This is a genomic window from Vibrio rotiferianus CAIM 577 = LMG 21460 (genome assembly GCF_002741985.1).
Taxonomy (GTDB): Bacteria; Pseudomonadota; Gammaproteobacteria; order Enterobacterales; family Vibrionaceae; genus Vibrio; species Vibrio rotiferianus.
In genome coordinates, this window is record NZ_APHW01000103.1 from 57,672 (window position 1) to 115,342 (window position 57,671).

The following is a 57,671-nucleotide window of genomic DNA, read 5'->3' on the forward strand; positions in this document are numbered from 1 at the left end:
GACGTCGCGGTAAACGAGCATTATTACTCATGGCAATCTCAAGTTCAGTGAGTCTGCTCAATCCCCTAAGATTTTCAAATTTATTTTGAAGATGTTATTAACTAACGTCGATTTTTCTCTTGGACTGGAAAGTATAAATTGTTGGAATACATAAACGTAATCACAGAGATTTAACCATGATCCATCTAGTCGCAGAAATTAAAGCTTTTCCAAATCACATTGAACAGGTTACCCAATTGCTGACAGATTTACTTGTGCCAACTCGAGAGGAAGAGGGGTGTTGCCAATACGAATTGTATCTGGACCAGAATATCGAAGGCTTGTTCATGTTCCAAGAAATTTGGGCATCGCAAGAAACATTAGATAAGCACCTACAAAGCCCACATATCGCAAAATGTTTTTCTACATTAGAAGAAAACGCATTGCTTGAATACACGCAAATTCGCCCTTTGAGATTTGTTGGTTAACGACTCGGACAGAATGTTGCCAGCACCTTTTCTCTCTGCTGGCAGCACTTTTCCTGAATGAAATCACGAAAAGTTCGAATCGTTGGGGTGAGCAAACGGCGGTCAGCGCAAACCATATAAAGGGGCACTGGACCACAATCCCACTCGGGTAATACGCGAACCAATCTTCCCTCAATCAAATCTTGACTGATATCCATCAGAGATTTGTTGGCGATGCCTTTCCCTTTAAGCGCTAAGCGATGTGATAGATCGCTGTCATTACTCAGTAGTTTGCCACTTACTGTTACTTGCTCTGTGTTACCTGCGTGTGTGAGTGTCCATTTGTTATAGGTGGAATCGGCAACCATATAGCACAAACAGTTATGTAGGGTCAGGTCTTCTGGTTGAGTGAGTGGAGGATGGTTAGCGACATAATCAGGTGATGCACACAATATACGCTCATTTGCACCGCACAATGCCAAGATGATGAGATTTGAGTCAGACGGTTCGCCATAGCGAATAGCGATGTCGACAGGTTTGGTGTACATATCTGTCAGGCTGTCGGAGAGCTCCAGTTTGATAGAGACATTTGGATAGATATCAATAAACTCATCGACCCAATCAAGCAGCATGTTGCGACCAAAATCAGACGGCGCAGTGATGTGCAGTTGACCAGATAGCTCGCCACGCGCGCTTGAGATCTGGTCCAACCCTTCTTGCAAGGTTGCCAGTGCTTGGGTGGTTTTATCTAAAAATAGTTCCCCCTCCGAGGTTAAACGTAGGCTACGAGTGGAGCGTACAAACAGCGGAAAACCGATTTGTCCTTCAAGACGTTTGATCGATGCGCTAATGGCTGCTGGTGTCATATCCATACTGTTGGCGGCTTTTGAGAAACTGCCTTGGCGTGCGGTTTCGACAAAGGTATTGAGATCGTTGAGGGCTTTCATAATGAAAAGGGCTTTTTAGAAGTTTGGGCTACTATAGGGGAGAGTCGCAGGGCAATTCAAGGTTAAAACATTAGGTTGCAAGGCGAGTTTGAGTTAGATTAGCGCGCAACTTCATTTTACCGGATCAACAGCATGAGCCAACAGCAGCCGAATAACCCACTTCACGGGTTGAGTTTAGAGAAAATCCTTACCCGTTTAGTTGAACATTTTGGGTGGAATGGAATGCATGAGCGCGTTCGAGTGAACTGTTTTAAGAAAGATCCTTCAATAAAATCGTCGCTGAAGTTCCTGCGTAAAACGCAGTGGGCAAGAGATAAAGTGGAAGCGCTGTACATCGAGACGTTCTGCTAATCGGATTTGGTGCACGTTTAAAAGAGAGATTCCGGATGGCTCGCTCGGGCTCGTCCGGAATGACGTCTACCCCTGTATTGTAGGGCAGAGAACCGTCATTCTGAACAGCGAGAAACGAGCGTGATTCAGAATCTACTCTCAGAATATATTGAGTTTATTCATTGCGTTATGGTCTGCAGCAAGCGGTAAGTAGATTCTTAGTCTCGCCTTGGCTCGCTAGAATGACATAACTTTTCTTATCGCGTAGGCTGGAAGAGTTCCTCTGCGTCATTCCCGATAGCGACGAAGGAGCGTAGTTGGGGATCTCTGTTGTGATGTTTAAAGCGAGATTCCAGATGGCTCGCTTAGGCTCGTCCGGAATGACGTCTGAGCTCGTATTGTAGGGCTGAGCACCCAAGTGAGAACCGTCATTCTGAACAGTGAGGAACGAGCGTGATTCAGAATCTACTCTCAGAATATATTGAGGTAATTCATCGCTCTCTGGTTTGCAGCAGGCTGTAATAAGATTCTTAGTCTCGCCTTGGCTCGCTAGAATGACATAACTTTTCTCATCGCATAGGCTGGAAGAGTTCCTCTGCGTCATTCCCGATAGCGACGAAGGAGCACAGTCGGGAATCTCGATTCTAATATTTCGCCTCTTTATTACTCCAAATGATGTGTATTACCACGGTGCCTTCCAAGTCTAAAATCGATTGACGTACGTGCTCTGGAATCGATGCCTTCTCGTTGTTCTTAAAATCAAACATCACACCAGTAGCAGTCGCAACTGTCGCAATCTTACCCCACTTTTTACTCAGTACCTGGTATTCCATCGTAATGCGGTCTTCTTGCATGTCGATTACTCGTGAGCCAATCAAGAGCGTATCCGGAAACGTTACGGGTAGTTTGTAGCGACATTGGGTCTCACTTAGCACAGGACCGATGTGAGAGGTCTGCAAATCAACCAGTAGATTAATCTTGTTGAAGTAGTCTAAACGCGCGGTCTCGAAGTAACGAAAGTACACAGCATTATTGACGTGCTGTAGGGCATCCATCTCTCCCCAAGCGACTTTTATTTCGGTGATCACTGGGAATTCTTTTAATAACGTATCCATTGCTCATGTTCCTTTTACATCGATGTTGCTGCAATTTACCTAGCGACTTATCACTTTGAGTATTTATTCTAGATGGAACTGATTAAAATGTAATAAAATTGTATTTAAATTGTGAAATGGAATGGTTGCTTATTTTTGTAAACTAAATACTTTACATAGTCAGTTGTGAGGCGTAGGTTTAAGTAAGCTTGACCAAAAGGAGATGTCCAATGACAGAACTGAAAGGTTTCAATCTTGCCAGAGTAGAAAAACGAATCGACTGGACAGGTGAACTGTTCAGCTTAAGGGTTTCCGGTGCGCCTCTCTCCTTCAAAGCCGGACAATTTACCAAACTCGCTTTGCTCGACGAACAGGGTAATCCCATCAGCCGAGCTTACTCGGTAGTGAATGCACCCAGTGAACAGTTTGAATGGCTTGAATTTTTAGTCGTCGCGAATCCAGAAGGGCTACTTACACCAAGGCTGCAACAGCTTCAAACCGGCGATAGCATCTACGTTGGTGAAACGGCACATGGCGACCTGATTCACGATACCATTCCCAAACACGCCAATGACCTTTGGCTACTTTCAACAGGTACTGGTATTGGACCATTTCTCTCTTTGCTAGATGATATAAACCTGCTGCCGCATAGCGATCATATTGTGCTGGTACATGGTGTGCGTTATGAAAGAGACCTAGTCTACAAATACCTGATTGAACAGCTTCAACAACGTTATGAAGGTCGTCTGCGTTATGTGCCAATTGTCAGTCGTGAGAGTGTTCAAGGCAAGCTACAAGGTCGTATCCCAGAGCTGATTGCTTCAGGAGAGCTGGTTAATCGTGCTGATTTACCGTTTTCTAAACAAAGCAGCTTTGTGATGATGTGTGGTAATCCAGAGATGATCAAAGACACCTCTCCGGTACTGCAGGACTTAGGCTTAGAGAAGTACCGTGCTCGAACTGGCGGCAATATTATATATGAAAGATATTGGTAGCTGTTGAGTACGGTTACAAACCAATCAAATCAATAAGAGTTGGCATGCATTGACAAATAATTAAGTCATTCGCAGGTTTGGTATTGAACCTATCGTTTCACCTAAACTTGCGATCGAATCGTCTTTCCATATTTCTGTTCCTATGGCTACAATTATCTTAAGAAATAAATTCAATAGCTTAGGATTCAAGGATGATGAACAAAGCTGGTTGGACAGTGTGCCTCGCTACTCTCATTTCTTCTGGCGTCGTTGCTGGAGAATGGGAGATTGAAGTCGGCGGATTTTTCTCTCGTACCGACACCAAACTTAACGCTTACGACCCTTACCTCGACCAAATACGCACCATTGATTTCGAATCCGACCTTGATTTGAAAGAGTTTACCGTGCTGCCTTATGTTGAAGTGGAGTATTACTTCAACAAAAAGCACAGTGTGTATGCTGATTGGCGTAGCCTACATCGAGAGGCAACCCGCACCGCAGTGACCAAACCTTTTGAAATTACCGTTGATGGTACGACTTATGCGGTTCAAGCTGGCTCAAAGCTTACAACTGAATTGAACATAGATATTGCGCGTGTAGGGTACGGTTATCAGTTTTACACTAGCGATAAATGGGCGGTGGATGTATTAGCTGGATTACACGTTATGTGGTTGTCTTTAGGCCTGGACGGTAAGCTTGGAGCTAAAGTGAGTGGGGTGGATGAAATCCCAGTGATGTTTGTGGATGAGGCGGTTTTGAATGATGTCACCGCGCCATTACCAGATTTAGGCCTTCGAGCAGAATACGCTTTGACTGAAGGTTGGATTTTAAAAAGCCATGCGCAGGTATTTTATTTAGCCGTAGACGATATAGAGGGTTACTTGTTCGAAGTGGACATTGGCGCGAAATACTTCTTCACCGAGAAATTCAGCATGACGGGGTCATTCAACTATTACGAAGTTGGCGTCGATTATGAAAGTGATAAGTCTGCGTTAGATGTGACCTATCGGTTTTATGGTCCAATGCTTACGATGGCATACCGCTTTTAGTGAACTTGAGTAAGTGATAGTACTCTGAGTTCTTCATATTGAAATCATTTGGCTATAGCACTACCGGATTTAGACTTAGGTTCCAATCCGTAAGGAATATCTTTAAATGCAGTTGAATGGCGATTGAAGTAGGGAGCTTGATTTACTTTTTGCCAATCTAACAACATGATTGCGAGAACATTTCTGTGTTCTCCATATTGAAGATCAAACTCGCCATCAACGGATGGGATCATCCCTTGCTCTAAGTCAATGGAACTCTGGATGGCTTCTCTTGTTTTTGCCACGACAGGATCGTCCTCCAGCCCTGCTAGCAAAAAGGTGATACCAACTTCAGCAATCACATCTTCCTTTGCTCTCAGCAAGATTGTGTCTACATTCTCACGGAAATAGTCGTAAATCCATTGGTGTTTCGCTTCATCTATTTGGTTTTGGTAGTAACGAGAGTCGGCAAAGATGATGTGAGTCATGCCATAGAGCTTGTTCATGTACTGCTGTGGAGAAAGCTTTTTGTCATTCTCATCTGGGTAAGTTGCGCGAAATGTACGTGTAAACTCATCGACTACGTCTTGCTCTCCTAACTGACGTAACCAATATACTTGATTGGCTAGTTGTGCAGCCCAAGCCTCAATCATTTCAGGGTCGTTTGCATAGATTGAAAAGTCATAGCGCTTGATGATTTCTCTGAGTTTTTGATCTTCTATATGTCTCAATCCATATTCATCTGCTCTTGCTAAAGCCCCTAGGAGATCAACGCCAAGGAAAATGTACTCAGGGTGGTGTTTTGTTACTGTATATCGTCTTTGGCTTCGCTCATCTTGCTTCTTATGGTATCCAGCTAAGCGCTTTTCTGAATATAGAATGATCTGTTCAGGAGAGTGTACTCGGGCAGCAATGCGATTTAAGCGACTTGCCACTTGTGCCATATCAGTCCAGATTGCCGGAATATACTTTTCATCGAGTGTTTGACGGTACATGCGAAGACCAAAGTGCCCTTCTTTGAACGCGCTAAGAGAAAAAAGTTGGCTTTCGTAAGTGGTCTTAATGACCTGAGCTGATTGAGAGTAAGTAAGAGGGGGCGTCTCCTCGACAGCGAGAGCGTTGGCCACCAGAGAGCCAGAGAGAAAAATAACGATGCCAAGATGCTTGCAACGCATAACAACATTCCATAACAAGAAGAGTGGTTCACTGTACCACTGATAATCTAGTGAAATGTAAGCTATTGGTCAGGCGAATGTTTTGTTTTATATCACGGTTTCTATCGCTTACTTAATCATTCTATAGGTAAGGTTGATACGCTCTCCCTTGTTTAACTTTGTTTTGGGTACACTGTGTTTCCAATAGTGTTGTATTTCACCTGCCATAACAAGCAGCGAGCCGTGAGTTAACTCAAGTTCAATGATGGAATTATCGTGTATATGCTTAAGTAAAAAACGTCTTGATTCACCAAGGTTAACAGAGGCAATGATTGGATTTGGGCCGAGCTCGGATTCATTGTCTTGATGCCATCCCATCGAGTCCTGACCATTTCTATATAAATTTGCGAGAACAGAATTGAACGGAGAGCCACATAGGCAGGAGATACGCTCACGCAGTTTCTGTAGTTCAGGCGTCCAAGGGTGAGGGGCCATAGTTAAACCAGAATAGGTGTAAGAGCGATCGCCATGCCAAGATTGCAACCTAGGCTGTAAGACAGACTTGCCGAACAACTTAATTGACTGCTGTTGCCAAGGTAAGGTGGTTCGTAGGGTATTAAAATAAAGGTCCGCTTCTCTTGTGGAGAGAAAGTCCTGTTGAAAGTAGAGCTTCCCATTTGGAATCTGTTGATAAAGTGAGCTTTTAAATAAATTTTCCCGCATCTGTCTCTCATTTTTTTTGTGAAAGTGATAAAACTACCAACTAGGTATTACTTTTACTATTTGCCTTGGTTATTCTTTAATTTAATAACTATTTTAACAATAATAATTTCGTGACTGTCACGAGACAGTGAGGACCCGATGCGATATTCGTCGAAGAAACGCTATGGTTTTGCGTTGTTTTTCCTCACTTTTATTGCTTGTTGCATTGGTGGAATTGAGCTTTTTCAGCACAATCAGCATCTGCTCTTACAAGAGCGACTTCAAGTAAAAGCGAGGGAAAAGTTGTCCGTCATTCGCTCTAACCTAGAAGCAGAAATGATGGCAGATATTTATGCCACTAGCACATTGGCCACATTAGTAACACTTTCATCTAGTCCAGATGCTTCAGAGTTGGAGGATGCTTCTAATCGAATCCTATTAAAAAGCAATCATATAGAAATCATTGGGATCGCTCAAAAGGATGTAATCCAACATGTTTATCCGACGGAAGGTAATGAGCGCATTATCGGGTTAGATTATAGAAAAGTGCCTGAACAATGGACTCAGATCCAAAAAGCAAGAGATATTGAAGAGATCTTTATTTCTGGGCCAGTAAATTTAGTTCAAGGTGGACGAGGCCTTATTGTTCGTGTTCCTGTGTTTGTCGACCCTCCAAAAAACAATGAGTATTGGGGCTCTATTAGCACGGTGATTAACATGGAAAGCTTGCTAAGAACTTCTGGAGTTCTTGATTACTCTATGTTGAGTGATCTTGTCATTCGGGGTTACAACAGCATGGGATCTCAGGGAGATATCTTCTTTGGTGACAAATCCAACTCAAAAGAGGTGATTGCTGCTGAGACCGTTCGTTTTCCATATGGTAGCTGGGCATTAGAAGTATATGAGAGCCGTGATTTATATCATAAGCTTCCTTGGTATGAGTTGAATGTAGCAAGGTTAATCGGTTATCCGGTGCTGTTTTTTCTGGGCTTTTTCCTTATTACTATTTATCGATTGTATTTGATTGCTGAAAGTCGGGCTTTCCACGATGAGCTGACGAAATTACCGAATCGACGTTACTTCATGAAGTCCTATCGTCAGCAATTTGAAATTGCGAAGCGTTACGACAAGCATTACGACTTTGCGCTCATTAATATCGATTTAGACCGATTTAAACACATCAATGATACCTATGGTCATGATGCGGGTGACAAAGTACTCGTTGCATGTGCTGATAGAATCAAAAACAGTCTTCGACGTTCTGATATTGTTGCAAGAATGGGAGGGGATGAATTCTTGGTGATGATGCATAACCCTAAATCAGAAGACAATATCCAAAATTTGCTACAAAAACTCAGGTATATTCTTTCTTCTACGCCTGTGATTTATGAAGATGAGTTGATCTATATTCGAGTGAGTATGGGATACGCAATTTTCCAACCCTCTTTGATGTCAGCGGAACAAATGATGAAAATTGCTGATGAGCGGATGTATAAGCAGAAACACTTTGGATTATAAAAGCTTGATAATCAAGGCTTTTTGCTTTTAGAGTTGCTAATGAACTAACTTAAACTTGCTGAGCTGCGTATTCAGCTCCTGAGTATCTTTTTGATACCCCAAAACCACTTCGCTGAGTGTGTCAGCTTGTTGGCCTGTTGTTTTGGCTATCTCTGCTAATATGTCGACATCTTTGTCGACGGCTTCGCAAGCTTTAGACTGCTCTACTGTCGAGTGGGCGATAGTGTTGATGTGATTATTGACATTTTCAATGCTGGTTTCTAACAATGACACGCTATCGTCAACGCGCTTAACTGCCTCATAAGTAATATCACTGGCATTCTTACTTTTGGCCATGTTTTCCACAGAAAATCGCGTTTTTTCAGTGATCTGATCTAATAACTTGCTGATATTTTCTGTTGCTTCTTGGCTACGTTGAGCTAAGTCTCGAACCTCAGAAGAGACAACGGCAAAACCTCTACCATGATCTCCTGCCCTCGCGGCTTCAATTGCTGCATTGAGCGCTAACAAATTTGTCTGCTCTGAAATACCATTAATCGCTTCAACAATTTGGCCAATGCTTTGTGTGTCGGATTCCAGCTCAGCCATACACTGTTCAGTCGCTTGGATTTGCTCAAGTAAGCTTTTTACGGAGACGAATGAACGCTCACTCTGCTGCTGACACTCTTGGACTTTATTATTCATTTCACTAGTGTCACTCAACGCTCTCTCCGTGGATTGAGCGATCTCAATACTTGACTGAGCAAGTTCTGTCATTGCAGTGGCGATATTGTCACATTTAGCAATGGTTGAACGGCTACTATTGTCTAACTCCTGAGTTGAGTCGACAATACTATTCAAACGCTCGGTGTTGTGAGTATTTGTATCCGTTACATTGAATAATAAGTCTTTAATATTCTTGGTTAACTGGTTGATACTGTTCGCAATAGCAGATATTTCATCACGTCCATTGTGGGTGAGTTCAACAGTAAGATCATGTTGTTCAGTCATATGGCCGAGTTTCTGTTTCATGGAGCCAACTCGATATCTCAAGCTACGTACTAGCGTCGATACTAGACCCAGCAGCAATATTGAGGCGATTAGGGTGACGCCAATAAGGACATTGCGGTTGAATACCGAGTCTTTTAGTAAAGCTTCAGCATGAGCTAACATGTCTGATTGCATGTCATTCCGGAGCTGATTCAATAATCCAATTCTCTGCGTTGCAGCAGGAAACCATTCGGTAGCCGAAGGCCCTTCTATTTGTCCGAGATTGTTTTCTTGTGCTAAAAAGCGCAGTTGAGTTTCTTCTACGTTTTTCCACGCCGAATCCTGTTGTATCTGCCTTAGTTGTTGTTGGTATATCGGTAACATCGCAATATGAGCCATTCGCAGGGCGTAGTTCCCTGATTGGATGTAACTTTTGACCCTTGAGAACAGTACTGGGGTGGCAGTTTTGCTCGCAAAGACACCATTAAGTGCTCCGCGTACTTGTCCAGCGCGCTCCTTCATTGTGACTACCGCAACAAGAGAGTCTCCTATTAGGGCGAGTTCGTTACTCTGTGTTTCTGCGATCACTATCTTGATGTTGTCGATGATGAGCTGATTGAGGTTGGAATAGTAATTAAAAGGCGAAATATGAGGGGCCAGTTTGTCTACCCCCTCCCTTACTTTATTCAGTTTTGAGAGTTGTTGCTTCACATCTTGTGCAAGCGATGTGGTGAGATTGCTATTTAGCGTGTCTGTTTCAGACTGCGACAGAGCTAAGATGGCACTGTCTACCTTTACTCTTTGCTGACGCAGTTTGTTGATAATCTCTGGGTTTCCTTTGCTGCCCAGCACACCTGCGGTTAGCCCTCTTTCTACTGCCAAATTATGCGCCAAATTATCGTAATTTGTGGCCAGATTAACGAGTTGTGTATCCCTTATCGCGATTTGGCTCGTTGTTCTAATTCCAAGACATTTTGCGTAGACAATATGATTGCAATAACCAGAGGAACTCCGGCTGCTATGCATACGACGATATATAATGGAAATCGACGAAGTAAACTTGTCATTTTGCCTCCAGCTTGTCTTTGATCATGTTGATATGAAGTTACTTTTTCTCTATTAATCAAAGTATAGGAGAGCCATTATGGGAACTGTTGACTATTCGCGATGACATCCGTTCTTTTTGTTGATGAAGTGATAAATATCAACAATTCGAGTGGCAGAATCTGATTTTATTTGCAATATGCAAATGCATTTTGCGAAATGTTTGTTCAAATACTCATCAATATGCACTAGGAACAAGGAAAATAAGCTAATATAAAGTTGGCACGCATCATGCTTTATACAGAGTGACCCTTATTAAGCCGAGGGTCACCTAGCCAACTGACGTTGTTAGTGAATACACATTGTTCACAAGTATATACCGCCAATCACACCATTGTGATTGGCGTTTTTTCTTTCTATAGGTCAATAAGTTGTGCTTCTTCTCCAGATTCACCTGATTCTCCACATTTGCTGTAACAACTTGGTTGTCGTGGACACACTGCTCCTCTTGAACAAATCAATCTTGCTTGGGTTTGAATTCCCCTTTCTATCCAATTGATGTTGAGAATCTTGGCTATCGTTGTGAGATCTTTCTTGATGTGCTGAGGAATCACGGTACTGCCACCGGAAGATACACACAGTGATTTCAGTTCTTCCGCTATCGCTATAGCATCACCGCCTTGCGCTGAGATGGCAGGGTTAAGATCAATACCAGCACAGAGTACACGGTTGTTACCTGCGGGATCGAAGACATTGACAGACTCACAGCAGTAGATTCTTGGTTCATCTCCTACGTTTAGGATGGAAATTTGAGCTGAGCTCGTATCTAGTGGTTGTGATAAGCGGCGGAATACCGCCCAGTGCTGACAAGGATCGTTCACTTTACGCATGTTGCCCCATGGGAGTGGGATACCATTACCTCGATATACGGCTTTGAGTTTACCTGGACCATAGGCATCAAAGTAATGCCAGTGCGGATAAGGAGACACTACCGTCATACGGCGCATGGCTACCGAAGGTGATACCCCTGCTTTTTTGTGCACATCGATTTCATAGCCAGAGCGGTCTAGCAATTGGCGAAACGGAACTTTCGGACACAATAAGGCACCGGCAAAGAAACTCGACTCAAAGTCACGCCACGCTTGTAGAATATCTTGTGAGTTGAGCTCAGAATTAGAGACCTGTGCGCCACTTTGCTCCCAGTTGTTCTGGTGACCTATAGACAACACGTTACTCATGCCATCACTGCTGTGCAGGACTCGATGGCCGATATACACGGCTAAATCGTACTTCAAACGAGTAGGGTAGTCGCGCATACGTTTGTTTAAATAGATGGTTCCAGGTGCTTCCATAAAGGAAGTAATCAACTGCTTCGCACTCACACCGAGTTCGTCGATTACATCTTGTGGAGAGCGATCTATCCAACGAATATCTAGCCCCATCGATTTAGCAATATCGATTAAATCCTCTACCGACAGGTTTAAACGCTTCAAACCAACTTCTTCGGCAGCTCGTTCTAGGTCGGGGAAGTGGTTTTGGTGATTTTCTTGGTGCGCCCGAATTAAGAGATGCGCGAACTGACGCCCGGTGATACCAGTCTGTGAGAGCATTTCAGGTATCGCGATTTGTAGGATTTCATTAGAGAATAAGAAGCTTGGCTCTAAAGCCATACCACTGATGCCTCCTCGATTCCCCTTGTTTGGTGTAATGGCTTCGAGTTCAGGCTCATCATCCAGAAACCAAGTAGGTTGTTTTTGGAAAACTTCAGCAATAACTTCCAACATATCAATACTTGGAACGCGTTTTCCCCGCTCAATCATAGATAAGTAAGATACAGAAGGAGCATACTCTGGATTAATTCGTACGCAGCGCGCGGACAAATCCTCCATCGTTAAATGGTTGTTTTTCCTTAGGTTGCGAATTTTCGTCCCTAAGAAGTGAGATTGGCGTATAAGACTTTTTGACACAGACATTTTGTAAAATTCACATTGTAAAATTTTTGTTGTGAAATTGTAGTCAATAATTCGCTAGTCTACATAATGAGCAGGCAAGGAAATTAACCATCTACTTCACAGAATTGTCTGAAACTTAAACAAAGGTTTTAAGTTTTTACTCTAGGAAGAGTGTTTAAGTGCGAGGAAACGACGATGAATATGCTAAATTTCGATAAAAATGACATCCAACAACAAGAACGCCCATTTATCGCTGAAGCAGTATTTGCCGTCGAGGCGGTATGTGCTGAGCAGCAGAGCGAGAAACAAGTTATGGCGAAGCAGCTACTAGACCGCATGTTCCCATTAGAGAGCGGTTCACATCAAGATGTTTCAAGCTACGTTATCGACTACCGCCATGTTATGGCTTACTTCAAAGACGGAACGCACAGTGGTTTGAAAAGCCCAAAACATTTCGTGGCATATACAGGTGAAAAAGAAGATCCAAAATCAATCCTATTTAAAGACGAATCTGGCAGTCACGCTGAAGTGATGTTTGGTTGTCACAAGGGTACTGGCTGTGTGGAGTTGATGGATATTGATGATATCCAACTGGAAACGAGAACAACTTTTAGCCCAGAACTTACTGGTAATGCTCCAACTGCAATGCGTCATTGGATCAGCCTAATCAAAGGCGACAAGAAAGGTAAACCAATGGCATGCAGTGAAGACAAAGAGTACACCGCGAAAAACGGCGATGATTACTTCCTAAGCTACTGCTACAGCATTGATTAAATCATCGATAGCTTAGCCGACTAATTAAGTAGCCTAAGAAAAGCAAAACCCCAAGCACGCGCTTGGGGTTTTTAGTTCTGTTGAACAAAGCGTTTTTATTGAAGCTCAGTTTTACAACGGCATCACTCGGTTTCTACCTAACTGCTTGGCTTCGTAAAGTTGCTTGTCCGCACGTTCGACTAACGCTTCCGCACTATCACCTACACGGTACTCTGCCACACCAAAAGATGCAGTGATACTTTCGATCTGTTGCCCTGAACGCTTATCTTTAACTCGAAGTTTTTCTATGACGCGTCGCAATGTATCGGCATATTGGCGTGCAATTCGTAAAGACTTGTTCGGTACGATCAATGCGAACTCTTCACCGCCAAATCGATAAGCACTAATGCCTTCTCGGCAACTTTGTTGGAGCTTTTTGGAAATGGCTTTGATAACGGTGTCACCAAACAAATGGCCATAGTTATCGTTGAAAGTTTTGAAGTGATCGATGTCCAGCATAATCAAGCTCAGTGCTTGATTGCTACTAGTAAGCATACTTAAATCGTTATCAAACGCACGGCGATTGTACAACTGACTCAGTCCATCAAACAGTGCGTCTTTTTGCACCTCTGACAGTTGTTGCTTCAAGCGTGAGATTTCTTCGCTTGCATTGCTAAGCTGGTTGTTCAAAAAACGGGTGGAATGACGAATTTCTCTTGATTCTGAAACTAATTGACGAATTACACCCATGACTTCTTCAATGCTCAAACCGTCATCTTCCACTTTTTCCAGGCGGCCAAAGCTTTTATCCACCATATCGGAGAAAGAAGAAGTGTCGGTCAACGTATCCGTCATAGAGCTTGCAACCTCACCAAGCAGAACCTCAACATTTGTTTTTAGCTCTTCTAAACTGGTTTCAGACTTACTGGCTACATAACTGTTGTATAACTGTTTGTTGGTTGCTGGTGGGCAAACTTCGTAGTTTTCAAGCACCATATCCAACTCTTGGTTTAACTCAGGAATGGTTTTGTCCACGTAGGTATACCAAAGCGCATAGTTAGCCGGAGTGGCAGCTACGTGGTTTTTTATCATCAATGGGACTGCTTTTTTTAAGTTTGCAGTCGATTTTTTAAATTCGTCACTCATTGTCGCGAAAGCACTAGCAAACTGTATTGCGCATAGGTTAGCGAATTTTGGTTAATATCGCTTTAATTTTTGTCATTTTTAGTCCAAAAATTAAAAAAAACTTGGCTCACTATCAAATAGTTTGCTGAATGATGTCAGGTAAACCATATGCAATTACTATTTCAGTACACCTAGACAAGAGCTTCCTATTGCCATGTTCTGACACAGTGATCGATCTCAGGCTCTACTCGTAACGTGTTGAGAGAGTTTAATTAAATCTGAGATAGAATCATGAGTATTGGCTTATATTGGTTTACCAACGACTTGAGAGTGCACGACAACCCAAACTTAACTAAAGCTACTTCGGAAGTTGATCTTCTTGTCTGCCTTTATTGCTACCCCAAGATATCTCCTTATTTAGCGCAATATGCGCAAGTGTCTCAGTTTGGTGTTGCGAAACAACAGTTTCTGGATGAGTCATTATTTTGCCTCAACTCATCTTTAAATACATTGAACCAGCGATTATTGGTGGTTATTTTGCATCCTTATCATGCGATAAAGCATGCTATTGAAAACTTCGGTGTCACACGTCTTTATGTCAGTGCTATTTCGGGTTGCGATGAACAAGCCGTGCTTGCGAAGTTACAAGTTGAATACCCGCATATTTCTGTTGTCCAACAAGAGGCGCAAAGTCTTTTTTGTGCTAGGCAGTTGCCATTTAAAACAGACGATTTACCAGATACTTTTACGAAGTTTCGCAAACAAGTTGAAGCGCTCCATATTTCAGAGCCAGTCGAAAAAGTCTCTGCACTCCCACCTGCGCCGGAAACTCTCCCGATATCAACACTGAGCCTAACTCGCGACTTGAAGCCAGCGCTATTTTCAGGGGGAGAGCAAGCTGGGCTTGAACACAGTCGCCAGTATTTTTCCTCGACATTAGCCAGTGAATATAAACAAACGCGTAACGGTTTAGATGGCATGGATTACTCCACCAAGTTCTCTCCTTGGTTAGCTCATGGGTGTCTGTCGCCGAAAACCATTTATGCCATGCTTAAACGTTATGAAGCCGCGAATGGTGCAAATGATTCAACCTATTGGATTTACTTCGAACTGCTTTGGCGTGAATACTTTTATTGGTATGCCCGTCGATACAAGCGGCAGCTCTTCCGATTCGGTGGCATCCAAAATCAAGCACCACTCACCAGCTTTTACGCGCACCGTTTCCAACAATGGAAGAAAGGTGAAACGCCATTTCCTATCGTGAACGCGTGTATGCACCAACTTAACGAAACGGGCTATATGTCTAATCGTGGCAGACAGTTGGTCGCCAGTTGTTTGGTGCATGAGCTAGGGCTCGATTGGCGCTATGGCGCAGCATATTTTGAAACACAACTGGTTGATTACGATGTGGCATCGAACTGGGGAAATTGGCAATACCTCGCGGGCGTTGGTGCCGACCCTCGTGGTTCAAGGCAATTCAACCTCGAGAAGCAAACCGAAATGTACGATCCGCACATGGAGTTTATCGATAGGTGGAAAGGGCGTTGTGCTGGCGCGTGTTCGGATAGCGTAGATATGGTCGATTGGCCGATTGTGATGGGGTGTGATGAAAAGACTTCATCCTAGGAGAAGCGGCAATGCAATTTGAAACAATACGATTGATCTTGGGCGATCAACTCAACAGCGAGCATTCTTGGTTTCAACAACCAGACGACCGTGTTCTTTACCTGATTGCGGAGTTCAAACAAGAGAGTACCTACGTAACGCACCATATTCAGAAAGTGTGTGCGTTCTTTTCTGCAATGGAAAATTTTGCGAAAGAGCGTCAGAGTGAAGGCCATCAAGTTTTGCATCTCACGTTGGATGACACACAATCCTTCGACGATCTGGAGCAAGTCTTAAATCACTACGTGGGCGAAGTTGGTGCAAGTAAGTTTGAATATCAACGCCCCGATGAATATCGACTTCTAGAGCAGTTAGCCAAACTAAAGCTTGATGGGGTAGTGACGCGTTGTGTTGATTCGGAACACTTTTTGTTGCCGTTTGAGGAAATAGAATCGCAGTTTCCTCAAGGCAAACACATCATGATGGAGCACTTTTATCGCCGCATGCGCAAGCGCTTCGACATCTTGATGCAAGACGGCAAACCAGCTGGCGGGAAATGGAATTACGATGCCAATAACCGTAATAAGCTCAAGGCCCAAGACATTGAGCAACTGCCACAACCTCTGATGTTTAGCACCGATGTGCGCGATATTACTGAGCGGTTGGCACGACACAACATCAAAACCAGCGGAAATCTTGGGGGTGACTTGCTGTGGCCGATTAATCGCGCGCAAAGCCTGTCTTTACTCGCACATTTTTGCCAAGTCTGTTTGCCATTGTTTGGACGTTTTCAAGACGCCATGACAGGTCAGCACGATGCCAAGTGGAGCGTATACCACAGCCGAATTTCGTTCTCGCTGAACAGCAAGATGCTGCATCCGAAAGAGGTGATTGATGCCTCTCTTAAGGCGTTTCACTCCAACGCGTACATCGACATTTCTCAGGTTGAGGGATTTATTCGTCAAATCTTAGGTTGGCGAGAGTACATCCGTGGCGTCTATTGGGCGAACATGCCTCATTACCCGAAAAAGAACGAGTTGGGCGCAGAAAGAAAGCTGCCAGACTTCTTTTGGAATGGCGAAACCAAAATGGCCTGTATGCGCAATGCGATTGGTCAGTCTCTCGATTACGCCTACGCACACCACATCCAACGTTTGATGGTGACTGGTAATTTTTGCTTGTTAACCGAGATAGATCCAGACCAAGTGGATGAGTGGTATCTCGGTATCTATGTTGATGCGATTGAATGGGTAGAAATGCCGAACACTCGTGGTATGGCATTGTTTGCGGATGGCGGCATTGTTGGCACCAAGCCTTACGCGGCAAGTGGCTCTTACATCAACAAGATGAGCGATTACTGTAAGGGTTGCCATTACGACAATAAAGCACGCAGTGGAGAAGGCTCGTGTCCGTTCAACAGCTTGTATTGGCGTTTTATGAATAAGCACGACAAGCGTCTCGCAACCAATCCACGAATCGGGATGATTTTCCGCTCTTGGGACAACATGGAAGAACAGCAACGCCAAGCGATACTTGATACCGCAGAGCATTACATAGAAAACGTGGAGAAGTTGTGATGGAAATACTCATCGTCGGTGGCAATGGTGGAATTGGTTTGGCGATGGTGCAAGAAGCCGTCGCTCGGTTCCCTCAAGTGCGTGTACATGCTACCTATCGTAACCAGAGATCTGATTGGCAACACCCTCATGTGACTTGGTATCAGGCGGATGTGTCGCATGATGAGCAGGTGAAAGCGCTTAGCGATCAAATTGAACATGTCGACTGGTTGGTGAACTGCGTTGGTATGTTGCACACCCAAGACAAAGGCCCTGAGAAGAACCTTAGCTCCCTTGACGCAGACTTTTTTCAGCAAACCATCATGGTTAATACTCTGCCAAGTTTGCTGTTGGCGAAATACTTCACGCCCAAGCTAAAGCGCAGTACCGAACCCAAGTTTGCGACCATTTCGGCCAAAGTTGGCAGTATTAGCGACAATCAGTTGGGTGGTTGGTACAGCTATCGTGCATCGAAAGCCGCATTAAACATGTTCCTCAAAACCATGTCGATCGAATGGCAAAGAATGGTCAAGCACGGTACGGTGCTATCGCTTCATCCAGGAACCACAGACACCGCTTTGTCGGCACCTTTTCAAACCAATGTGCCAGAGGGAAAATTGTTCACACCAGAGCGAGTCGCAAAGGATCTATTCGGCTTGATAGAAAAAGCAACCCCGCAAGATAACGGGGCGTTTTGGGCTTATGATGGGACGTTATTGCCTTGGTAAAAGCGTTATTACAAAAGCAGAGTAGCACCATGTGCAGAGAGGGTCGGAGTGCCCTACGTTTTCGTTGATCTATTTCTTCGGCAACGCTCAGAACAATAAACGATTTCCTCCCAATTTCGCGCCCACTTCTTTCTCCAAGAAAATGGGCGCTGACAGACCGGACAGACTTTCATGGGAAGGTTGGATTTAAAACCTTTCATCGCGCTGAATGTTCACTCCTAATATGGTTAAAACAGAGGTCTAGTTACTTATCAAATAGGTACAGATAATCGCCGTAGCCTAAACTCGCCATCTTGTTCACTGGTACAAACTCCATTGCGGCTGAGTTCATGCAGTAACGTAAACCGGTCGGCTTTGGACCATCTTTAAATACATGGCCAATATGTGAATCACCAAATTTACTGCGGATCTCGGTACGCGGATAAACCAGTTTAAAGTCGGTCTTCTCTACGATGTAGTCTGGGTTGATCGGCCTAGTAAAGCTAGGCCACCCTGTACCCGATTTGTACTTATCTGTTGACGAGAACAAAGGCTCACCGGTGACGATATCAACGTAAATGCCTGCTTCCTTGTTATCCCAATATTCATTGTTGAAAGGTCTCTCGGTGCCTTCTTCTTGGGTGACGTAGTATTGAAGTTCAGTCAGCTTCGCTTTTATTTCTTTGTCTGAAGGTTTTTCGTAGACCTTAACTTTTGCCATCAGGTCTTTTTCATTAATGAGCTCACGCAGTGACTTCGGGTTGTCTTTACGATCATCACCAAATACTTCGTCTAGGTATTTATCTCGACCAGACGCGTAGCGGTAGTATTTATACTTCAGGCTACTCTTCTTGTAGTAATCCTGATGGTACGACTCCGCAGGGTAGAACTTTTCAAACTCGATCAGCTCTGTTTTCAACGGTTTTGGATAGATCATCGCCTTGTCGATCTCCATCATAAACTGCTCAGCAACCTGTTTTTGCTCGGCATCATGGTAGAAAATCGCAGGGCGATATTGGGGACCACGGTCGACGAATGAGCCTTTGTCGTCAGTCGGGTCGATATGGCGGAAGAAGTAATCCAATACTTGCTCGTAGCTCACAACAGCAGGATCGTACTTCACCTCAATCACTTCAATATGGCCAGACTTGCCAGAAGAGACTTGTCGGTAAGTTGGGTTTTCTAAATCACCACCCGAATAACCAGAAACCACGTCTAACACACCTGGTAATTGCTCTAAATCCGATTCGGTACACCAGAAACAACCACCTGCTAATGTTGCGATGTCAGCTTTTTCTGATGCGTTCATCTTATCCATGGTATCGGCAGTACCTGTTTTACTTAGCAAGATGAACAGTACAGGCAGTGTGAATGAGAATCCCACCAACAACTTAGATACTTTCTTCATAACTTCCTCAAACGTCATTTTCTCAATGAATCTTACGTAACAGGACAGACTGAGGAGCGAAAAAATTACAGTGAAGATGAAAATTTCTTTGCCCTTTTTTTCAAGGGGGCTACAGTAACGGCATAAAATACACGCTCATCGGAAGACAATCATCGGTGAGGCAGAAGCATTAATGAGGGAAACCATGCAAGCAGAAGTAAAATGGGTCGAAGACTTTAAATTCCTAGGTCAGTCTCAATCTGGTCACTCAGTCGTGATGGATGGTAATGGCGGTGCAACAGCGCCAAGTCCGATGGAAATGGTTCTTATGGCCGCAGGTGGTTGTAGTTCTGTAGACGTTGTTGATGGTCTAAAAACGGCAGGCCAGAAAGTGGCTTCTGTTAACGCGAAGCTAACCACTGAGCGCCGTGAAACCGCGCCACGTATCTTTACTCAAGTAAACATTCACTTTGAAGTTTCTGGTGATGCACTAGACCCAGAAATCGTGGCGAAAGTTACGGCGGATTCTCTTGAGAAATACTGCTCAGTGTGCCTAATGCTAGGTGAAGGTGTTGAGATGACCCACAGTTGGGAAATCGTATAATCACTCACGTGAAAAATTGACAAAATAGGAAAGAGAAAAGCCCGTGCTTTTCTCTTTTTTTATTCCCCTTTTACGCTAATCTGGCTTGGTCAAAAGTTGTAGGAATGATCCAGTGACCGAACTAGAAAAAATGATGTCTGGCCAAGTGTTTGATGGTGCAGATAAAGAAATCGATGCGATCCGCACTCACGCAACCCATGCGTTGATGGCGTTTAATAACAATACCGATGAATCTCAACGCGATGCGTTGCAAAAGAATCTATTTGGTAGAGTTGGGCGAAGCATCATCCAAGCTCCGCTGCATTGTGAATTTGGTAAGACGATTGAAATTGGCGAAGAGACCTTCATCAATATGAATGTCGTGATGTTGGATGGCGCTAAAATCACCATTGGTAACCACGTTCTTATCGGCCCTAGCGTTCAGTTCTACACCGCTTCGCACTCTCTGGATTACCGTAGCCGACTCAAGTGGGAAACCTTTTGTAAGCCAATCACAGTTGAAGATAGCGTCTGGATTGGTGGTAATTCGGTCATCAACCAAGGTGTGACCATTGGTGCTCGCTCTGTGATTGCTGCTAACTCAGTGGTAAACAGCGATGTACCACCGGATTGTTTATATGGCGGTACGCCAGCTAAATTGATTCGTCGCCTAAACGAGGGCGAGTAAGCACACATACCCAAGGCGCTTATTCTCATAATCAATAAGCGCTTATTTACATATCATTCAAATTAATTTATAAATTTCATGTATTTATTTTTGCTGTCTATGAAATTCATAAGAAGAATGTATGAAATTGAATGTTGTAATGGCTTGCCTGCTGATGGCTGTTGTTTCAGTTGCTACTGTTTTTTATCTCCAACCTCTTATTGATGGAAAACTCACCACCCCAAAATGTTCAGAAGAGGAAACCGTTACAACTTGGTTGAACTTCTATTTTGACGAACGAACACTTGACTACCTTTACGTAGAAGAAATAGAAGCGTACGTAGATCGCAGCATCCAATTTTCTAACAAAACACTACAAAACTCTTGTATCCCAATGGAGCGAAAGAAAGCGTCTATTGAGTTTGTAGATTTGTCTGGCTACACCATTTTTGACTTTTCAACGGCCAACTATGCGCTAGAACAAGTACTGGGTGAGTACATTATGGCTTCCTACGAAGAATCTCCTGATCAGTTTTATATTTTGGTAACCCCTCCACTCGTGACCAATGAGTCGGGTGAAGAAGGAATGGTTACGCTTGGTAGTGCCTGGGTGGATATCAAGCCCCAGTTTGTCGTCATGGATCTTCGATTCTCGGATAACGTTTTGGAACACGAGTTAGGCCACTTAGCTTGGGCACAACACGATATCAAAACATTTGATAGACAAGAGAAAGAAGAACTCTTCCCAGTTAGGGAAAGCATTGCCATGTGGGATCTTCCCAAACTTAAGAGTTATGCCTATGGCGCGCTTTGTGGTGATGCTGGGAGCGTTATGAGCTACGAGGAAAAAGTATTACCTATCTACTCCAGTCCAAATATTACCTACCAAGGGGAGGTATGTGGCAATCGAAAAAGCGCAGATAATGCAAGGTTGTTAACGGAGTATGCTCGAGTATTACGAGACAAGGTTGATGCAAGACCTTGGTGAAGAGATTGTCAAAAACTTAAGGAGATTAAGATGTCTAATAAGACAGAAGTTCTAATGTGTCCTTCATGTGGTGTGGAAACGCATCATGTCGTGGTGTTAGTCAGAAAGAAAAGCGCGTTTGAGGGAGATAAGAATCGCAGTAAAAAGGAGTTCATCACAGGCTTTCTAAAAAGTACCGTTTTTGGTGCTTTTCTCGCTTCCATGGATGATTTTTCTCGTCACTTGATTTGCGAGAACTGCGGTCATAAAACCATACAAGATTAAGATCGTCATTACAAAATAAGGGCATCCTATTTTAGTCGTTCATCTTAAATTTTGAGCCTATATTAGCTCGACTTGATAGGAACTTCATTAAGTTGAGGATACTTTGTTGTTCGATACCTTCATTGAAACCTTTCAAACAGTATTTAACACCTCATTAAAATTTATTGGGCTAGGGAGCTAGATGAAATCAATACCCGAATTATTGCTTGGTCTATTGGTGAATCATTGGGTGAACATAGCGGTATGGCTCGTGTTGTTAGCGTTGGCTGCATATGGTTTTTTTAATCAAGTAACTTGGCTGAAAAGTTATTTAGTTTACCTAAAAATTTACTTTTACATACAAGCGCCATGGATCATTCCCTTTTTTATCGATGGCGTACTTAGAAAGATTTTGCCCTTTGTAAAAGGAGGTTCTGAAGTCCTACCCTGGTTGCTTATTGTTACGTACCCGACAGGTATTATTGCGATGCTAGCCTGGAGTCTATACTTAGTAGTCAAAAAATAACGCTAACTTCAGTTCACGATGTTCACCCATTTCCCCGAGAGTAAATCAATCTATCAGCGAGCCCTAGAGAAAGGGCTCTTTTTATTCAAGAATGGAAGATCACTTGTTCCTCTTCGGTCATTACAAGTGTCGCTTTGTTTTGCTCTATAAGCTGAGCGGCATAAGAAGGCGTCACGGCTTGCATCTCGCCTTTTGCTTTTAGCGTCAGTGATTCCCACGCTTGGTCACGATATTTACCCGCTTGGGTATATTGAATCAGTACTTTCATAGCTTCACACTCCGGTGTGGTTAACGTGCTACTTAAGTTAGCGCTCTAGTGATGGTTGCGCACCTGTTAAAAATGAAACATTAGATTAACTAAATATAATCGCGCTAAACGATATCAAGTACCAGCACCTATTAGTAGCGATCCCAGTAAGGAGTATCGGTACCGAGCTTCTCGCTGATGAAGTCGATGAACACTCGTACTTTCAATGGCATGTGCTTACGCTCTGGAAACACCGCATAGATGGCATGCTCTGGGAGGGAGAACTCTTCCATCAAGGGTTTTAAGTTGCCTGCAGCAAAGTCTTTGGCGGCAATAAAAGTCGGTAACTGCGCGATGCCAGAGTCTCTTAGAAGCAGTTGGCGAATCGCTTCGCTGTTGTTGACCACAAAGTTGCCCTTCGGCAGCACCTTGTATTCGTTGCCACTGTTGATGAACATCCACTCGACACCGCCTCGGAAATACGAATAACGCAAACAGTTGTGCGTCACCAAGTCGCTTGGTTTAGTTGGTACGCCAAATTCTTCTAAGTATGTGGGAGAGGCGCACAGTACGCTTTTACAGGGAGCAAGGCGCTTGGCTACAAGGTTAGAAGTCGCAAGTTCGCCAATGCGAATCCCTAAATCAAATCCTTGTTCGACCAAATCCACCATGGCGTCTTCAAGTTGTAAATCGACTTCAATTTTCGGGTACCGTGCAAGAAATTCGCTGATAAGTGGTGCAACGTGCAACACGCCGAAAGACATCGGTGCAGTGATTTTGAGACGACCTTGGGGTGAGCCTTGCAACTCAGAAACGGCATCCACACCTTGCTGAGCAAGGTTCACTGCTTGTGAAGCATACTCAAAGTATCGACGTCCTGCTTCGGTTAGGCTGAGCTTTCTTGTGGTGCGATTAAGCAAGCGAATGCCGAGGTCGTCTTCGAGTTGATTGATGCGTTTACTGATCGCCGATTTGGTGAGGTTCAACTGCTTGGCGGCAAGGGAAAAGCTGCCGCATTCTACGACAGCGACAAATACTGGCAGTGACGCAATGGCATTCACGGTGTGCTCCTAGGCTATTGGGGTTATCTATTATTAGTTATATTGTTGAGAAAAACGATACAATCATTTTCCAATTATAGAGATTATCTTAAAGAAGAAAACAATTAGACTATGCGGCAGAAAACGACCTGGATATTGGAAAGAAGAAAATGAAATACGATTGGATCTTGTTTGACGCTGACGAAACCTTGTTTCACTTTGATGCCTTCAAAGGTTTGCAGCTGATGTTTTCTCGCAAAGGCGTAGACTTCACCGAGCAAGATTTTGCCCACTACCAAACGGTCAACAAGCCACTTTGGGTAGATTACCAAGATGGTAAAGTGACGGCAGATGAGCTCAAGCACAAACGTTTTACCGAGTGGGCAGAAAAGCTCAATACGACGACGGCGGATCTCAACACTGCATTCTTAGAAGCGATGGCAGACATTTGTACTTTGCTGCCGGGTGCGAAAGAGTTGATGGAAGCGCTGCAAGGTAATGCAAAGATGGGCATTATCACCAATGGCTTTACCGAGCTGCAAGCGATTCGCCTAGAGCGCACAGGCATGAGCGATTACTTTGAGCACGTAGTGATCTCTGAGCAAGTTGGTATTGCCAAGCCGGATCTAGGCATCTTTGAGTACGCGATGACGCAAATGGGGAACCCATGTAAGACGCGTGTATTAATGGTGGGTGACAACCTACATTCTGATATCTTAGGTGGCAATAACTTTGGTATTGAAACGTGTTGGTTAAATACTACAGGCGCAAGTGTGGATGAGCGTATTGCGCCTAGCTACACGGTGGAATCATTGAACGAGCTTAAGAACATTCTTGTGGCTTAAGTGAACAAATAAACGAAAAAAGCGCTGATTTCTCAGCGCTTTTTGGTTTTTATCGATGCTGTTTTGTATTCATCGATCTTGCTTACTAGCTAGCGTTGTTTTCAGCTAATTCACGTTGTGCTTGTTGCTCTCTTTCACCAAGCTTGAAGTAAATCTTACCGACGATGACTTCTGAAATCAGGATGGTAAACACCACCGCAAAGAAGGCGACGACACCGTTCCAAGGACCACTAAAGTCAACCTTGTCACCAAACAGAATGTTAATCGCTTCTAGCATCACGAACTTCGAACCGACTAGGATAACGTACGTCGAAAGACCACGGTAAATCTTAGGTGCCGTACCCGGCTTCGATTTAAAGTACTCTGCAATTTTGTGTTCTGCTTTGATAGACAGCTTTAAGAGCAACTGAAGCAGCAGTGCCGCGGCGAAAGAAATCGTAAATGAATCAATGGTTACGAAATCCCAATATTCGTCATAGAAGTTCAGTACCGTAAGGTCTACCAATACCGCCAAGGTATAACCAACAAATAGACGTTGTGGAGTGTTGAAACCGTAGACTTTATCCGATGCGCTCATAAGAACCCTCAATCAATAGTGAACTAGTTTGCAAAGCCATGCTCTGCGTCGATGGGTTAACTATATGAGTTCCTCGAATTGAAAACTTGCCATTTCGCGCCATCGTAATCATTGCGATGAATGATTGTTTTGATGGGATATATTGAATTCCAATAAGCGCGTTGAATTTGAAAATCGTCTACAAACTGACACGCAAACAGCGTTAGAATAGCTTCTAATCCCATAACTAATTTCGAAGAATCAAGCAGTAAGGACTCTCATGGCAGACATCAAGCAGCTCGACAGCAAAGTGGTGTATCAAAACAAATGGATGACGGTACGTGAAGATAAAATCCAACGTCCTAGCGGAGCCGAAGGTATTTACGGTGTGGTCGACAAGCCAGACTGTGCAGCGATTCTGGCGATCGATAACGGCGTAATTCACTTAGTACAGCAGTTTCGTTACACCGTAGGGCAACGTTGTTGGGAGATCCCACAAGGGGCATGGGAATCAAATCCAGATGCGGATCATCTTGAGTTAGCAAAAGGTGAGCTTCGAGAAGAGACGGGCATGCAAGCCAATAAGATGGAGTACGTCGGTGCGCAGTTCATCGCTTACGGATTCTTAAACCAGACCTGCCATGTCTATTTCGCTAGTGAGCTGTCTGAAGTGGGTAATCAGCTAGACAGTGAAGAAGAAGACTTGATCACGCGCTCATTCTCAGTTGAAGCGTTCGAGCAAATGATGATCGACGGTGAAATCAAAGACTGTGTGACCATCGCAGCATATGGGTTAGCTAAACTAAAAGGTTTAGTGTAAGAAGGAGCCGTCTGTTGAATACACCCTTATCTTAAATGCTGCTGATTTAGGTTCTGCTTTGACAAAGCTACCAAATCATCATTGCAAGGTTAATGAAAAGGGACGGTAAACCTGCGATAAAAAAGATAAATCCAAGCTGATAGTTTTTGTTTAAGTCTGTCTCCAAATGCTGTCGAGCTACCATTGAATGCACTTTATCAGTGAACTCATCATCGAATTCCGAATGGCGGGAGTACATGCCTCCTTCCCAAGTAAACTTCGCTAGTGCCCAAATAACTACAAGGACGAAGAACAGAAAATCACTTAAATGGGTGGATTGAAATTGAGGTATGTAGTGAGATAGCCCAAAAACCACTGCAGCAGCGATGATGTTAATTAGCGCCACAATTTGTAATAACCTTAACACGCAGGCTCCTTGTTCTTCTTATCTTTGTTAAACAACGCATTGGCACAATCTATAGACAATATCGCATTGCATTTTAGTTCATTGCGTTTGTTACGCTTGTTGTGAATGTTGGGGAGCCTCTCTAATAAGAGAGGCTCCAATTAAGTAGTTTAGAACGGGTGATTAGATAACTGATTGCTGTGTTCTAGCATTTGTTCTGCTACGTAACGATGTGTCGCCGTGGTTGGGTGAGTCACATCCCAGAACACAAACTTGTCTGAGCCAGAAGAGGCACACTCCGAGCGCAATGCATGATGATATAAGTAATCTGCTGATGAAGATCGGTTGATGTCTTGGCAAGCTTGGCTTGCATTCACAAAGCCATGTTGCTCTGGATTTTCGGTCAGGCTTTCAAACAGCGCGTGCGTATCGTACAAGGTAATGTTGTAACCTTGCGCCGTGTAGTATGCCGCTTGTGCTTTAATGAACTCGTTCATTTCCACGATCTTTGCACGGATCTTGTCGATTTCTTCTTGAGTCGAGTACGTAAATTGTGGCGCACGAGTGGCGTCTGGCAGTGTCATCAACAATAAGTTCTTCGCACCAGCATCGGTCAGTTTGATTAAGGCTTCCGCGTAGTCTGATTTCACTTCTGGAACGCTACGGTTGTAGTTCATAAAGTCATTCAAACCAAACTCAAGCGTAAACAAGGTATTGGCTGGCTTGTAGTTTTTTGCCAGTTTCGCATACGCCAAATAAGAGGAAACCTGTTCACCGACCCCCGTCAGTGCGATGTATTGGTTTTCACCGGCAGCACCACCAACCGCCCAGTTGTATAGCGGTAAGTTCTTCGCTTTAGCAATGTATTCCGTCCACACGAAACCGTTTGAGAAGTGCCCTAAGAACCAGCTATTCGGGTTTGGGAAGCGCCATTGTGAAGCATTAAAGATATTGCCTGTATCCGACAAACTGTCACCCAACGCAACCACTTTGTTGATTTGATCTGGTTGCATTACAGGATCGTTGCTCCAGATAGTGTGGTTGTATGAGAACCGGTTATCTGCTGCAAAGAAGGTGATGTCAGCGTTTTCATTCGCGAGATCAAGGGTTTGCTCACAACGTTGCTTGATGATGCTTTGTGGTGTGTCAGTGTAGAACATGTTCTTGAAAGAAACTGAACTCCACCAGTAGCCATCGATTGTAAAGTAACTGCCGTCAGGATTTTCTGCCCATTCCCAATCAGTCGCAGGCTCATCAAGTGAATAGCTCGTTCGATACCAACAACGAACATAAGTATAAGTTTGGTGGCTTTGAGCACTAGCAACTTGTGCTGCGGTGACCATTTCTGGAGACAAAGAAGGTTCTGCAGCATGGGCAGCAGCGAAAGGGAGTAATGCACTTAATAATGTGATTGTTTTTTTCATGATTGACTCTTCTGTAATGATTATCGTCATGATTTAAGTGAGAATATATCTCATCTACTACCCCATTTTGAGTAAAAGAACTAATTAGTCAAATATCTAAATATTCAAAATGTTGATTTTGGTACCACAATCTAGTTTCAATAGATTTAGTAAATGGGTGGATTTTATAAAATATAGAATAATTACTCACTAACATTAATTTAACATTCACTTTTTCGTTAATAAGTAATTGCTTTATAAGTTTTTTGTTATCTTTTTGTATGTTAACTAAATATGTTGTTTTGATGATCTTTTGTTCATTGTTGTGCATTCATAAAACAAATTGTTTGGCATTTTTAATCGATAATCTATAGCTGAGTAGCTCGTGTTAATGACGTGTAATTGATTTTTCATGAGCATAGAGTGAATAAAAATCAGCTCAAAAAGGAATAGAGCAAATGCACTACACAACAACTAAATTAAATGGCTTGTTTTCATTGTCTGCCGTTGCAGTGGCACTGACATTTTCGATGTCAGCGCATGCGGCTCCTCTGACGGGGTTCGACGAATCTAACTTGCCGACTAAATACATCGTCAAATTTAAAGAAGATACGTCCAGTCCTTCAGCATTAGGTGGAAACTCATTCTGGGGGCCACGCATCGCGCAAGAGTCGGTTTTAGATCAGCTCAAAGCGCGTAAAGTGGAAAAGCTAGGAAACCGCGCAATCTACAGTGTGGAGATGGAAGACTCGGAACTGGGGCAACTGCGCAACCGCAGTGATGTGGAATACGTGGAGATTGACCCACCGCGTTATCTGTTAAGTGAGACTATCCCATGGGGCTATGAGGCGGTTAACGCTCAGCTTTTGGATGACTCGAGTGCAGGTAACCGCACTGTGTGTATCATCGATTCAGGCTACGACCTCGCACACAACGATCTGAGTGGTAACCGAGTGTCGGGTACAAACGACAGCGGTACAGGCTCTTGGAGTGTTCCGGGAAATAACAACGCCCACGGTACACACGTAGCGGGTACGATTGCTGCGATTGCCAACACGGAAGGCATCAAAGGCGTTATGCCAAACCAAAATGTGAATTTGCATATCGTTAAGGTGTTCAATGAAGCGGGTTGGGGTTACTCATCTAGCTTGGTGAAAGCGGTACAAACTTGTGCTGACAACGGCGCGAACGTCGTCAACATGAGCCTTGGTGGTAGCCAATCGAGTGTGACGGAGAAAAACGCGTTGCAAACCATTTACGACCAAGGCGTGCTGCTGATTGCCGCTGCGGGTAACGATGGTAACACTGCGCACAGCTACCCAGCATCTTACGATTCGGTAATGTCCGTTGCGGCGGTGGATGATAAGCGTGATCACGCGGCGTTCTCTCAAGCGACAGATCAAGTTGAAATCGCAGGTCCGGGTGTAGCAATTCTGTCTACGGTGACAGTTGGCGAAGGTAAGCTTTCAGACATTCGCTTGAACGGTGTTAGCCAGTTCGATCGTGGCATCGTTCCTCACAACCGCTTGATCCAATCGGGTGGCAGTTACGGTCCTGAGCCAGTTCCAGGTTCTATCACAGCCACACTTGCAAGCTGTGACGTATCCGGTAGCAGCTTCAGTTGTGGCGATATGTCGGGCAAGATCTGTTTGACCGAGCGTGTGGGCAACCAATCATCTGGTAATTACCCAGAAATCGATGCAGTTCAAGCGTGTTACAACGCAGGTGCGAGTGCAGCGATTGTGTACAGTAACTCCGAGCTACCGGGCTTGCAGAATCCTTTCCTTGTCGATCAAAACAACGCGGCGCGTATTGTGTCGGTGACAGTTGATCGTGCCTTCGGTCAGGAGCTGTTGGGTTACGTTGGTCAAGACATCACGGTATCGACCACTAAGGGTGAAGACTACGAGTACTACAATGGTACGTCGATGGCGACGCCACACGTAACCGGTGTTGCGGGTTTGGTGTGGAGTTACCATCCAACCTGTACCGCAGCGCAAGTACGCAACGCGCTGATCAAGACAGCAACGGACATCGACGTAACAGGTCGTGATAACCGCACTGGTCACGGTTTGGTGAATGCCGATGCGGCGAAGCAATACCTAGATGCTGGCTGTAACGGTCCTGATGGTGGTGGTTCTGGCAACGACAACGTTCTAGAAAACGGCGTGGCGAAAACACAGCTTTCTGGCGGCAGCAAATCAAGCACAGTATTTGTGTTTGACGTCCCTGCAGACGCAACGCAAGCGACATTCAACATGAGTGGCGGCTCTGGTGATGCTGACCTTTATGTACGCTTTAATGGCACACCAAGCACCAGCACTTACGACTGTCGTTCATGGGCGAGCGGCAATGGTGAAAGCTGTAGCTTGAACGTATCTGGCGCAGGACAATATGAAGTATTGGTTTACGGCTACAGCGCGTACTCTGGTGTTTCTCTTGTCGCGACGCATAACGGTTCGGGTGATTCATCTGGTGGCGGCTCTACACCTTCTAGCTACACCAACTCGAATGCAGTAGCAATTCCTGACAACAGTTCTGCAGGTATTGTAAGCCCATTAGATGTGGCTCGCTCTGGCGATGCAGGTTCAGTGACTATCGACTTGGATATCACTCACACCTACATTGGCGATCTTCGTGTCACGCTAACGTCACCAGATGGTGGTCAAGTAGTACTGCACGACAATGCGGGTGGTGGTGCGAACGACATTAAAACCAGTTTCCAAGCGGACTTCTCTGGTTTTGAATCGCAAGGCACATGGGAACTTAAAGCGGTGGACAATGCCAGAAGAGACACAGGCACCATCAACAGTTGGACTCTGACCTTTCAATAAGGAGTGACTATGAAGAAGTTGACCTTACTTTCTTTGTCTGCGGTAGGCGCTACCGCACTATTGGCAATCGGACTGAGCTCAAGCAGCTTGGCAAACAATCAAGGATTTCCTCTCGTGGATGAACGCCAAGATCAAGCCGAGCAGCAACCTGCACGTTACTTTGTTAAGTATCATGAAGGAAAAGAGAGCGAAGTGAGAGCGCTTCTTCGTCAGCACAACATTGAAGTGGTCGACGCTCTGGTGAAACAACAGGTGTTGATTGTGGTGGGTGAACAGGCGGAAGTCGATAAACTCGCCGATCACGATGCGGTCGAATACACCGAGCAAGAGCCGACAAGAAAGCTGCTATCTAACGGAAGTACGCTTCAATAAGCCAAGCTTTCTTAAGATAGTGCCAAAAAGAAAAACGCCCCTCACGTGAGGGGCGTTTGTTTCATTTACTTGTGGAAGATGAAGACTAAGGACGCTCACCTGCTGCTAGGCGACGTTCGATATCTGCAACCACTTCTGGGAAGTCAGCAATGGTGTCGATGAGGTAGTGCGGCGAGCTCTTGAGCAATTTTGCACGCGCTTTTTCACGAGCGGCATTAAGCGTTGCTTCGTCCGCAGCTTGGTATTCTTCAAACGTTAGACCTGCTTCGTTACCAGAAAGCAGCAAGCCAACGGTCCACATACCGGCGTTGTGACCTTCATCGATGCCCGGTGCTGCGTCATCCACTTTGATACACGCATTAACGTCGGTTACATTCAGCTCAATCACGTTTTTCAGTGCCATAAATGGTGCTGGGCGACCACCTTGAGGCAGGTCATCTGTTGCTACTACGTAATCCGGTTTGTAGCCGTAATCCGCCGCCACTGGAATCAATACGTCCATCACTTCGCGAGGGTAACCAGAACAAGAACCGATCTTGATGCCTTTGTCTTTCAGGCCGTTCACAACTTCAATCGCATTGAGGATTGGCTCTGCGTGGTCAGCCACTTTTGCTTTTTGCAGAGGCATAAATGCTGCGTAGATAGCGTCGATGTCTTCACTGGTCATTGAGCGACCAAACTTCTCATTCCAACGCTTATCAACTGCAGGGATGCGACCCACAGCTTGGATGTGATCCCACTTACCAAGCCCCATTGGTTCACGCGCTTCTTCAAGGTCGATGTCGAAATCAAAGCCTTGTTTGAATGCTTCCACAAAGATGCTAGTTGGCGCAAAAGAGCCGAAATCGACGATAGTGCCAGCCCAGTCAAAGATCACTGCTTGAATTGGTGAGTTGCTCATGTTCAATCCTTTTTCTTGCTTGCCAGAGCGCTTGACTACACATTGGAACTGCGCTCTGGATAATTGGTTTTGTTGAGGTCTATTGACTCTAGGTTTTGTTGACCTTTTGCGGTTAAATTTTGTTCGAGATAAAAGCGTTTTAATCGCGGCGAGAGGTTTGTAGCCTAGTCATTCTAAGCACAACACCTCGCAACAAAGAGTAAAACGCTTTTAGCCGAACCCTTCGGGCAGCGTTTGTGGTTCCTTTCTTCTGCGTTATCGGCTTATCAGGTAGAACAGCTACAACTCAAAGCCTCTGCCTTGCATAAAGAACCCACAAACTGCTGCAAAAATCAGCTCAAAAGGTCAACAAAACCTAAATGTAGTTAAAGTCTTTACACACTTTAGCGATGGCTTCTTCGAAGATCGCCAACGCTTCTGTTAGTTGTTCGCGAGTGATGATCAGCGGTGGGCTGAGTTGAATCACATTGCCTTGCGATACCTTGAAGCTCACGCCATTGTTGAGGCATTGGTACAACACAGCTTCCGCTTCGTCATACGCGCGTGCTTTGCTTTCGTGGTCAGTGACCAACTCAATGCCCCATAACATGCCGATGCCACGTACATCGCCAATCACAGGGTACTTGGCTTTCATCTCTAGCAGCTTTTCACGCATAAACTGGCTGTCGGCTTTGGCTTTATCTAGCAAGCCGTCTTGCTCAATGGCTTCCATGGTTGCCAGTGCTGCAGCACAACCGATAGGGCTTTTCTCATGAGTGTAGTGACCCATGGAGATTTGCTCGGCGGTGTTGTATTTGTCTTTGGTTACCATGGCTGCGATAGGCACTAAGCCTCCGCCCAAACCTTTACCGATGCAGAGCATATCTGGCTCAATGTCGTAGGCTTGGTAGGTAAACCATTCACCGCTGCGACCCATGCCGTTAGGGATGTCGTCAATGATCAGCATGACATTGTGTTTGTCACAGATTTCTCGAATGCGTTTCCAGTAGGCTTTGCTCGGCACTTGTACGTCGGTATTACGAACTGCTTCTGCGATAAACGCGCCCACGCCGCCTTCTTTCTCAATCACGTATTCAAGGTAGTCGGCGTAATGCACGTCGCTGCCGTCTGCAACTGGAAAAGCGCCTCGGTAAGACACTGCTGGTGGAATGCGTTCAACACCTGCCATTAATGGTCCCATGCCTTGGCGGAAACACGCTTCGCCACCCACTGAGATGGCATCCAACGATGCGCCGTGGAAGGAGTCCCACAACGACACCACCTTGTAGTTGCCCGTGATGTGGCGGGCTAGTTTAAGCGCCATGCCAACCGCAGATGTGCCACCTGGAGCAAACAACACGCGATTCAACTCGCCGCCACAGATTTGGGTGAGTTTTTCGGCACATTCAACCGCGGTTTCATTGGTAAAACGACGTGGTGAAAACGGCAGTTTGGCAATTTGCTCTTGCACGCGTTTAATCACATGCGGATGACCGTAGCCCAGCTGGTGGACGTTATTGCCATGGAAGTCCATGTACTTTTTGCCCGTGGCATCTTGGATGTAGATGCCTTCTGCTGCTTCCAAGGTATCTAAGCAAGGCGTCGACATGGCTTGATGAAGAAAGACTTCCGAATCACGCTTCAATAATGCTTGCGTGCGTTCGTCGTCCATCGATGCATTCCAAGCTTGGCGCGTTGGCGTCGTGTTGACATCACCTTCGCTGCGGAAATGGGTCGGTTTGATATTCTGAGTCATAACGCTCTCTCAATCAGAAGGCTGCTTTATGCAACTTGCCAGTACATTGCTTTTTCAATTGCACCGATTAAGCGCTCGATATCTGCTGGGTAAACTTCGCCAATGTTGCCGATACGGAAGCAATCTGCGTTCGATACCTTACCCGGATAAATCACAAAACCTTGCTCTTTCAAACGTGTGTAGAACGCTTTGAATTGGTAATCACTGTGCGTCGGAGAGTAGAAAGAAGTGATGATTGGCGAGTGAAGATCATCACTCAGTAGTGGCTCAAACCCCAAAGAGCGCATACCTGCAACCAGTGTTTTCTGGTTAGTTTGGTAACGGTTATGACGAGCCTCAATGCCGCCTTCTTGTTCCAGCTCTAACAATGCTTGATAGAAAGCGCGAACCGTGTGCGTTGGAGACGTAAAACGCCATTTGCCGTGATTCACTTCCATGCAGTGCCACTGGTCGTAAAGATCAAGGCTCAAAGAGCGAGCCTGACCTTGGCACTTTTCGAGCTCAGTTTGTTTCGCAATCACAAAGCCAAAACCCGGTACGCCTTGGATACATTTGTTCGCTGAGCTGATCATAAAATCGATGCCTAGCTCAGCTATATCGATAGGAATACCACCAAAGCTCGACATGGCATCGAGAATCACCACTTTACCGTGTGCTTTTGCCGCAGAAGCAAATGCCTCAATTGGGTTAAGCATGCCAGTGGTTGTCTCACAGTGAACAATCGCCACGTGTGTGATCGTAGGATCCGATGCCAATGCAGTTTCCACCTCGTTCAAGTGTGGCTGTGATGTTTCGCCTGGGGAAACTACATGGCATGGAATATTTAGATAATCAGCGATCTGAGCGATACGCGCACCGTAAGCACCGTTGTCGACAACCAACAATTTTCCATCTTTGCCAATGGCACTGCCAATCGTTGCTTCTACTGATGCGGTGCCGCTACCTTGCATTAGTACGCTGGTGTAGCCGTCTTGCTCCGTCGCCAGTTTTACAAGCTTAGTGCGGATCACTTCTACGATGTCTTTGTTGTATTCATCATCCCAAGTACACCAGTCTTTTAGCATGGCTTCACGTACTGTTTCAGAAGTAGATAGAGGACCTGGAGTCAGTAGTAGGTATTCGTTTTTCATCTCGATTTCCATCAGAATAGGCTAATTGGTCTACACCAAATTTCGAGTTCACTCTAGCGAGGAAGAAAAGGGCAGTAAATAGGCGAATATCCAATTTCATAAAACTTTAATATCCAGAAAATGGCGGATCAATTGAACGATTATTCATCGCAAATTTTCGTAAAACTGCCATTTAATGGTCATGATTTCGTCACAAAGGCTCAGTAGGGTGTATATCGTCAACTGGTACAGACCAAATGAAAACTTAGCCAAATTAACTGGAGAAAATGATGAAAAACCGTTTGATGAAAGGATCGCTGGCTGCACTTGTCTCTCTGCTAGCTACGAATGCAATAGCAGCACAGGAAGTCACGGTTTACACCGCTTTCGAAACTGACATTCTTGCGAAATACAAGTCTGCGTTTGAGAAAGATAACCCAGATATAAAGATTAAGTGGGTTCGCGATTCAACCGGTATCATGACGGCGAAATTGCTGGCAGAAAAGAACAACCCTCAAGCGGAAGTGGTTTGGGGTCTTGCTGGCTCGTCAATGGCACTGCTTAAAGATGAAGGTCTTCTTAAGCCTTACACACCAAAAGGTTTGGAAGAGCTGCACGCGAATCTAAACGACCCTCAATCGAACCAAGCCTGGTTTGGTAACGATGCGTTCTTTAACGCAGTTTGTTTCAACGAAGCGGTAGCGAAACAACTTAACCTGCCTAAGCCAACGTCTTGGGAAGACCTAACGAAGCCGGTTTACAAAGGTCACATTGCAATGCCGAACCCAGCGTCTTCAGGCACTGGCTACATGCAGGTTTCTGCTTGGCTACAAAACATGGGCGAAGATCAGGCATGGAACTACATGCGTGACTTGGATAAGAACATTGCACACTACACGCACTCGGGTTCTAAGCCATGTGTTCAAGCGGGCATGGGTGAAGTGGCTATCGGTATTTCTATGGCAAGCCGCGGCGCGAAGCTGAAAACACAAGGCGCACCACTAGCGGTTATCACACCAAAAGGCATCGGCTGGGAATCAGAAGCGGTTGGTCTAGTAAAAGAGTCTGATGCAGCGAAGCGCGTTGTGGACTGGTCAATCTCTAAAGCAGCAAACGAGCTTTACGTAGAAATGTACCCAGTGGTTGCACATAAAGAAGTGAAAGCGACCGTGTCTAACTTCCCGAACGTTCAAGAGAACATGGCGAAGATGGACTTCGCGCAAATGGGCAGCAAGCGTGCAGAAATTCTAGCAGCATGGTCTGAGAAGTTCGACGCGAAATCAGAACCAAAGTCTTAATAGAATTTGCTTTGAGTTGAATGCTGAAATCCACCTCGGTTGAGGTGGATTTTTTGTTTTTAGAAGAGGCGAAAGTCAAAAGCTTAAAAGCAGCAACCCCACCTAACCTCCCCTTAGCTTTAACTTCTGGGAACTACAACAGTCATTTTGGTAAAGGGGAGGAACTGGCTCTGCATTCGCGGATAATTTAATTCACAATGCAACACCCAACGCGCTTCAAGTAGATTCTGAATACTCGCCTAGGCTCCTTCAGAATGACGTTGGGAAAGCACGGAGCCCACCGCAGCAAAGAACAGCTCTCCCCCTTGATAATGACATTCAAATGCTTGGCACACCATGCTGAGAAAAGGGGGAGTTGGAGGGGGTTGTAAGCACCTAACCTAACGTTAAACAACCAACCCCACCTAACCTCCCCTTGGCTTTAACTTCGCGGGACTACAATAGTCATGCTGGTAAAGGGGAGGGACTGGTTCTGCGTTCACAGATAGTTTAATTCACAATGCAACATCTAACGCGCTTCGAGTCGATTCTAAATACTCGCCTAGGCTCTTTCAGAATGACGTTGGGAAAGCACAGAGCTCACCGCGGCAAAGAAAACTCTCCCCCTTGATAACCAAATTCAAATGCTTGGCAAACCATGCCGAGAAAGGGGGAGTTGGAGGGGGTTGGAAGCACCTAACTCAACGTTAAACCATCAACCCCACCTAACCTCCCCTTGGCTTTAACTTCGCGGGACTACAACAGTCATGCTGGTAAAGGGGAGGGACTGGTTCTGCATTCGCGGATAGTTTAATTCACAATGCAACATCTAACGCGCTTCAAGTAGATTCTGAATACTCGCCTAGGCACATTCAGAATGACGTCGGGAAAGCACCGAACGCACTGCAGCAAAGAAAACTCTCCCTCTTGATAACGACATTCAAATGCTTGGCAAAGCATGTCGAGAAAAGGGGGAGTTGGAGGGGTTGTAGGCACCGAACCTAGCATTAAACCACCAACCCCACCTAACCTCCCTTTGGCTTCAACTTCGGGAGACTATAATAGTCGTGCTGGTAAAGGGGAGGGACTGGTTCTGCATTCGCGGATAGTTTAATTCACAATGCAACATCCAACGCGCTTCAAGTAGATTCTGAATACTCGCCTAGGCTCCTTCAGAATGACGTCGGGAAAGCACAGAGCTCACCGCAGCAAAGAACAGCTCCCCCCCCTTGATAACCGCATTCAAATGCTTAGCAAACCATGCCGAGAGAAGGGGGAGTTGGAGGGGGTTGCAAGCGTAGAAGCAAACCTCACCGCCCTTCATCTATTTGTCATCTTCTGGCTATAAATTTGTCATTGGAACGTAACACTCCAAAACTAGAGTTGGTATATACCATTTGGAGCATGTGTTATGTCAACTAACCAACATTACCTAAATATTGAAAATGTAGTGAAGCAATTCGGACAGTTCACTGCATTAAAGAAAATCTCGCTAGCGATTGAAAAGGGCGAGTTCGTTTGTTTTCTTGGTCCATCTGGCTGCGGTAAAACCACTCTGCTACGTGCCATTGCAGGTTTAGACTTGCCAACGTCTGGTGCGATTTTTCAAAACGGTCAAGAGACCACATTCTTACCACCAGAGAAGCGCGATTTCGGCATCGTATTCCAATCTTACGCACTGTTTCCGAACCTAACTGTGCAAGAGAACATTGCGGTGGGTTTGAAGAACCAAGGTATGTCGACCAAAGAAGCGCTAGAGAAAGTAGATCATTGGTTAGAAACCATTGGTCTTCCAACCTCTGGCGAGAAATTCCCTAACCAACTTTCTGGTGGTCAACAGCAGCGTGTGGCACTCGCTCGCGCATTAGCGTTGTCTCCAGGTCTACTGTTATTGGATGAGCCGCTGTCAGCGCTGGATGCAAAAGTACGTGTTCACTTACGTGACGAGATTTGTAAGCTGCAACGTAAGCTTGGCATCACCACCATCATGGTTACGCACGATCAGGACGAAGCGCTGTCGATGGCGGATCGTATCGTGGTAATGAACCATGGCGTGATTGAGCAAGTCGGCACACCTCAAGAGATCTACCAGCAACCAGCAACGCGCTTTGTCGCTGAGTTTGTCGGCAGCATGAACTTTATTGAAACCTCAGTCGCAACGGACTCCCAAGTACGAATTGCAGAAACCCTGATGCCAGCGCCAAGCTTGACCAATCGAAAGCTCCAACGTGGTGACCGCTTCGACCTTGCGGTGCGTCCTGAAAGCATCAAGTTCGTTGAAAACTACACCAACTCTTTACCAGTGCGAGTGACGGCTACCGAGTTTTTGGGGGCGTTTTTCCGCATTGATTGCGTATTGCAAAACGACAGCTCAACGAAAACCATCGTCGTGGATGTGCCCGTGGAAACGGTTCAAAAACTAAATATCAAGGCGGGCGATGTACGTTACATCCAGTTTGCTGAAGAAGGGCTGCATGGTTACGCCGTGCCCTCGGTTGATAAAGCGCTAGCAGCGTAGGTGTAAACATGGATGCGAAGACAATGACGATGAATAGCCTGACCACACAAGACAAAGCAAAATCCTTACTCGGACGTGTTAGCCGCGACAACCTTGTGTTGTTTGGTTTGCTCGCTGGCTTGTCGACCATGATGGTGCTTTTCATCTTAATGCCGCTTTGGGCAATGTTGACCAAGAGTGTGCAAAATGCCAATGGCGAATTTGTCGGTCTGGCAAACTTTGCGACGTACTTTTCTTCTTCAAGCTTGTGGGTGTCGGTAGGCAACACCTTCACTTTGGGCGTGATAGTGACCTCGGTAGTCGGTGTGCTTGCGTTTGGTTATGCCTACGCGCTAACTCGTTCATGTATGCCGTTTAAAGGTTTGTTTCAAATCCTAGGCACTGCGCCGATCCTTGCGCCTTCGTTGTTGCCGGCGATCAGTTTGATCTTCCTTTTTGGTAATCAAGGCATTGCAAAAGAGATGCTGTTAGGAAACTCGGTTTACGGTGTGATTGGTATCTCGATAGGTTTGATCTTCTGGACCTTTCCTCATGCATTGATGATTTTGACCACTTCGCTGCGTACTTCAGATGCCCGTTTGTATGAAGCTGCTCGCGCACTGAAAACTTCACCCATCAAAACCTTCTTTATGGTGACGTTACCTGCGGCGAAATACGGTTTGATCAGCACGCTCATTGTCGTCTTTACGCTGGTTATTACGGACTTTGGTGTGCCGAAAGTGATTGGTGGAAGCTACAACGTTCTGGCAACTGACATCTTCAAGCAAGTTGTGGGACAACAAAACTTTGCCATGGGTGCGGTGACCAGCATTATGTTGTTATTTCCTGCGGTAATGGCGTTCGGCGCAGACCGTTGGGTACAGAAAAAACAGAAGAGCTTATTCGACACACGTTCAGTGCCTTATCAGCCAGAACCTAGCAAAGTGCGCGACAGCATTTGTTTGGTTTACTGCAGCATCATTTCTATTGCAGTGTTGGCAGTGCTTGGCATGGCGGTGTATGGCTCGTTAGTGACGTTCTGGCCTTGGAACAAAGCGTTGACGCTAAACAATTACAACTTTGCCGAAATGAGCACTTACGGTTGGAGCCCATTCTTCAACTCGCTAACGCTGGCAGGTTGGACGGCAGTGATCGGTACTGCCATCATCTTTGTCGGTGCGTACTGCATTGAGAAAGGGCGTGCGTTTGGTCCAATTCGTCAGGTGATGCAAATGCTCAGCGTGGTGCCAATGGCGGTTCCTGGTATGGTGCTTGGCTTGGGTTACATCTTTTACTTCAATGATGCGAACAATCCTCTGAACGTGCTTTATGGTACCATGGCATTCTTGGTTATTAACACGGTAGTGCATTATTACACGGTGGGTCACATGACAGCCCTGACAGCGCTAAAGCAGTTGCCATCAGAGATTGAAGCCACGGCGGCGTCGGTGAAGCTTCCTCAATACAAGTTGTTCTTTAAAGTGACATTACCTGTGTGTTTACCTGCGATTTTGGACATTGCGACTTACTTGTTTGTTAATGCATTGACCACCACTTCTGCGGTAGTATTCCTTTACTCAACCGATACGATTCCGGCTTCGGTCTCGATTCTGAATATGGATGATGCAGGTCAAACTGGCGCTGCAGCGGCAATGGCTGTGATGATCATGATTGCTGCCGCAATTGCGAAGATTGTTCAGATGACTTTGGGTAAATTGTTAGAGAATCGCACACAAGCTTGGCACAAAAGATAAGGACACTTCGTGCAATACGTAAAAATCAAAGATTCGATTGTTGAACAGATTGAAGCGGGCATGCTATCGCCGCGTCAAAAACTGCCAGCAGAGCGTAAGTTGGCGGAGTCGTTCGATACTACACGCGTCACTCTGCGTGAAGCTTTATCACTGCTAGAAGCGGAAGGTCGAATCTATCGCGAAGATCGCCGAGGTTGGTTTATCTCACCCGAGCCATTGCGTTATGACCCAACTCAAACGCTGAACTTCCCGAACATGGCGAAAGCGCAAAATCGTGTGCCAAAAACGGAGTTGGTCGCAGCAAAAGGGACGTTGGCAAACAAACAAGCCGCGCGCTTGCTGGACTTGCAACCGTTTTCGGATGTGTATCGAGTTGACCGTGTGCGATACCTTGAAGATAGGCCAGTGGTATTCGTAACAAACTACATTCGCCCAGAGCTGTTTCCGAATCTGCTGGACTATGATTTGTCAAATTCACTGACGGACATTTACCGCGATCATTATGGCGTGACGTATCAAAAGATTCGCTACCGCATTTCAACCAGCACTTTGTTGGGTGAAATGGCTCAGGCATTGCGTGCGACAGCCGGTACGCCTGCGATGGTAGTGGAGCGCATCAACTACAACCAACACGGTGAGTTGATTGATTGCGATATCGAGTATTGGCGACACGATGCCATCAGCATTGAATCTCTGGCGGAACTCAATCGTTAAGTGGATTTTCCCATCATCTAAGGCTCCATCTCGGGGCCTTTATTTTATTCAGACAGGAACATTGAAATGGATTTGTTGGCGATTGGTCTCGTCGTTTTTTCTGCTGTTCTCCATGCGGGCTGGAATATCCTTGGTAAAAGCAATTCAGGCTCTGGGCTCGCGTTTATCATGGCCGCCAGCTTTTCTGCATGTTTCATTCTTACCCCTTATTTGATTTGGTATTTGGCAACCATTGGCTGGACATCATTACCGAGTGAATTTTGGGGATTGCTGTTCATTAGTGGCATTTCACAAATGGTTTATCTGGTCGGTTTGATTGTCGCTTATAAGCACGCAGACGTGGGGGTGGTTTATCCGATTGCTCGGGCGCTACCTGTGATGATGGTCGGCGCAATCAGTGTGGCATTGGGGCATGAGTTATCTAGTCAGCAGTGGCTTGGATTCTTGCTGATTACCCTTGGTTGTATGCTGGTACCACTGACGAATTTTCGTCAGGTGACACTGGGCTCTTATTTGAACGTTGGTGTGTTCTGGGCATTGATTGCCGCAATAGGCACAACGGGTTACTCCGTGGTCGACAAAGAAGCGCTGAGTTTACTCACTGGGCAAGCGTCAGAGATCTTGAATGATCAGTACAGTGCAATCTTCTATTTAGGTGTGCAGTTTTGGGCGATAGGTATTCCTGCTTTTGTGTGGTGCTTAGTTACGGGTAAGCCAGATGAGATTAAGACCGCGTGGCAGATCCGTAAAACTGCTAGCATGGCAGGGGTAATGATGGCATCAACGTACGGCTTGGTGCTGTTTGCGATGACCATGACGGACAACGTGAGTTTGGTGGTGGCACTAAGGCAAATCAGCATTGTGTTTGGATTGTTTATGGGGATTTGGTTTCTGTCTGAGAAATGGTATCTCACCCGAGGGCTTGGCGTTACTTCGATCGTGGCGGGGATTTTTGGGGCATTAATATACTAAGATTAGGTAACTATAAGTAAGTAAAAGACTAGTAGCGTAACTATGTAGCCACATGCTCTTTGGTGATATTTAGTATTTCGAACTTTTTCCCTATTTTGAAATTAAAATATAATCTCATCGGTCTCTATATGTACCCTACATTAATCGAGTATTTGGAACTCGATATTTAAAAGGTAAGTAAGGAGCACATTATGAAACGTTTAATCACTCTAGCAAGTCTTATCGCATTAACCGCTACTCCAATCGCTGCTATTGCTGGTGGTTACCAATGGACTAATAACAGCAGAACCATTCATGGTAATGTTGTAGACAGTAAACAAGCCGCTTACGACATGGGCTTTGAAATGATTAAGAACTATCAAAGCAAGTCGTCAGCGCAGCTAAGAGACGAGTTCAAAAGCTCATTTGATATCGTAGACCGCCAGTCTTTCTCTATTACTAATGCGAAAGTAACAGTAGATGAATTCTTGCAAGATAACGGTCAAATCGCATACCAACCAATATTGAATGTGAAATACGAATACCGCATGCGTGAACCTGGTAATCGTTAGTTAATTTATTCGCTAGCATTTATAACTCTATTGCCTGTTTAATCCTTGTTGTATATTCGTTCTATTATTTTTGGGGAGCATTTGCTCCCCTTTTTTATTATTAAATATATATTTCTGATGAATGTGTTTCTTAAATATAATATCTCATAAATATTTTCTAACGCTCAGCGTAAGTTTTTCTAGCTCGTTGAATATTCGGTAGGTTTGTAAAGTGGTGACAAAGCACGGTTGTGTGCGTCACTTTTACAAAGGATATCGAATGACTCACCCTTCATATTGGTTTAAGCAAGCGCTTGAAATTGAGCAGCCAGAAACCGCTAAACCACTTCAACAAAATATCCAAGCAGATGTCGCTATTGTCGGCGGTGGCTACACAGGTCTTTGGACTGCGATCATGATTAAGCAGCAATCACCGGAAAAACAGGTAGTTGTGATTGAAAAAGGTTTGTGCGGCAGCGGTGCATCGGGCGCAAACGGCGGTTGTATGTTGACTTGGTCGACAAAGTTTCCGACCTTGAAACGCTTATTCGGCGAAGAGCACGCCGCTTGGTTGGTAAAAGAGTCGGAACAAGCAGTGCTAGAGATTGACGACTTTTGTCAGCAGCACAACATCGATGCGCAATTATCATTGAAAGGGGTTTATTACACTGCAACCAACCACGCTCAAACTGGGGGAATGCAGCCAGTTGTGGACGAGTTAAAGCGTTTGGAAGTGAACAGTTGGCGTCATTGCCAAACTGAGGAGTTGCGTGCCAATGCAGGCTCGCCGCGCAATATAGAAGGCTTTCACTCTCCAGTTGCAGCCAGCGTTCAACCTGCTTTATTGGCGAGAGGGTTAAGACGCGTCGCAATAGAGTTGGGTGTTGAGATCTATGAGAACACACCGATGACGCGTTTAGATTATGGAAAACCTGCCACTGTTTGTACACCTAAAGGAAATGTTCAAGCGCAACAGGTGGTACTGGCCTTGAACGCATGGATGGTGGAGCAGTTTAAGCAATTCAAAAGCAGTATTGTGGTGGTCTCTTCCGACATGGTGATCACCAAACCGCTTGGTGACGCGCTATCTCAATCTGGTTGGCAGGCCGGTTCTAGCGTGTTGGATTCACGTATCTTCGTCCACTATTACCGAGATACGCCAGATGGCCGTTTGATGTTGGGGAAAGGCGGCAATCAGTTCTCTTTCAACAACCAAGTCAATGCAATGTTCAACAAGCCGACACGCTATCAAGAGCTACTGCGTAAATCGTTCGATAAGTTGTTCCCGCGTTTGAAAGGGGCTGAGTTCGCTTATTCATGGACGGGCGGTTCAGATCGCTCCGCAACTGGTTTTCCATTCTTCGGTGAGTTAGATAACCAAAGCAATATCTTTTATGGCTTTGGTTATTCGGGTAATGGGGTAGCGCAGACTCGAATGGGCGGAAAGATCTTATCTTCATTGGTATTGGGAATCGAGAATGAATGGACGAAAAGCGGTTTAGCCAAAGGGCCGTTGGGGCATTTCCCGCCAGAGCCATTTAGATGGACGGGAGCGATTATGGTACGCAACGCGGTACGTCGAAAAGAGGAAGCAGAAGATAACGAGCAGACGCCATTCATCTGGGATAAGTGGCTAGCAAAACTCGCGGGACCAGCAGGCAAAGCGGATAAGCTCGACTAAACTGAATATTTTGATCGCAAACGGATGGGGAAGAAGTGAAAGTGTTAGAGGCACCTCTTCCCTTTGTGTTAGCCTCAGTCTTTCAAGCTCAGATGCAAAAGGTGAGTAATAAAATGAAAGTATTCAGCAACTTTGACAGCGGCAGCATTCACGTAGTGAAAGCGGACGACAAAAACGACATCCAACTCAAAATTCCTAACGACAACATGTCGGAATTCTGCCAGTGGTTCCACTTCCGTCTAGAGACAGAAGCCGAGCAATCACACACCATCAAACTTCTTGAACTTGCGAAATCGGCTTACCCAGAAGGTTGGCAAGGTTACGACGTGGTTGCGTCTTACGATCGTGAAGAGTGGTTCCGAGTACCTGCAGAGTTCGATGGCGACACGCTGACTTTCACTGTTATCCCTGAGCGCAGCTCAATTTACTTCGCGTACTTTGCACCTTACACGTACGACCGTCATCTAGACCTGTTACACATGGCACAAAGCGCGCACCACTGCCAACTAGAGACGCTTGGTCATACGCTAGATGGCAATGACATGAGTTTGCTTACTTTCGGTGAGCCAGAAGAAGGCAAAAAGAAAATCTGGATGATTGCACGTCAGCACCCAGGTGAGACGATGGCGGAATGGTTCATGGAAGGTATGATCCAACGTCTGCTTGATGAGAACGATACGGTTGCGCGTGCATTGCTTGAAAAAGCAGTACTTTACGTAGTACCAAACATGAACCCAGACGGCGGTGTGCGTGGTCACCTACGTACTAACGCGGTTGGCATAAACCTAAACCGTGAATGGCAAACGCCATCAATGGAAAAGAGTCCTGAAGTCTTCTTGGTTCGTGAGCGCATGCTAGAAACTGGCGTGGATATGTTCCTAGATATTCATGGTGATGAAGCTATCCCTTACAACTTTGTGGCGGGCTCTGAAGGTATTCCTTCTTATAACGAAGGCATGGCTGAGTTGGAAAACGCGTTCAAACAAGCACTTCTGACGATTACACCAGAGTTCCAAAACGAGATCGGTTACGACAAAGATGAACCGGGTAAAGCGAACCTAACCGTTGGCTCTAACTGGGTGGCAGAGCAATTTAAGTGTTTGTCTTACACGATTGAGATGCCATTCAAAGACAATAACAACCATCCAGACCCTCTATACGGTTGGTCTCCTGAGCGTAGTGTCTTGTTTGGACAGGATGTTTTGGTTGCAACATTGGCGGTCTCTGACAAAATTTAACGCAATTCGTTCACAGCCCGTACTTTACGGGCTGTCTTTTCTGTCACTATTCTTTCCACGTTCTCTATTGACGAACTACTTTCTAAGCGCTTTAAACAAAAAAGCTGCAATTTCTGATGGTTATGTGAGTTTTGATAAGTAGGATTTATCGTGTCGATAAAAAATCTAATTTAATTTAGCGATGCTTATTCTGTTAAAGTCCATTACGAGATTCTCGTCACAAAAATTATAACTTCTCATAGGGATAACAGCCTTGGTATAAGGTTGAAAGTAGGCACAGCCAGTTAAATTAGTTTTAAGTTTGCTATGTCAATACAAGATAGAATCCGGATGATTTTCTCGCGGTATCTTGTACCTACAGAGGTTTGCTCATCGTTATCTATCACCCCAATCGTTCAGGTTTAAACGCTTGAGATAAGACGTGGCAGATAGGTGTATCAAAATTCCAACCAGCGCTCCTAATGGAAATATACCAGTTAGAGCGTCGTGCGATGATGCGTTAATAGAGGTTGTTGGCGTAGTTTTAATTACTAAAAACAGTGCAGGTTCTGAATTTCTTGATGGCAGCGTATGCTGCGGAAAGTAATCGGGTCACCTTCGCATAAAGGAAAAAATAATGAAAAAGATTGCTCTTGCAGTGGCTACCGTTCTTGCTGGTGGCGCAATGTCAAATGTTGCTCTTGCTGATACATACATCGGCGGTAAACTTGGTTACAACGCTCTAAACGACGCATGTCACCTAGACGCTCCATGCGATGACGACAGCTTCGCTGCTGGTATGCACATTGGTTACAACTTCAACGAATACGTTGCAGCTGAATACGGTGTTGATTACCTAGGTAACTTCACAGCTAACTTCAACAAAGCTGGCAAAAACACAGTTGACGGTGACCTATGGGCGCTAACTCTAGCTCCTAAGTTCAACCTTCCTCTAACTGATTCTTGGAACCTATTTGCTAAAGTAGGTGCAGCATACATGATGGCTGGCGACGAGAAAGATTTCGTACCAACTGGCTCTCTAGGTGCTGAATACCAAATCAACTACAACTGGAGCCTGCGCGCTGAGTACCAACGTTACCAAGATATGTCTGATGACATTATCAACGATATGGATGCAGACTTCTTCGGTATTGGCTTCAACTACAAGTTTGGTTCTGAGCCAGTTGCTCAAGAAGAAGTTGCTAAAGAAGTAGTTGAAACTCGTCCAGCGACTCGCATCGTTGAGAACGAATACCCAGCTCAAACAGCAACAGTACAATTCGGCCTAGAAAGCGCTGAACTACAAGACGCTTCTGCGTTCAACGGTACTGTAGAGCTAATGAACACTTACCCACAAGCTCAAGTTGAAATCTCTGGCTACAGTGATACAACGGGTTCTGAAGCTTACAACCAACAGCTAACTGAGAAGCGTGCACAAGCAGTTGCTGATCACTTCCAAGCTGAAGGTATCGCTGCAGACCGTATGACTGTTAAAGGTATGGGCGAAGCTAACCCAGTAGCTAGCAACGAAACTCGCGAAGGTCGTGAAGAGAACCGTCGTGTAGAAGTTGTTGTTCCTGCGTTCCAATACCAAACTGAAGAAGCTGCTCAATAATTCATTATTGAATCAGTAACTTTAAAAGCCAGCGTCTGACGCTGGCTTTTTTGTTTCCCCTTCATTTATCTGTCACAGCTCCGTCATAGTATTTTCTTACTTGTTCATCTGGAGCCTGATATGCAAAACCTACCGCCACTCAAATCTCTCAAAGCGTTTGAAGCAACCGCTCGATTGCAAAGCTTTACCAGGGCGGCAGAAGAGCTCAATGTCACCCGCGCGGCGGTCAGCCAGCAAGTTAAATCCCTCGAAGTGTACTTAGACGCCACCTTGTTTGAACGCAATGGTGCTCAGCTCAATCTCACTCAAGCTGCTCACGATTATTTACCTGTGGTAAGTCACGTCTTTCAGAGTCTTTCTGCTGCAACCCAACATCTTTTCTCTCGACAAAAGCAGGCGCAGTTGACGTTACACGTGGCACACAGCTTTTGCTCTCAATGGCTAATGCCACGACTGGCTGATTTCCATCGTCAACACCCTAAAGTGAGTTTTAAAGTCTCTACCACGGCGAACGCAATGCCGAGCTACAGTGATATCGCTGATATAGAGATCATCAATGGTTATGGCGATTGGCAGTCACAGCAAGCCATTCAACTGACACAAGAAAATTGGATTGTGGTGGCAAGCCCTGGCTTTTTACATCTTAATCCCATTTCTCACTTATCTGATCTTGCTCGTTTGCCTAAGTTGGCTGCGGGAGGCTACCAAGAAACATGGCAGTGTTGGTTAGCGCATCAAGGTGTTGAATGTAAAGGGGTGAAGCTCACAGGAGAGTTTGAGCACTCTCTGTTAGCGATTGAAGCTGCGGTGAATCAACTGGGCGTTTTGCTTGTAAGAGATTTATTGGTCGAGGACCATCTTCAGCAAGGCTCGTTGGTGCAAATCGGAGATTGGTCGATGCCAAGCCGAGGTGCACATCACATGATTGTTCGCCGTGAAGAAAGACCGCATGTGAAAGCATTTATTGAATGGTTAAGGCAAAGTCTACACGCACAATCTTAGGGCTCAATCACAATACAAGCAATGATTGCTGACAATCTAACAATCTGAAACATTTTCAAACTCTTATATTAAAATTTGAGTGCTAATATGATGGGAGTACGTTTCATGTCGTCATCACTCACAGAGCGCACGCTCTGAGCATCAAGGAGCTGTAATGGAAGCGTTAGAAGGTGGCAGAGAGAATGCCATTTATCGTAAGGGAGAGCTCGTTAGCCGACCAGCCAGTCATTGGACGATGACGGTTCATCAATTACTTCAACATCTCCACAGCCACGGCTTTGCTGCTTGCCCAAAAGCAGTCTCCATCGAGGGAGGAAAAGAGCTGCTGACTTTCGTTGAAGGCGAGACTTACAATTACCCGTTAGAAGAGCCAATTAGCTCGTTAATGGCGCTGAAATCCGCAGCTAAACTACTGCGTCGTTTTCATGATGCCTCTGAAAGTTTCCTTAAGCTTAATACACAAGATGTCCATCACTGGATGCTGCCTTCACGCTCTCCAAAAGAGGTGATTTGCCATGGTGATTTTATGCCTTATAACGTCGCGTTAGAGGGCGATGTTGTGGTGGGAGTATTCGATTTTGATACGGCTCATCCAGCTCCTCGCATCTGGGATATTGCGATGTCTGTTTATGGCTGGGCACCATTTAAGACCGATGAAAATGACAAAATGGGTACGCTTGAGGAGCAAATTCGCAGAGCCAAGATCTTCTGTGATGCTTATGGCTGTACTCGATTAGAGCGTGAAGAGTTGGTCGAGGTAATGACGTTACGTTTGACGGCGTTGGTAGACCACATGCGGTCAATGGCTGCGAAGGGCGATGCTCAGTTCCAAGCCAATATGGAAGACTGTCACCACAACGCTTACTTGCAAGATATTGAATACATTAATAAGCATCACCAAGCCATTACGCTCGGGGTACTCGGCGAAATCAAATTTTAATCTGGCTTTGAATGCTGCTTAATGATGGATTGAATCACGTCAAACAACCATTGGTTTTGTGGGTCATGCTGCTGAGAACGTCGGCAGCTCATCACAAAGCTCACGCCAAGTTCCAGCCCGTTTGGTAGCCCGATACTGCGACATGATTCCGGAACGTTACCACTCATGGTAATACCGAAATGGTCGGTGTTCATGATAATGCTGTGAATCATCGCGGGGTGCTCAATCTCAACTTTGGGCTCAACGTGAAAACCGATGTTTCTCAATCGATCCAAAAGCGGGTATTTGTGATCGTTCCAGCCCGGTGTTTTGAACAGAACAAACGTGTAATCACTCAAAGATTGAAAATCTTGTGCTGGGTGATCTTCTTTCACAAAGAAGACTGCTTTCCCTCGACCAAGTTCTTTTTGAGCGATGGATTGAGGCAGATCCTCATCAAAGTAGTGAATAGCAATGGCATTCTCACCTTCAATGATGCGATTGCGCGCATCCGCCCCCCCACCTTAAAAAGGCATAGCTGGCGTGCGGTGCTTGCTTAAGTAGTTCGAGATAAAGCTTGTCACCAAAACGATCCCAAAACAGTGTATTGGCATAGATGGCAACTTCTCCCGCAAATGAATCTGGTGAGAACTGCTGTGGCTTAATGGCGTCTGCGCTGGCCAGGATCTGTTCAAAGTGAGGCATGTTGGCTTCAACAAACGAGGTCGGCTCAAAGCCATTTTTGGTTTGAATGAACAAAGGATCGTCCAGTTGCGCTTTCATCTTGGTTAAGTTCTTACTGATGGCACCTGAGGTTTTCCCCATCGATTCTGCCACTAAACGAACATTACGTAGCTCATACATGCGCTTTAATACCAAGACGTTTTGCATATCTAGATTCATTGTCATTCTTTTACTCCAGCCAACCTTGCCACGGCATCATAACTCCGCCTCTTATAAAAAAAGACAGGGGATGGTCAATTCTAAGTTTATGGCAGAAAAGCATTTTTTGACCGAGTATTTCCATTTGGTAAATTCGGGTTTTCCTCGTGCTACTTTGGAACTGTTGCTACAGTTTCTTCATCGAAACGATGTACCACAAATAATCGAGGTGACGTATGAAAAAACTAATCGCACTAGTAGGCTTAATGGCTTGTTCAATGAATGTAGCATTCGCTGGCGATGGCTCATACACGGGTACTATTGATATGGCTACTAGCCAAACAAACCAAGTTAATGTGGAGCGCGCGGATTCTAACCTGACTCTTAAAGGTCGTAATGACGCTACTTACGGTGGCGTGATGATTCAAACAGACGCTTCTAACCAACCGATTCAATTGCGCGGCCGTCGCGACTAAGTAATCAAAACCATCCCCCCCCGCTTTCAATGCCGCGTCCAACGCGGCATTGTTGTTTTTGGTCGATGGCAAGCCAAATTCAATAGAATGGTTTTGATAGCTTTTATTTATCGATAATTAAAAATTAATTGTTGAAATCTTAATTACCGTTTTTGTGCATCTAAATGATATTGATTCTCATTTGGGTGGGCGTATGATTCTTCTCATCGACTAGAGAGGAATATCGCCATGAGTAATGTATCGATAAATAATGCATCCATACATTTAGATGCCGCCACAACATCAAAAGTTTCGGCATTCAATAAAATCAAACGCAAAATGTTGATGTTAGGCCCGGCGTTCATTGCGGCGATTGGTTACATCGACCCAGGCAACTTTGCGACGAATATTGAATCCGGATCTTCATTTGGTTACCAGCTACTTTGGGTAGTGCTATGGGCGAACCTAATGGCGATGTTGATTCAGTATTTATCCGCCAAGCTAGGTATCGTCACAGGCAAAAACCTAGCAGAGCATCTACGTGACCACTTACCAAACAAATGGGCGGTGGGCTTCTACTGGATCCAAGCTGAAATCATCGCGATAGCGACAGACCTTGCCGAGTTTATCGGTGCCGCAGTCGGCTTTCAGTTGGTGTTTGGTATTAGCTTAATGGAAGGTGCGATGATCACTGCGGTAGCAACCGTGATGATTTTGATGCTTAACCAGAAAGGTCAAAAACCGCTAGAAGTCGTGATTGGTTCACTTTTGATGCTGGTCGCGGTTATCTACATTGCTGAACTGTTTTTTGCGCACCCTGCGGGCGGTGAAATGGTGAAAGGTTTGCTAACCCCAACCTTTACTGATTCGCACCAAATCTACCTTGCTGCGGGTATTCTAGGCGCAACTGTAATGCCTCACGTGATTTATCTTCATTCTGCTTTGTTCAAAAACAGCTATGGCGAAAGCACCAAAACTCGCCTTCGTACCACTCGTTTTGATGTGTTGATTGCGATGGTGATTGCAGGCTTTGTGAATATCGCAATAGTGGCGATGGCCGCAGCCGTATTCCATTACTCAGGCAACCAACATGTGGCGGAAATTGAAACGGCATACATGACGCTAACGCCATTGGTAGGTAAAGCCGCATCTGTGTTGTTTGGTGTCTCGTTGATTGCTTCAGGCTTGTCTTCTACCGTCGTAGGTACAATGGCAGGTCAGGTGGTGATGCAAGGTTTTGTACGCTTCTCTATTCCAATGTGGGTACGACGCTTTATTACTATGGCACCTTCGTTTGTGGTGATTGGTTTAGGCATGAACACCACCGATATCTTGGTGATGAGCCAAGTGGTGTTGAGCTTTGGTATTGCGTTGGCGATTATCCCATTGCTTATCTTTACCAACAGCGAACGTTTGATGGGTGAGTTCAAAAATAACAAATGGGTCTCTTACGCAGGTATGGTTATCGTTACTTTAGTACTCGCACTCAACGGTTATCTGATGGTTACTTTAACCGCTTAATGATTTCTCTATTCTTCTTTGTCGATAAAAAAACGGAAGCCGCTTGGCTTCCGTTTTTCATTTGCTGCTGAGAGAGAATTAGTTTTGCTCAACCACTTCCAATTCAGCTTCACTTTGTTTTGCTGCTTCAAGCATCTTACGAATGATGAACGATGCACCAAGTGCGATAGCCACCATTACCACCGCTAGGATAGTCAGCAGTTGGAAGTAATCACCGTAAACGTGCTGTACGATCTCTTGTGTGATCTCTTGGCCTTTCTCTAGTGCGATAGACGTAGAGAATGCGGCGCCAACGATACCACTTAGCGCGATAGCTACAGAGAACAAGCTTACTGAGAAGTTTTCAATGTGCTTAGGTGCTACAGATAGAATGAACGCAACAACCATTGAACCTACGATAACTTCCGCAATTGCTTGGAAGAAGTGAATCGCTAGGAAGATTTCAGGCATGATGATAACGCCTTCGCCAACAGTCGTTACTGCGAACGTTAGGATGCCGAATGCGATAGCGGTTAGCACGAATGCCAATGCAATCTTAGTCGCGGTTGATAGGTGAATGTCGCGTTTTTCTAGCATGCCAAAGAAGCCTGCAACGATAGGGCCACCAACCATACACCATAGTGGGTTCATTGCCATTGCTGCTTCAGGCTCTAGTGGGATGAAGCCAAATAGAGAACCTTTCAGAGTGTTGATCGCTACCATGTTCATTGAAGTCATCATCTGGCCGTAATAAACGAAGAAACACGTGGTAAGGAAAGTCACGATCAGGATGGTACCCATCTTCAATGATTCCGCTTTGCTTGCTTTCAACATCAAAGAAACAAAGTAAAGAATCGCTGCACCGCCGATGGCGTAAACGATGTTTTGACCGATATCCATGTTAGAGAACATGAAGAATACCAGTGCAATCATCGCCGCTGAGATAATAGCGAAGAAAATCCAGTTCTTCATGCTTACGCTTTGACGATCTAGATCAGAAGCCACGCCAACCAAGCCTTTGCGGAACACAATTAGCATCACCAATGCGGCGCCAGCCATCACTGCAGAAATAGTGAAACCACCATTAAAGCCGATGATCAGCACAATCATAGGGAACAAGTATTGGCCTAGGAAGGCACCAATGTTGTTCACTGAGTAGTTGATTGGGTAGCCTTTCTCGAAGTCTTCTTGAGACTTGAAGGTACGCTTGTACAAGCTAGGGTAGGAAGGTGACATCAAACCACGGCCGTAGCTTGCTAGTGCGATACCACACATAGAGAGTGGTACGTTGGTAGCCGAAGCACCGAGAACAAGCAGCGCGTAACCAGATGCGAATGCTAAGAAGGCAATCGATAGAGAGCGGTAAGCACCTAAAAATTTATCAGCGATGAAACCGCCAGCAATCGCAAATAGGGGGCCAATTGCCGAAAAGGCACCCACGATCATCATGGTATCAGCTTCGTTGTAATTCAGATCCTCTAAGAAAAAACGCGTTAGACTGACCAACACGCCATAAAATGATAAGCCAAACATCATTTGGCAGAACATCATAGATTTATTTAGTTTATTCCACATAATTAAATACTCACTATTGCGAGAAAGGTAGTTATTATTTCTGTTAAATGTTACTTAAACGGTATGTTACATATTGAAACAATTGTCGCATAAAACGAATTTAATGCACTAAATTTTCTAATGCGAAACGTTTGCCTTACTAATGTGTTGTTCTAGATCAACTGGTAATTATGTGAATAAATGACCAAAAAATAACATTTTCTAAGATTAATATTCTTTGTTGGTTTTTAAGATTTTGAAAAGTAGCCGAAATAATAGGCGATGTTAAGTAGGGTATGAGATAGCGGAATTTTTATGGAAGAATAAAGGCGTTGGCGGAATTTTGTCCGCCAACAATGAGAATTATTAATTAGTAATGGCTGATATAAAGTATGCTATTCGCATGGTGGTGCCATATGAATCACCGCGAGACCACCAAGTGATGTTTCACGGTATTTCTTATTCATGTCTTTACCAGTCTGGTACATGGTTTCGATAACTTTATCTAATGAAATAAGACATTTGCTGGTGCGTTTCAGTGCCATGCGTGATGCGTTGATGGCCTTCATCGCGCCCATCGCATTTCGTTCGATACACGGAACTTGAACCAAACCGCCAATTGGGTCGCAGGTCATGCCTAACGAGTGCTCCATGGCGATCTCTGCGGCAATACAGATTTGTTCATTACTGCCACCGCGCAGTGCGGTTAAGCCTGCTGCTGCCATCGAAGAAGATACGCCGACTTCGCCTTGGCATCCGACTTCTGCTCCTGAGATGGAAGCGTTGGTTTTGTACAAGATACCAATCGCCCCCGCCACGGCTAAGAAGTCTTTCAATTGCTTGTTATCGAGCTCCTTAATGAAGCGATGGTAGTACATAAGCACGGCAGGAATAACACCAGCAGCACCGTTGGTTGGCGACGTCACTACCTGACCACCTGCGGCGTTCTCTTCACTTACTGCGAAAGCAAACAGGTTAATCCAATCCATGATCTCCATTGGATCGTTCTCTACTGCTGCATTGGCTTCGAGCTTTTTGAGTAGGTTTGGCGCTCGGCGCGTGACGTTCAACCCGCCTTCGAGAATGCCTTCGGTATCAAAGCCTCGTTGCATGCACAGCGACATCACTTTCCAGATCTGTTCGGCTTTTTGATCGATCTCTTCCTGTTCACGGAAGGCACGCTCGTTTTGCAGAATCATTCCACCTAGGCTGAATCCGTTTTGCTCCGCTTTTTCTAGCATTTCATCGGCTGATTTGAACGGGAAAGACACTTGCACTTCCGCTTCGTCACTGCCGTTTTCCAGTTCGGCTGCGGTTGCAATAAAGCCACCGCCGATGGAGTAATAAGTCTCAAACGCGACTTGATTGCCAGCTGCATCAAAAGCCGTAATGGTCATACCATTTTCATGTAATGGAAGGTTGTCACTGTGGAACACAATATCGTGATCATAGCTAAATACGATTTCATGTACGCCCGCGACAGAGAGCGTGCCATGTTCTATCGTATGTTGTAGTGCTCTCTTGGCGCTGGTCATCTTAATGGTATCGGGTTTATTTCCCATCAAGCCAAGCACTGTTGCCCGGTCGGTGTGGTGGCCTTTGCCAGTCAGCGACAAAGAACCGTAAAGGTCAACTTGCACCTTGTGTACTTTCGCCATAGAGTCGCTAAGTAGTTGAGTGAAATGGTAACCTGCGAGCATTGGGCCATTGGTGTGGGAACTGGATGGACCAACACCGACCTTAAAAATATCGAAAATCGACAGCATAATTGACTTCCTTTCTCTACGGACCTTTATCCAGGTCTCTAGAATGATATTGTTAATTAGATGTTAATATCAGAAAGGGTATTGGCAAAGCAAAACTTTGTATACAAATTGTTCGCTAATGTATGAGTAATTGAGATCTCGGTAATGAAGTTAAACAAAGTAGTGATCATTCTAGGTAAGCGTTTGGTGCACGATAAGCTAAGCGCTGAGGGTCGTTCGCGTGTTGAAGCGCTGTTAAACGTTTTAAACGAATTTTGTTTTGAGACGACTGCCTTGGTTTTTTGTGGCGGTGTGACTCAAGGACAAACCGTCGCAGAAGCGGATGCGATGTACCGCTACTTTTGCGAGTTAGCCAAGGCTAGGGAAATCGACTTTCCAGAGCTGCAGGTCATCATCGAGAATCGTTCACTCAATACGGTGCAGAACATGCAAAATGCCGCTGCGGAATTATTGAGAAGTGGTCTTTGCGAGGCAGGGCAAACCATTGAAGTCAAATTACTCTCCAATGACTATCACCTAGAGCGCATCATCGAGATTCAAACCTTAATGGATGAACAGGGCTTATTGCGCGTATTGAAGTCGCGCTGTGCGGACATGGGGCTAAAGCTCAATATTCCGCTCCATCTCTCGCATCATGTGAGTGTGCCTTACCCCAATACAGGCGTTTTAGCTGAAGCATTTTTGTTGTTTGATGAACTTACGACTTATCGCGTGTATCTAGAGGGAGTCAAGCGTGGGGCCTTTGAACGTGATCTCGCTGAGGTACGAGCAACGCCTTTGGCCATTGGTCTTGGTGCGATAGAAAAGCTTCAAGCACTCGATTTAGAGCCTCAAGTTCGAGGGCAAATTGCAGATATGAAAAAGGCCATCGAAATGACGGCCTTTGATGATTCAGTGGTTGCCGCAGAGCAAGCGTTGGCAGTGTTTCATCCGATATTAACAGCGTTGAATCTGCAACTTGACCCCGAAGCTAATGGCTAGTTAAGCCACATCAACTTACTGACGCTTAAGTTCGCGACGGGTGCGTACGGCACTTAACGCGATTAGGCTGTAACACAACAGTTCCATGCCTTCTTCCGAGATGTTTTTCACATCGCGTACATAGTGCTCGCCCATTACGTGTTGCCAGAAGCTGCCCATGCCGTATAGGCGGGAGAACACCAACAACAAGATCACCGAACCGATAAGCAGCTTCATGTAAGGTGATTGTAGAATGGTAGCCATTTCGTTCACGGTGCCTTTACCGCCTTGGTACGCTTTCGCACAAGCCAGTGCAGTTAGTGCAAGAGCAGGGAAGACCCAAGAACCGTGGTGAATCATGTCGAACCAGTAATCCATTTCGCGAATCATCAATACCGCGAAAAAGCCAGAGATAAGGATCGCGGCGTGTGATAAGTGAGCGTCTTGCTTGGAAACATGGTAAAACGACCAAGAAGCACAAGCGAGCATAATTAGCTGTAACGTTTGAGTTATAGAAGCTTCACCGAGCCCAGAGCCCAGTAAAACGTAATCTACGCGAATACTCAGGTTCACTAGAATACTAATCGCAATGATGGTCAATGCACTCAACATCGATTTGTAGATAACGCGTTTTGATTCTTCAGTAATTTTTGAGTGTGCGTTAACAATGTTGGATTGTGCCGATTTAGTTTGTTTGACAGTATCTGTTTTCATCCTGGCCACCCGCTCCAATAAAAATGTGGAAAAAACGTGAAATTTCGTGATTTGCGCGAGAGATTTTATTGCCCAAGTGGAAAGTAATGTCAGGGGAATGTCAGAAATAAAACGCTGTTCGATATGGTGTCGCTATGCGGTAAGGCTGATAAATAAAGGGCTAAGTGTCAGAAATCTTGAATATTTAGAGAAAATAAAAAGGAGCATGAAGCTCCTTTATTGTGAATTGTGTAATCTTAGATTGCGTAAATGTTAACCATTACGACTCAGCATTTTCTTTATGGTTTTTACGGTAATATTCCCACTGCTCAACACGCTCATTTTCAGACAATAGACAGTAAGTTACGCGTTCACCGTTTTCTGTCACTGTATCTAGTTCACCACCTTGCTGCACGCAGTACACTGCTGCTGGGTTTGCTGCTGATGTGTATTCGTTTGAGCGAGTTGCACCTTCATAAGTAGAACAACCTGTCAGCACCATTGCTGCCGCCACTGCCGTTACTAAAACCGCCTTTTTCATTCTTGATCTCCGCGTGGGAATTACGAGTAGTGTATTGATTATAGGAGAGTTTAAGAAAAATACTGTCTTATGTTTGTTAAAAACACGACGCTTGAAAGGGAATTCTGTGTAATTTTAGAATTTGCTCACTGTTCGTCTGGATACCCATGTATCTCAAGGTTATCTTGGGTGGCATTGTTGTAGTCTTGCTCAAATTGAAACTTGGGAATAGTTATGAATTTCGGTAGTATGCGCGCAAAACATTCACAGCGGATCCTGCGATGAGACACTTAAAAACAACTACGCACCCAGACATCGAACATTTGGATGACAAAATCATCTTTCAGCGTACTGCAGCACGTGCCATTGTGCTTGATGGTGAAGATGTTCTTCTCCTCTATACTGAGCGTTACCACGACTACACTCTGCCGGGTGGTGGTATTGATGAAGGTGAAGACGTGATTGCAGGTTTGGTTCGAGAACTCGAAGAAGAGACTGGTGCAAAGAACATTCACAATATTAAGCCATTTGGTATCTTTGAAGAGTTTCGTCCTTGGTTCAAAGACGATGCGGATGTGATGCACATGACGTCATACTGCTACACGTGCAAGATTGACC

At 45.1% G+C, this 57,671-nt stretch carries 52 protein-coding genes and 3 pseudogenes (1 of these 55 only partly in view); 33 read left to right on the plus strand and 22 right to left on the minus strand.

What is annotated here, in order from left to right; all coding sequences use genetic code 11:
* The first annotated feature begins 176 nt into the window (after positions 1–176).
* Complete coding sequence (locus B853_RS18735) at positions 177–467, plus strand: putative quinol monooxygenase (protein WP_038886241.1); 291 nt, start codon at positions 177–179, stop codon at positions 465–467.
* Here B853_RS18735 and B853_RS18740 read toward each other — a convergent pair.
* Positions 464–1,393 (minus strand): LysR family transcriptional regulator, encoded by a 930-nt coding sequence (locus tag B853_RS18740; protein ID WP_038886243.1) that lies wholly within the window; start codon positions 1,391–1,393, stop codon positions 464–466. The two genes, B853_RS18735 and B853_RS18740, sit on opposite strands and share 4 nt — an antisense overlap.
* A 132-nt stretch (positions 1,394–1,525) precedes the next feature.
* Between B853_RS18740 and B853_RS18745 the strand changes: the two genes are divergently transcribed.
* The gene (locus B853_RS18745; RefSeq protein WP_005436214.1) at positions 1,526–1,744 is read left to right on the plus strand and encodes a VF530 family protein; all 219 of its coding nucleotides are present in this window, start codon (positions 1,526–1,528) and stop codon (positions 1,742–1,744) included.
* A 642-nt stretch (positions 1,745–2,386) separates the two neighbouring features.
* Here B853_RS18745 and B853_RS18750 read toward each other — a convergent pair.
* Positions 2,387–2,838: pseudogene (locus B853_RS18750) on the minus strand (acyl-CoA thioesterase).
* Between the two features lie 209 nt (positions 2,839–3,047).
* Here B853_RS18750 and B853_RS18755 point away from each other — a divergent pair.
* Together B853_RS18755 and B853_RS18760 are read left to right on the plus strand one after the other, a co-directional pair.
* The gene (locus B853_RS18755) at positions 3,048–3,812 is read left to right on the plus strand and encodes a ferredoxin--NADP reductase (RefSeq protein WP_038886246.1); all 765 of its coding nucleotides are present in this window, start codon (positions 3,048–3,050) and stop codon (positions 3,810–3,812) included.
* 191 nt (positions 3,813–4,003) lie between these two features.
* The gene (locus tag B853_RS18760) at positions 4,004–4,840 is read left to right on the plus strand and encodes a DUF481 domain-containing protein (protein ID WP_038886248.1); all 837 of its coding nucleotides are present in this window, start codon (positions 4,004–4,006) and stop codon (positions 4,838–4,840) included.
* A gap of 44 nt (positions 4,841–4,884) precedes the next feature.
* Here the strand turns inward: B853_RS18760 and B853_RS18765 are convergent, their stop codons facing one another.
* Positions 4,885–5,994, minus strand: coding sequence for a DUF3541 domain-containing protein (locus tag B853_RS18765; RefSeq protein ID WP_038886250.1), 1,110 nt, complete (start codon positions 5,992–5,994; stop codon positions 4,885–4,887).
* Between the two features lie 108 nt (positions 5,995–6,102).
* On the minus strand, positions 6,103–6,696 hold the full coding sequence (locus B853_RS18770) for an alpha-ketoglutarate-dependent dioxygenase AlkB family protein (protein ID WP_038886252.1): 594 nt from the start codon (positions 6,694–6,696) through the stop codon (positions 6,103–6,105).
* 138 nt (positions 6,697–6,834) lie between these two features.
* On the opposite strand from B853_RS18770, the gene B853_RS18775 reads away from it, so the two are divergent.
* Entirely contained in the window at positions 6,835–8,193 is a 1,359-nt protein-coding gene (locus tag B853_RS18775) for a diguanylate cyclase (protein WP_038886254.1), read from the plus strand.
* Positions 8,194–8,229: 36 nt separating this feature from the next.
* Here B853_RS18775 and B853_RS18780 read toward each other — a convergent pair.
* Together B853_RS18780 and B853_RS18785 are read right to left on the minus strand one after the other, a co-directional pair.
* A pseudogene (locus tag B853_RS18780) lies at positions 8,230–10,229 on the minus strand (methyl-accepting chemotaxis protein).
* Between the two features lie 393 nt (positions 10,230–10,622).
* Entirely contained in the window at positions 10,623–12,179 is a 1,557-nt protein-coding gene (locus B853_RS18785; RefSeq protein ID WP_081641228.1) for a DUF3612 domain-containing protein, read from the minus strand.
* A gap of 174 nt (positions 12,180–12,353) precedes the next feature.
* Between B853_RS18785 and B853_RS18790 the strand changes: the two genes are divergently transcribed.
* The gene (locus B853_RS18790; protein ID WP_038886259.1) at positions 12,354–12,932 is read left to right on the plus strand and encodes an aldolase/citrate lyase/malate synthase family protein; all 579 of its coding nucleotides are present in this window, start codon (positions 12,354–12,356) and stop codon (positions 12,930–12,932) included.
* 111 nt (positions 12,933–13,043) lie between these two features.
* Here B853_RS18790 and gefA read toward each other — a convergent pair whose 3' ends face one another.
* A complete protein-coding gene (gene gefA / locus B853_RS18795) occupies positions 13,044–14,057 on the minus strand; it encodes a diguanylate cyclase GefA (protein WP_038886262.1) in 1,014 nt (337 codons plus the stop codon).
* 270 nt (positions 14,058–14,327) lie between these two features.
* Here gefA and B853_RS18800 point away from each other — a divergent pair, with 270 nt between their 5' ends.
* From B853_RS18800 to B853_RS18810, 3 genes are read left to right on the plus strand one after another with little or no spacing between them, the layout of a single operon-like run.
* Positions 14,328–15,662, plus strand: a complete 1,335-nt coding sequence (locus B853_RS18800; RefSeq protein WP_038886264.1) for a DASH family cryptochrome — start codon at positions 14,328–14,330, stop codon at positions 15,660–15,662.
* Positions 15,663–15,673: 11 nt separating this feature from the next.
* Positions 15,674–17,218, plus strand: a complete 1,545-nt coding sequence (locus B853_RS18805) for a cryptochrome/photolyase family protein (protein ID WP_038886266.1) — start codon at positions 15,674–15,676, stop codon at positions 17,216–17,218.
* Positions 17,218–17,925 carry an SDR family oxidoreductase gene (locus B853_RS18810; RefSeq protein ID WP_038886268.1) on the plus strand — a complete coding sequence of 236 codons (708 nt, stop codon included), beginning with the start codon at positions 17,218–17,220 and terminating at the stop codon, positions 17,923–17,925. The genes B853_RS18805 and B853_RS18810 overlap by 1 nt, the downstream gene beginning before the upstream one ends.
* Positions 17,926–17,978: 53 nt before the next feature.
* Here the strand turns inward: B853_RS18810 and B853_RS18815 are convergent, their stop codons facing one another.
* A complete protein-coding gene (locus tag B853_RS18815) occupies positions 17,979–18,125 on the minus strand; it encodes a DUF2256 domain-containing protein (protein WP_010450720.1) in 147 nt (48 codons plus the stop codon).
* A gap of 44 nt (positions 18,126–18,169) precedes the next feature.
* Positions 18,170–19,312 carry a peptide-methionine (R)-S-oxide reductase MsrB gene (gene msrB, locus B853_RS18820; protein ID WP_038886290.1) on the minus strand — a complete coding sequence of 381 codons (1,143 nt, stop codon included), beginning with the start codon at positions 19,310–19,312 and terminating at the stop codon, positions 18,170–18,172.
* A 184-nt stretch (positions 19,313–19,496) separates the two neighbouring features.
* On the opposite strand from msrB, the gene B853_RS18825 reads away from it, so the two are divergent.
* The 5 genes from B853_RS18825 to B853_RS18845 all read left to right on the plus strand — a co-directional run bounded on the left by B853_RS18825 (position 19,497) and on the right by B853_RS18845 (position 22,298).
* The gene (locus B853_RS18825; RefSeq protein WP_038886269.1) at positions 19,497–19,895 is read left to right on the plus strand and encodes an OsmC family protein; all 399 of its coding nucleotides are present in this window, start codon (positions 19,497–19,499) and stop codon (positions 19,893–19,895) included.
* A 112-nt stretch (positions 19,896–20,007) separates the two neighbouring features.
* Positions 20,008–20,562, plus strand: coding sequence for a sugar O-acetyltransferase (locus tag B853_RS18830; protein WP_038886271.1), 555 nt, complete (start codon positions 20,008–20,010; stop codon positions 20,560–20,562).
* A gap of 121 nt (positions 20,563–20,683) precedes the next feature.
* Positions 20,684–21,529, plus strand: coding sequence for a hypothetical protein (locus B853_RS18835; protein WP_038886273.1), 846 nt, complete (start codon positions 20,684–20,686; stop codon positions 21,527–21,529).
* A gap of 30 nt (positions 21,530–21,559) precedes the next feature.
* Positions 21,560–21,793, plus strand: coding sequence for a hypothetical protein (locus B853_RS18840; protein WP_038886275.1), 234 nt, complete (start codon positions 21,560–21,562; stop codon positions 21,791–21,793).
* Between the two features lie 181 nt (positions 21,794–21,974).
* A complete protein-coding gene (locus tag B853_RS18845) occupies positions 21,975–22,298 on the plus strand; it encodes a hypothetical protein (protein WP_038886276.1) in 324 nt (107 codons plus the stop codon).
* An 85-nt stretch (positions 22,299–22,383) separates the two neighbouring features.
* On the opposite strand, the gene B853_RS18850 is transcribed toward B853_RS18845, so the two are convergent.
* Positions 22,384–22,566 carry a hypothetical protein gene (locus B853_RS18850; RefSeq protein WP_010645366.1) on the minus strand — a complete coding sequence of 61 codons (183 nt, stop codon included), beginning with the start codon at positions 22,564–22,566 and terminating at the stop codon, positions 22,384–22,386.
* A 131-nt stretch (positions 22,567–22,697) separates the two neighbouring features.
* Complete coding sequence (locus B853_RS18855) at positions 22,698–23,606, minus strand: LysR family transcriptional regulator (protein WP_038886279.1); 909 nt, start codon at positions 23,604–23,606, stop codon at positions 22,698–22,700.
* Between the two features lie 149 nt (positions 23,607–23,755).
* Here B853_RS18855 and yjjG point away from each other — a divergent pair, with 149 nt between their 5' ends.
* Entirely contained in the window at positions 23,756–24,430 is a 675-nt protein-coding gene (yjjG, locus tag B853_RS18860; protein WP_038886282.1) for a pyrimidine 5'-nucleotidase, read from the plus strand.
* Positions 24,431–24,515: 85 nt separating this feature from the next.
* Here the strand turns inward: yjjG and B853_RS18865 are convergent, their stop codons facing one another.
* Complete coding sequence (locus B853_RS18865) at positions 24,516–25,007, minus strand: hypothetical protein (RefSeq protein WP_010450738.1); 492 nt, start codon at positions 25,005–25,007, stop codon at positions 24,516–24,518.
* A gap of 259 nt (positions 25,008–25,266) precedes the next feature.
* Between B853_RS18865 and B853_RS18870 the strand changes: the two genes are divergently transcribed.
* Positions 25,267–25,806: an NUDIX domain-containing protein gene (locus tag B853_RS18870; RefSeq protein WP_038886283.1), complete on the plus strand. Its 540-nt coding sequence runs from the start codon at positions 25,267–25,269 to the stop codon at positions 25,804–25,806.
* Between the two features lie 67 nt (positions 25,807–25,873).
* Here the strand turns inward: B853_RS18870 and B853_RS18875 are convergent, their stop codons facing one another.
* Together B853_RS18875 and B853_RS18880 are read right to left on the minus strand one after the other, a co-directional pair.
* Positions 25,874–26,212 (minus strand): hypothetical protein, encoded by a 339-nt coding sequence (locus B853_RS18875; protein ID WP_038886285.1) that lies wholly within the window; start codon positions 26,210–26,212, stop codon positions 25,874–25,876.
* A 149-nt stretch (positions 26,213–26,361) separates the two neighbouring features.
* Positions 26,362–27,618 (minus strand): SGNH/GDSL hydrolase family protein, encoded by a 1,257-nt coding sequence (locus tag B853_RS18880; RefSeq protein ID WP_128826984.1) that lies wholly within the window; start codon positions 27,616–27,618, stop codon positions 26,362–26,364.
* Between the two features lie 434 nt (positions 27,619–28,052).
* On the opposite strand from B853_RS18880, the gene B853_RS18885 reads away from it, so the two are divergent.
* Entirely contained in the window at positions 28,053–30,428 is a 2,376-nt protein-coding gene (locus B853_RS18885) for a S8 family serine peptidase (protein ID WP_128826972.1), read from the plus strand.
* A gap of 9 nt (positions 30,429–30,437) precedes the next feature.
* Complete coding sequence (locus B853_RS18890; RefSeq protein WP_038886584.1) at positions 30,438–30,800, plus strand: hypothetical protein; 363 nt, start codon at positions 30,438–30,440, stop codon at positions 30,798–30,800.
* 85 nt (positions 30,801–30,885) lie between these two features.
* Here B853_RS18890 and phnX read toward each other — a convergent pair whose 3' ends face one another.
* From phnX to phnW, 3 genes are all read right to left on the minus strand, one after another.
* The gene (gene phnX / locus B853_RS18895; RefSeq protein ID WP_025768032.1) at positions 30,886–31,701 is read right to left on the minus strand and encodes a phosphonoacetaldehyde hydrolase; all 816 of its coding nucleotides are present in this window, start codon (positions 31,699–31,701) and stop codon (positions 30,886–30,888) included.
* Between the two features lie 355 nt (positions 31,702–32,056).
* Positions 32,057–33,436, minus strand: coding sequence for an aspartate aminotransferase family protein (locus tag B853_RS18905; RefSeq protein ID WP_038886587.1), 1,380 nt, complete (start codon positions 33,434–33,436; stop codon positions 32,057–32,059).
* A 26-nt stretch (positions 33,437–33,462) separates the two neighbouring features.
* Positions 33,463–34,566: a 2-aminoethylphosphonate--pyruvate transaminase gene (gene phnW, locus B853_RS18910; protein ID WP_033006696.1), complete on the minus strand. Its 1,104-nt coding sequence runs from the start codon at positions 34,564–34,566 to the stop codon at positions 33,463–33,465.
* Positions 34,567–34,832: 266 nt separating this feature from the next.
* Between phnW and B853_RS18915 the strand changes: the two genes are divergently transcribed.
* From B853_RS18915 to B853_RS18965, 11 genes are all read left to right on the plus strand, one after another.
* Positions 34,833–35,843 (plus strand): putative 2-aminoethylphosphonate ABC transporter substrate-binding protein, encoded by a 1,011-nt coding sequence (locus B853_RS18915; RefSeq protein WP_128826973.1) that lies wholly within the window; start codon positions 34,833–34,835, stop codon positions 35,841–35,843.
* 1,390 nt (positions 35,844–37,233) lie between these two features.
* Complete coding sequence (locus tag B853_RS18920; protein ID WP_038886590.1) at positions 37,234–38,340, plus strand: putative 2-aminoethylphosphonate ABC transporter ATP-binding protein; 1,107 nt, start codon at positions 37,234–37,236, stop codon at positions 38,338–38,340.
* A gap of 8 nt (positions 38,341–38,348) precedes the next feature.
* Positions 38,349–40,073 (plus strand): putative 2-aminoethylphosphonate ABC transporter permease subunit, encoded by a 1,725-nt coding sequence (locus B853_RS18925; protein WP_038886592.1) that lies wholly within the window; start codon positions 38,349–38,351, stop codon positions 40,071–40,073.
* Between the two features lie 9 nt (positions 40,074–40,082).
* Positions 40,083–40,787, plus strand: coding sequence for a phosphonate utilization transcriptional regulator PhnR (gene phnR / locus B853_RS18930; RefSeq protein ID WP_005442366.1), 705 nt, complete (start codon positions 40,083–40,085; stop codon positions 40,785–40,787).
* A 66-nt stretch (positions 40,788–40,853) separates the two neighbouring features.
* A complete protein-coding gene (locus B853_RS18935; protein WP_038886594.1) occupies positions 40,854–41,759 on the plus strand; it encodes an EamA family transporter in 906 nt (301 codons plus the stop codon).
* A 191-nt stretch (positions 41,760–41,950) separates the two neighbouring features.
* Positions 41,951–42,310, plus strand: a complete 360-nt coding sequence (locus B853_RS18940) for a DUF3316 domain-containing protein (RefSeq protein ID WP_005442378.1) — start codon at positions 41,951–41,953, stop codon at positions 42,308–42,310.
* 259 nt (positions 42,311–42,569) lie between these two features.
* A complete protein-coding gene (locus B853_RS18945; protein ID WP_038883807.1) occupies positions 42,570–43,970 on the plus strand; it encodes an FAD-dependent oxidoreductase in 1,401 nt (466 codons plus the stop codon).
* Between the two features lie 113 nt (positions 43,971–44,083).
* Entirely contained in the window at positions 44,084–45,208 is a 1,125-nt protein-coding gene (locus B853_RS18950) for a M14 family metallopeptidase (RefSeq protein ID WP_038883806.1), read from the plus strand.
* 616 nt (positions 45,209–45,824) lie between these two features.
* Positions 45,825–46,802, plus strand: a complete 978-nt coding sequence (locus tag B853_RS18955; RefSeq protein ID WP_010450786.1) for an outer membrane beta-barrel protein — start codon at positions 45,825–45,827, stop codon at positions 46,800–46,802.
* A 120-nt stretch (positions 46,803–46,922) separates the two neighbouring features.
* Positions 46,923–47,804, plus strand: coding sequence for a LysR substrate-binding domain-containing protein (locus tag B853_RS18960; protein WP_038883803.1), 882 nt, complete (start codon positions 46,923–46,925; stop codon positions 47,802–47,804).
* 154 nt (positions 47,805–47,958) lie between these two features.
* Complete coding sequence (locus B853_RS18965) at positions 47,959–48,744, plus strand: phosphotransferase enzyme family protein (protein ID WP_038883801.1); 786 nt, start codon at positions 47,959–47,961, stop codon at positions 48,742–48,744.
* On the opposite strand, the pseudogene B853_RS18970 reads toward B853_RS18965, so the two are convergent.
* Positions 48,741–49,632: pseudogene (locus B853_RS18970) on the minus strand (LysR substrate-binding domain-containing protein). The gene B853_RS18965 and the pseudogene B853_RS18970 sit on opposite strands and share 4 nt — an antisense overlap.
* 209 nt (positions 49,633–49,841) lie before the next feature.
* On the opposite strand from B853_RS18970, the gene B853_RS18975 reads away from it, so the two are divergent.
* A complete protein-coding gene (locus B853_RS18975; RefSeq protein ID WP_009705043.1) occupies positions 49,842–50,081 on the plus strand; it encodes a VPA0252 family protein in 240 nt (79 codons plus the stop codon).
* A 228-nt stretch (positions 50,082–50,309) separates the two neighbouring features.
* The gene (locus B853_RS18980) at positions 50,310–51,581 is read left to right on the plus strand and encodes an Nramp family divalent metal transporter (protein WP_005443670.1); all 1,272 of its coding nucleotides are present in this window, start codon (positions 50,310–50,312) and stop codon (positions 51,579–51,581) included.
* A gap of 78 nt (positions 51,582–51,659) precedes the next feature.
* On the opposite strand, the gene B853_RS18985 is transcribed toward B853_RS18980, so the two are convergent.
* Together B853_RS18985 and B853_RS18990 are read right to left on the minus strand one after the other, a co-directional pair.
* Positions 51,660–53,135 (minus strand): peptide MFS transporter, encoded by a 1,476-nt coding sequence (locus B853_RS18985; RefSeq protein ID WP_038883798.1) that lies wholly within the window; start codon positions 53,133–53,135, stop codon positions 51,660–51,662.
* 374 nt (positions 53,136–53,509) lie between these two features.
* Positions 53,510–54,880 (minus strand): L-serine ammonia-lyase, encoded by a 1,371-nt coding sequence (locus B853_RS18990; RefSeq protein WP_038883796.1) that lies wholly within the window; start codon positions 54,878–54,880, stop codon positions 53,510–53,512.
* A gap of 144 nt (positions 54,881–55,024) precedes the next feature.
* Here B853_RS18990 and B853_RS18995 point away from each other — a divergent pair, with 144 nt between their 5' ends.
* Entirely contained in the window at positions 55,025–55,861 is an 837-nt protein-coding gene (locus B853_RS18995; RefSeq protein WP_038883795.1) for a YdcF family protein, read from the plus strand.
* Between the two features lie 15 nt (positions 55,862–55,876).
* On the opposite strand, the gene B853_RS19000 is transcribed toward B853_RS18995, so the two are convergent.
* Entirely contained in the window at positions 55,877–56,554 is a 678-nt protein-coding gene (locus B853_RS19000) for a hypothetical protein (protein WP_010450804.1), read from the minus strand.
* A gap of 259 nt (positions 56,555–56,813) precedes the next feature.
* Positions 56,814–57,074, minus strand: a complete 261-nt coding sequence (locus tag B853_RS19005; RefSeq protein WP_038883794.1) for a putative hemolysin — start codon at positions 57,072–57,074, stop codon at positions 56,814–56,816.
* Positions 57,075–57,334: 260 nt separating this feature from the next.
* Here B853_RS19005 and B853_RS19010 point away from each other — a divergent pair, with 260 nt between their 5' ends.
* On the plus strand, positions 57,335–57,671 hold the 5' portion of the coding sequence (locus B853_RS19010; protein WP_010450809.1) for an NUDIX hydrolase. Its footprint extends 182 nt past the window's final position; only the first 337 of its 519 coding nucleotides appear in the window; its start codon is at positions 57,335–57,337; its stop codon lies off the right edge, out of view.

Excerpts from the sequence above, each read along its gene's own strand:
- B853_RS18775 (WP_038886254.1), top strand. The coding sequence starts at position 6,835 with ATGCGATATTCGTCGAAGAAACGCTATGGTTTTGCGTTGTTTTTCCTC.
- B853_RS18770 (WP_038886252.1), bottom strand. The coding sequence starts at position 6,696 with ATGCGGGAAAATTTATTTAAAAGCTCACTTTATCAACAGATTCCAAAT.
- B853_RS18845 (WP_038886276.1), top strand. The coding sequence starts at position 21,975 with ATGAAATCAATACCCGAATTATTGCTTGGTCTATTGGTGAATCATTGG.
- B853_RS18950 (WP_038883806.1), top strand. The coding sequence starts at position 44,084 with ATGAAAGTATTCAGCAACTTTGACAGCGGCAGCATTCACGTAGTGAAA.
- B853_RS18865 (WP_010450738.1), bottom strand. The coding sequence starts at position 25,007 with ATGAGCGCATCGGATAAAGTCTACGGTTTCAACACTCCACAACGTCTA.
- B853_RS18965 (WP_038883801.1), top strand. The coding sequence starts at position 47,959 with ATGGAAGCGTTAGAAGGTGGCAGAGAGAATGCCATTTATCGTAAGGGA.
- phnX (WP_025768032.1), bottom strand. The coding sequence starts at position 31,701 with ATGAGCAACTCACCAATTCAAGCAGTGATCTTTGACTGGGCTGGCACT.
- B853_RS18955 (WP_010450786.1), top strand. The coding sequence starts at position 45,825 with ATGAAAAAGATTGCTCTTGCAGTGGCTACCGTTCTTGCTGGTGGCGCA.
- B853_RS18885 (WP_128826972.1), top strand. The coding sequence starts at position 28,053 with ATGCACTACACAACAACTAAATTAAATGGCTTGTTTTCATTGTCTGCC.
- B853_RS18980 (WP_005443670.1), top strand. The coding sequence starts at position 50,310 with ATGAGTAATGTATCGATAAATAATGCATCCATACATTTAGATGCCGCC.
- B853_RS18935 (WP_038886594.1), top strand. The coding sequence starts at position 40,854 with ATGGATTTGTTGGCGATTGGTCTCGTCGTTTTTTCTGCTGTTCTCCAT.
- B853_RS18760 (WP_038886248.1), top strand. The coding sequence starts at position 4,004 with ATGATGAACAAAGCTGGTTGGACAGTGTGCCTCGCTACTCTCATTTCT.
- B853_RS18915 (WP_128826973.1), top strand. The coding sequence starts at position 34,833 with ATGATGAAAAACCGTTTGATGAAAGGATCGCTGGCTGCACTTGTCTCT.
- msrB (WP_038886290.1), bottom strand. The coding sequence starts at position 19,312 with ATGAAGAAAGTATCTAAGTTGTTGGTGGGATTCTCATTCACACTGCCT.
- B853_RS18840 (WP_038886275.1), top strand. The coding sequence starts at position 21,560 with ATGTCTAATAAGACAGAAGTTCTAATGTGTCCTTCATGTGGTGTGGAA.
- B853_RS18870 (WP_038886283.1), top strand. The coding sequence starts at position 25,267 with ATGGCAGACATCAAGCAGCTCGACAGCAAAGTGGTGTATCAAAACAAA.
- B853_RS18890 (WP_038886584.1), top strand. The coding sequence starts at position 30,438 with ATGAAGAAGTTGACCTTACTTTCTTTGTCTGCGGTAGGCGCTACCGCA.
- B853_RS18835 (WP_038886273.1), top strand. The coding sequence starts at position 20,684 with ATGAAATTGAATGTTGTAATGGCTTGCCTGCTGATGGCTGTTGTTTCA.
- gefA (WP_038886262.1), bottom strand. The coding sequence starts at position 14,057 with ATGAGTGACGAATTTAAAAAATCGACTGCAAACTTAAAAAAAGCAGTC.
- B853_RS18800 (WP_038886264.1), top strand. The coding sequence starts at position 14,328 with ATGAGTATTGGCTTATATTGGTTTACCAACGACTTGAGAGTGCACGAC.
- B853_RS18790 (WP_038886259.1), top strand. The coding sequence starts at position 12,354 with ATGAATATGCTAAATTTCGATAAAAATGACATCCAACAACAAGAACGC.
- B853_RS18990 (WP_038883796.1), bottom strand. The coding sequence starts at position 54,880 with ATGCTGTCGATTTTCGATATTTTTAAGGTCGGTGTTGGTCCATCCAGT.
- B853_RS18920 (WP_038886590.1), top strand. The coding sequence starts at position 37,234 with ATGTCAACTAACCAACATTACCTAAATATTGAAAATGTAGTGAAGCAA.
- B853_RS18755 (WP_038886246.1), top strand. The coding sequence starts at position 3,048 with ATGACAGAACTGAAAGGTTTCAATCTTGCCAGAGTAGAAAAACGAATC.
- B853_RS18805 (WP_038886266.1), top strand. The coding sequence starts at position 15,674 with ATGCAATTTGAAACAATACGATTGATCTTGGGCGATCAACTCAACAGC.
- B853_RS19005 (WP_038883794.1), bottom strand. The coding sequence starts at position 57,074 with ATGAAAAAGGCGGTTTTAGTAACGGCAGTGGCGGCAGCAATGGTGCTG.
- phnW (WP_033006696.1), bottom strand. The coding sequence starts at position 34,566 with ATGAAAAACGAATACCTACTACTGACTCCAGGTCCTCTATCTACTTCT.
- B853_RS18765 (WP_038886250.1), bottom strand. The coding sequence starts at position 5,994 with ATGCGTTGCAAGCATCTTGGCATCGTTATTTTTCTCTCTGGCTCTCTG.
- B853_RS18745 (WP_005436214.1), top strand. The coding sequence starts at position 1,526 with ATGAGCCAACAGCAGCCGAATAACCCACTTCACGGGTTGAGTTTAGAG.
- B853_RS18995 (WP_038883795.1), top strand. The coding sequence starts at position 55,025 with ATGAAGTTAAACAAAGTAGTGATCATTCTAGGTAAGCGTTTGGTGCAC.
- B853_RS18740 (WP_038886243.1), bottom strand. The coding sequence starts at position 1,393 with ATGAAAGCCCTCAACGATCTCAATACCTTTGTCGAAACCGCACGCCAA.
- B853_RS18940 (WP_005442378.1), top strand. The coding sequence starts at position 41,951 with ATGAAACGTTTAATCACTCTAGCAAGTCTTATCGCATTAACCGCTACT.
- B853_RS18985 (WP_038883798.1), bottom strand. The coding sequence starts at position 53,135 with ATGTGGAATAAACTAAATAAATCTATGATGTTCTGCCAAATGATGTTT.
- B853_RS18945 (WP_038883807.1), top strand. The coding sequence starts at position 42,570 with ATGACTCACCCTTCATATTGGTTTAAGCAAGCGCTTGAAATTGAGCAG.
- B853_RS18905 (WP_038886587.1), bottom strand. The coding sequence starts at position 33,436 with ATGACTCAGAATATCAAACCGACCCATTTCCGCAGCGAAGGTGATGTC.
- B853_RS18850 (WP_010645366.1), bottom strand. The coding sequence starts at position 22,566 with ATGAAAGTACTGATTCAATATACCCAAGCGGGTAAATATCGTGACCAA.
- B853_RS18785 (WP_081641228.1), bottom strand. The coding sequence starts at position 12,179 with ATGTCTGTGTCAAAAAGTCTTATACGCCAATCTCACTTCTTAGGGACG.
- B853_RS18960 (WP_038883803.1), top strand. The coding sequence starts at position 46,923 with ATGCAAAACCTACCGCCACTCAAATCTCTCAAAGCGTTTGAAGCAACC.
- B853_RS18925 (WP_038886592.1), top strand. The coding sequence starts at position 38,349 with ATGGATGCGAAGACAATGACGATGAATAGCCTGACCACACAAGACAAA.
- B853_RS19000 (WP_010450804.1), bottom strand. The coding sequence starts at position 56,554 with ATGAAAACAGATACTGTCAAACAAACTAAATCGGCACAATCCAACATT.
- B853_RS18975 (WP_009705043.1), top strand. The coding sequence starts at position 49,842 with ATGAAAAAACTAATCGCACTAGTAGGCTTAATGGCTTGTTCAATGAAT.
- yjjG (WP_038886282.1), top strand. The coding sequence starts at position 23,756 with ATGAAATACGATTGGATCTTGTTTGACGCTGACGAAACCTTGTTTCAC.
- B853_RS18810 (WP_038886268.1), top strand. The coding sequence starts at position 17,218 with ATGGAAATACTCATCGTCGGTGGCAATGGTGGAATTGGTTTGGCGATG.
- B853_RS18825 (WP_038886269.1), top strand. The coding sequence starts at position 19,497 with ATGCAAGCAGAAGTAAAATGGGTCGAAGACTTTAAATTCCTAGGTCAG.
- B853_RS18815 (WP_010450720.1), bottom strand. The coding sequence starts at position 18,125 with ATGAAAGGTTTTAAATCCAACCTTCCCATGAAAGTCTGTCCGGTCTGT.
- B853_RS18735 (WP_038886241.1), top strand. The coding sequence starts at position 177 with ATGATCCATCTAGTCGCAGAAATTAAAGCTTTTCCAAATCACATTGAA.